Source organism: Pseudomonas sp. Root401, from assembly GCF_001425105.1.
Taxonomy (GTDB): Bacteria; Pseudomonadota; Gammaproteobacteria; order Pseudomonadales; family Pseudomonadaceae; genus Aquipseudomonas; species Aquipseudomonas brassicacearum.
Genome location: NZ_LMDO01000023.1, coordinates 13871 through 71541 on the forward strand (window position 1 = coordinate 13871; position 57671 = coordinate 71541).

At 59.9% G+C, this 57671-nt stretch carries 50 protein-coding genes and 2 pseudogenes (1 of these 52 cut by a window edge); 22 read left to right on the forward strand and 30 right to left on the reverse strand.

Annotated features, from left to right (window positions below):
• Positions 1-643 precede the first annotated feature (643 nt).
• Complete coding sequence (locus ASC85_RS17205; RefSeq protein ID WP_430458893.1) at positions 644-871, forward strand: hypothetical protein; 228 nt, start codon at positions 644-646, stop codon at positions 869-871.
• 83 nt (positions 872-954) lie between these two features.
• On the forward strand, positions 955-1941 hold the full coding sequence (gene acuI, locus ASC85_RS17210; RefSeq protein ID WP_057450617.1) for an acrylyl-CoA reductase (NADPH): 987 nt from the start codon (positions 955-957) through the stop codon (positions 1939-1941).
• 8 nt (positions 1942-1949) lie between these two features.
• Here acuI and ASC85_RS17215 read toward each other — a convergent pair whose 3' ends face one another.
• The 12 genes from ASC85_RS17215 to ASC85_RS17270 all read right to left on the reverse strand — a co-directional run bounded on the left by ASC85_RS17215 (position 1950) and on the right by ASC85_RS17270 (position 11186).
• Positions 1950-2774 (reverse strand): DUF4198 domain-containing protein, encoded by an 825-nt coding sequence (locus tag ASC85_RS17215; protein ID WP_027911580.1) that lies wholly within the window; start codon positions 2772-2774, stop codon positions 1950-1952.
• Between the two features lie 7 nt (positions 2775-2781).
• Positions 2782-3105 (reverse strand): hypothetical protein, encoded by a 324-nt coding sequence (locus ASC85_RS17220; RefSeq protein WP_028236812.1) that lies wholly within the window; start codon positions 3103-3105, stop codon positions 2782-2784.
• Positions 3106-3127: 22 nt separating this feature from the next.
• Positions 3128-4123, reverse strand: coding sequence for a metal ABC transporter substrate-binding protein (locus ASC85_RS17225; protein ID WP_223524490.1), 996 nt, complete (start codon positions 4121-4123; stop codon positions 3128-3130).
• The gene (locus ASC85_RS17230) at positions 4120-5025 is read right to left on the reverse strand and encodes a metal ABC transporter permease (protein ID WP_028236814.1); all 906 of its coding nucleotides are present in this window, start codon (positions 5023-5025) and stop codon (positions 4120-4122) included. The genes ASC85_RS17225 and ASC85_RS17230 overlap by 4 nt, the downstream gene beginning before the upstream one ends.
• Complete coding sequence (locus tag ASC85_RS17235; RefSeq protein WP_223524484.1) at positions 5022-5702, reverse strand: metal ABC transporter ATP-binding protein; 681 nt, start codon at positions 5700-5702, stop codon at positions 5022-5024. Before ASC85_RS17235 ends, ASC85_RS17230 begins: the two co-directional genes overlap by 4 nt.
• Before the next feature lie 14 nt (positions 5703-5716).
• Positions 5717-6649: a metal ABC transporter solute-binding protein, Zn/Mn family gene (locus tag ASC85_RS17240; RefSeq protein WP_027911575.1), complete on the reverse strand. Its 933-nt coding sequence runs from the start codon at positions 6647-6649 to the stop codon at positions 5717-5719.
• Positions 6646-7386, reverse strand: a complete 741-nt coding sequence (locus tag ASC85_RS17245; protein WP_057450619.1) for a DUF6162 family protein — start codon at positions 7384-7386, stop codon at positions 6646-6648. The genes ASC85_RS17240 and ASC85_RS17245 overlap by 4 nt, the downstream gene beginning before the upstream one ends.
• Entirely contained in the window at positions 7386-7874 is a 489-nt protein-coding gene (locus ASC85_RS17250) for a DUF6644 family protein (protein WP_027911573.1), read from the reverse strand. The genes ASC85_RS17245 and ASC85_RS17250 overlap by 1 nt, the downstream gene beginning before the upstream one ends.
• A 40-nt stretch (positions 7875-7914) precedes the next feature.
• Complete coding sequence (locus ASC85_RS17255; protein WP_027911572.1) at positions 7915-8397, reverse strand: DUF6644 family protein; 483 nt, start codon at positions 8395-8397, stop codon at positions 7915-7917.
• A gap of 21 nt (positions 8398-8418) precedes the next feature.
• Positions 8419-9915: an alpha/beta hydrolase domain-containing protein gene (locus ASC85_RS17260; protein WP_223524481.1), complete on the reverse strand. Its 1497-nt coding sequence runs from the start codon at positions 9913-9915 to the stop codon at positions 8419-8421.
• Between the two features lie 46 nt (positions 9916-9961).
• A complete protein-coding gene (locus ASC85_RS17265; RefSeq protein WP_027911570.1) occupies positions 9962-10726 on the reverse strand; it encodes a hypothetical protein in 765 nt (254 codons plus the stop codon).
• Positions 10727-10802: 76 nt separating this feature from the next.
• Entirely contained in the window at positions 10803-11186 is a 384-nt protein-coding gene (locus tag ASC85_RS17270; protein ID WP_027911569.1) for a DUF6152 family protein, read from the reverse strand.
• 236 nt (positions 11187-11422) lie between these two features.
• On the opposite strand from ASC85_RS17270, the gene ASC85_RS17275 reads away from it, so the two are divergent.
• The 4 genes from ASC85_RS17275 (at position 11423) to ASC85_RS17290 (ending at position 15709) form a co-directional block, all read left to right on the forward strand.
• Complete coding sequence (locus ASC85_RS17275) at positions 11423-12760, forward strand: hypothetical protein (RefSeq protein ID WP_057450620.1); 1338 nt, start codon at positions 11423-11425, stop codon at positions 12758-12760.
• A gap of 194 nt (positions 12761-12954) precedes the next feature.
• A complete protein-coding gene (locus ASC85_RS17280; protein ID WP_057450621.1) occupies positions 12955-13839 on the forward strand; it encodes a hypothetical protein in 885 nt (294 codons plus the stop codon).
• A complete protein-coding gene (locus ASC85_RS17285) occupies positions 13836-14210 on the forward strand; it encodes a DUF6152 family protein (RefSeq protein WP_028236820.1) in 375 nt (124 codons plus the stop codon). The genes ASC85_RS17280 and ASC85_RS17285 overlap by 4 nt, the downstream gene beginning before the upstream one ends.
• Positions 14207-15709, forward strand: coding sequence for an alpha/beta hydrolase domain-containing protein (locus ASC85_RS17290; RefSeq protein WP_201785299.1), 1503 nt, complete (start codon positions 14207-14209; stop codon positions 15707-15709). Before ASC85_RS17285 ends, ASC85_RS17290 begins: the two co-directional genes overlap by 4 nt.
• A 38-nt stretch (positions 15710-15747) precedes the next feature.
• On the opposite strand, the gene ASC85_RS17295 is transcribed toward ASC85_RS17290, so the two are convergent.
• The 3 genes from ASC85_RS17295 to ASC85_RS17305 all read right to left on the reverse strand — a co-directional run bounded on the left by ASC85_RS17295 (position 15748) and on the right by ASC85_RS17305 (position 19292).
• Complete coding sequence (locus tag ASC85_RS17295) at positions 15748-16311, reverse strand: cytochrome b (RefSeq protein WP_041931187.1); 564 nt, start codon at positions 16309-16311, stop codon at positions 15748-15750.
• Between the two features lie 108 nt (positions 16312-16419).
• The gene (locus ASC85_RS17300) at positions 16420-17874 is read right to left on the reverse strand and encodes an aldehyde dehydrogenase family protein (protein WP_057450622.1); all 1455 of its coding nucleotides are present in this window, start codon (positions 17872-17874) and stop codon (positions 16420-16422) included.
• 44 nt (positions 17875-17918) lie between these two features.
• Positions 17919-19292: an aspartate aminotransferase family protein gene (locus tag ASC85_RS17305; RefSeq protein WP_057450623.1), complete on the reverse strand. Its 1374-nt coding sequence runs from the start codon at positions 19290-19292 to the stop codon at positions 17919-17921.
• A 215-nt stretch (positions 19293-19507) separates the two neighbouring features.
• On the opposite strand from ASC85_RS17305, the gene ASC85_RS17310 reads away from it, so the two are divergent.
• The 4 genes from ASC85_RS17310 to ASC85_RS17325 all read left to right on the forward strand — a co-directional run bounded on the left by ASC85_RS17310 (position 19508) and on the right by ASC85_RS17325 (position 23756).
• A complete protein-coding gene (locus ASC85_RS17310; protein WP_057450624.1) occupies positions 19508-20476 on the forward strand; it encodes a helix-turn-helix domain-containing protein in 969 nt (322 codons plus the stop codon).
• A gap of 58 nt (positions 20477-20534) precedes the next feature.
• Positions 20535-21275 carry an IclR family transcriptional regulator gene (locus tag ASC85_RS17315; protein WP_057450625.1) on the forward strand — a complete coding sequence of 247 codons (741 nt, stop codon included), beginning with the start codon at positions 20535-20537 and terminating at the stop codon, positions 21273-21275.
• A gap of 204 nt (positions 21276-21479) precedes the next feature.
• Complete coding sequence (locus ASC85_RS17320; protein ID WP_057450626.1) at positions 21480-22928, forward strand: APC family permease; 1449 nt, start codon at positions 21480-21482, stop codon at positions 22926-22928.
• A gap of 120 nt (positions 22929-23048) precedes the next feature.
• The gene (locus tag ASC85_RS17325; protein WP_057450627.1) at positions 23049-23756 is read left to right on the forward strand and encodes a haloacid dehalogenase type II; all 708 of its coding nucleotides are present in this window, start codon (positions 23049-23051) and stop codon (positions 23754-23756) included.
• A gap of 70 nt (positions 23757-23826) precedes the next feature.
• Here ASC85_RS17325 and ASC85_RS17330 read toward each other — a convergent pair whose 3' ends face one another.
• The 3 genes from ASC85_RS17330 to ASC85_RS17340 all read right to left on the reverse strand — a co-directional run bounded on the left by ASC85_RS17330 (position 23827) and on the right by ASC85_RS17340 (position 27266).
• Positions 23827-25506, reverse strand: coding sequence for an HAD-IIB family hydrolase (locus ASC85_RS17330; protein ID WP_057450628.1), 1680 nt, complete (start codon positions 25504-25506; stop codon positions 23827-23829).
• Between the two features lie 88 nt (positions 25507-25594).
• Positions 25595-26587 (reverse strand): ribose-phosphate diphosphokinase, encoded by a 993-nt coding sequence (locus ASC85_RS17335; RefSeq protein ID WP_057450629.1) that lies wholly within the window; start codon positions 26585-26587, stop codon positions 25595-25597.
• Positions 26588-26699: 112 nt separating this feature from the next.
• Positions 26700-27266 (reverse strand): phosphoribosyltransferase family protein, encoded by a 567-nt coding sequence (locus ASC85_RS17340; protein ID WP_057450630.1) that lies wholly within the window; start codon positions 27264-27266, stop codon positions 26700-26702.
• A gap of 343 nt (positions 27267-27609) precedes the next feature.
• Here ASC85_RS17340 and ASC85_RS17345 point away from each other — a divergent pair, with 343 nt between their 5' ends.
• Genes ASC85_RS17345 through ASC85_RS17355 form a run of 3 tightly spaced genes read left to right on the forward strand, consistent with a single transcriptional unit; the run spans position 27610 to position 29954 of the window.
• Complete coding sequence (locus ASC85_RS17345; protein WP_057450631.1) at positions 27610-28506, forward strand: universal stress protein; 897 nt, start codon at positions 27610-27612, stop codon at positions 28504-28506.
• A gap of 55 nt (positions 28507-28561) precedes the next feature.
• Positions 28562-29266 (forward strand): phosphoribosyltransferase, encoded by a 705-nt coding sequence (locus tag ASC85_RS17350; protein WP_057450632.1) that lies wholly within the window; start codon positions 28562-28564, stop codon positions 29264-29266.
• Positions 29259-29954 carry a dienelactone hydrolase family protein gene (locus ASC85_RS17355; RefSeq protein ID WP_057450633.1) on the forward strand — a complete coding sequence of 232 codons (696 nt, stop codon included), beginning with the start codon at positions 29259-29261 and terminating at the stop codon, positions 29952-29954. The genes ASC85_RS17350 and ASC85_RS17355 overlap by 8 nt, the downstream gene beginning before the upstream one ends.
• Here ASC85_RS17355 and ASC85_RS17360 read toward each other — a convergent pair.
• Positions 29936-31303, reverse strand: a complete 1368-nt coding sequence (locus ASC85_RS17360) for an erythromycin esterase family protein (protein WP_057450634.1) — start codon at positions 31301-31303, stop codon at positions 29936-29938. The two genes, ASC85_RS17355 and ASC85_RS17360, sit on opposite strands and share 19 nt — an antisense overlap.
• Before the next feature lie 145 nt (positions 31304-31448).
• On the reverse strand, positions 31449-32096 hold the full coding sequence (locus ASC85_RS17365) for a BON domain-containing protein (protein ID WP_057450635.1): 648 nt from the start codon (positions 32094-32096) through the stop codon (positions 31449-31451).
• 237 nt (positions 32097-32333) lie between these two features.
• Here ASC85_RS17365 and ASC85_RS17370 point away from each other — a divergent pair, with 237 nt between their 5' ends.
• Positions 32334-34616, forward strand: coding sequence for a heavy metal translocating P-type ATPase (locus tag ASC85_RS17370; RefSeq protein WP_057450636.1), 2283 nt, complete (start codon positions 32334-32336; stop codon positions 34614-34616).
• A gap of 148 nt (positions 34617-34764) precedes the next feature.
• Here the strand turns inward: ASC85_RS17370 and ASC85_RS17375 are convergent, their stop codons facing one another.
• The 3 genes from ASC85_RS17375 to choX form a co-directional block, all read right to left on the reverse strand.
• Positions 34765-35349, reverse strand: coding sequence for an HD domain-containing protein (locus ASC85_RS17375; protein ID WP_057450637.1), 585 nt, complete (start codon positions 35347-35349; stop codon positions 34765-34767).
• A 1-nt stretch (position 35350) separates the two neighbouring features.
• Positions 35351-36478, reverse strand: a complete 1128-nt coding sequence (locus tag ASC85_RS17380) for a TauD/TfdA family dioxygenase (RefSeq protein WP_057450638.1) — start codon at positions 36476-36478, stop codon at positions 35351-35353.
• A gap of 104 nt (positions 36479-36582) precedes the next feature.
• Positions 36583-37527: a choline ABC transporter substrate-binding protein gene (gene choX, locus ASC85_RS17385; RefSeq protein WP_057450639.1), complete on the reverse strand. Its 945-nt coding sequence runs from the start codon at positions 37525-37527 to the stop codon at positions 36583-36585.
• Between the two features lie 180 nt (positions 37528-37707).
• Here choX and ASC85_RS17390 point away from each other — a divergent pair, with 180 nt between their 5' ends.
• The 4 genes from ASC85_RS17390 to ASC85_RS17405 all read left to right on the forward strand — a co-directional run bounded on the left by ASC85_RS17390 (position 37708) and on the right by ASC85_RS17405 (position 41981).
• Positions 37708-38628, forward strand: a complete 921-nt coding sequence (locus ASC85_RS17390; protein ID WP_057450640.1) for a LysR substrate-binding domain-containing protein — start codon at positions 37708-37710, stop codon at positions 38626-38628.
• Between the two features lie 302 nt (positions 38629-38930).
• Positions 38931-39248: a helix-turn-helix domain-containing protein gene (locus ASC85_RS17395; protein ID WP_057450641.1), complete on the forward strand. Its 318-nt coding sequence runs from the start codon at positions 38931-38933 to the stop codon at positions 39246-39248.
• Complete coding sequence (locus ASC85_RS17400; RefSeq protein WP_057450642.1) at positions 39241-40527, forward strand: type II toxin-antitoxin system HipA family toxin; 1287 nt, start codon at positions 39241-39243, stop codon at positions 40525-40527. Before ASC85_RS17395 ends, ASC85_RS17400 begins: the two co-directional genes overlap by 8 nt.
• A gap of 410 nt (positions 40528-40937) precedes the next feature.
• The gene (locus tag ASC85_RS17405; protein WP_082534403.1) at positions 40938-41981 is read left to right on the forward strand and encodes an NAD-dependent epimerase/dehydratase family protein; all 1044 of its coding nucleotides are present in this window, start codon (positions 40938-40940) and stop codon (positions 41979-41981) included.
• A gap of 13 nt (positions 41982-41994) precedes the next feature.
• Here the strand turns inward: ASC85_RS17405 and ASC85_RS31335 are convergent.
• The 7 genes and pseudogenes from ASC85_RS31335 to ASC85_RS17430 form a co-directional block, all read right to left on the reverse strand.
• Positions 41995-42303 (reverse strand): annotated as a pseudogene (locus ASC85_RS31335) (MerR family transcriptional regulator); the annotation flags it as partial.
• A gap of 3 nt (positions 42304-42306) precedes the next feature.
• Positions 42307-42509 (reverse strand): annotated as a pseudogene (locus ASC85_RS31340) (hypothetical protein); the annotation flags it as partial.
• Positions 42510-42987: 478 nt separating this feature from the next.
• Positions 42988-46092, reverse strand: a complete 3105-nt coding sequence (locus ASC85_RS17410; RefSeq protein WP_057450643.1) for an ATP-binding protein — start codon at positions 46090-46092, stop codon at positions 42988-42990.
• The gene (locus ASC85_RS17415) at positions 46089-47900 is read right to left on the reverse strand and encodes a trypsin-like serine peptidase (RefSeq protein ID WP_057450644.1); all 1812 of its coding nucleotides are present in this window, start codon (positions 47898-47900) and stop codon (positions 46089-46091) included. Before ASC85_RS17415 ends, ASC85_RS17410 begins: the two co-directional genes overlap by 4 nt.
• Positions 47897-48982, reverse strand: a complete 1086-nt coding sequence (locus tag ASC85_RS17420) for a trypsin-like serine peptidase (RefSeq protein ID WP_236712374.1) — start codon at positions 48980-48982, stop codon at positions 47897-47899. The genes ASC85_RS17415 and ASC85_RS17420 overlap by 4 nt, the downstream gene beginning before the upstream one ends.
• Complete coding sequence (locus tag ASC85_RS17425) at positions 48979-50349, reverse strand: lipase/acyltransferase domain-containing protein (RefSeq protein ID WP_057450646.1); 1371 nt, start codon at positions 50347-50349, stop codon at positions 48979-48981. Before ASC85_RS17425 ends, ASC85_RS17420 begins: the two co-directional genes overlap by 4 nt.
• Positions 50350-51109: 760 nt before the next feature.
• Positions 51110-52024, reverse strand: a complete 915-nt coding sequence (locus tag ASC85_RS17430) for a LysR family transcriptional regulator (protein ID WP_057450647.1) — start codon at positions 52022-52024, stop codon at positions 51110-51112.
• 257 nt (positions 52025-52281) lie between these two features.
• Here ASC85_RS17430 and ASC85_RS17435 point away from each other — a divergent pair, with 257 nt between their 5' ends.
• The 4 genes from ASC85_RS17435 to pgm form a co-directional block, all read left to right on the forward strand.
• Positions 52282-53307 (forward strand): zinc-dependent alcohol dehydrogenase family protein, encoded by a 1026-nt coding sequence (locus ASC85_RS17435; RefSeq protein WP_003202189.1) that lies wholly within the window; start codon positions 52282-52284, stop codon positions 53305-53307.
• 680 nt (positions 53308-53987) lie between these two features.
• Positions 53988-55478 carry a hypothetical protein gene (locus tag ASC85_RS17440; RefSeq protein WP_057450648.1) on the forward strand — a complete coding sequence of 497 codons (1491 nt, stop codon included), beginning with the start codon at positions 53988-53990 and terminating at the stop codon, positions 55476-55478.
• Positions 55479-55574: 96 nt separating this feature from the next.
• Positions 55575-56972, forward strand: a complete 1398-nt coding sequence (locus tag ASC85_RS17445) for an aminotransferase-like domain-containing protein (RefSeq protein ID WP_057450649.1) — start codon at positions 55575-55577, stop codon at positions 56970-56972.
• Between the two features lie 91 nt (positions 56973-57063).
• On the forward strand, positions 57064-57671 hold the start of the coding sequence (gene pgm, locus ASC85_RS17450; RefSeq protein ID WP_057450650.1) for a phosphoglucomutase (alpha-D-glucose-1,6-bisphosphate-dependent). It continues 1039 nt past the right edge of the window; the window shows 608 of its 1647 coding nt (coding positions 1-608); the start codon lies at positions 57064-57066; its stop codon lies off the right edge, out of view.

Consider the following 57671-nt stretch of genomic DNA (forward strand, 5'->3'; position numbering starts at 1 on the left):
GGCCAGCACATCCAGAATCGTCATCGGCTATGACACCGCCATCGCGAGCAAGCTCGCACACATTSGATCTTCAGCAGACACAGAATCCATGTWCACCGAAAAACCTGTGGGAGCAAAGCTTGCTCGCGAAGAGGCCAGCACATCCAGAATCGTCATCGGCTATGACACCGCCATCGCGAGCAGGCTCGCTCCCACATTCGATCTTCAGCAGACACAGAATCCATGTACACCGCAAAACCTGTGGGAGCAAAGCTTGCTCGCGAAGAGGCCAGCACATCCAGCATCTTCATCGGCTATGGCACCGCCTTCGCGAGCAGGCTCGCTCCCACGTTCGATCTTCAGCAGACACAGAATCCATGTACACCGCAAAACCTGTGGGAGCAAAGCTTGCTCGCGAAGAGGCCAGCACATCCAGCATCGTCATCGGCTATGACACCGCCATCGCGAGCAGGCTCGCTCCCACATTGGATCTTCAGCAGATACAGAATCCATGTACACCGCAAAACCTGTGGGAGCGAGCCTGCTCGCGAAGAGGGCTGCAAGCCCAACAGCCATGTGACTGACCCATAACCATTGGTGAGGCAATTTTTGCGCTTTTTTCGAAAGTTTAAATGGCCGCAGAAACAGAACCGATTATTCAAAAGTGACGAAAGTGGTGAACCAGGCCATGGCGACCGCCGACGGCCCCGACGTGGTGGCTGAAGTGGTACTCCAGATCGCGCGTGCCGAGCGTCCGAAGTTGCGCTATACCGCTGGCAAAGCGGCCGGCCAGTTGCAGTTCATGCGCTGTTTTGCTCCGGCACGCTTGCTGGAAACGGGCATCCGCAGGGCGCTGCAACTCGAAACCAAACGGCCTTCTCAGGCACACTGATGCGGCCTGGCCATACCCGTTGCCGTGTCTGTTGCATCTGCAGGGCAGCGATGACGATCCTTTGAACGAACAGGACAAGAACCATGACATTCAAGGCGCTGCTCACGACTAAAACCGGCGAAGCGATCTCGACCCATCTGGTCGACTTCAAGGACGAGGACCTGATGCCCGGTGACGTTACCGTCGCGATCGAGTTCTCGACCGTGAACTACAAGGACGCCATGGCCCTAAGTGGACGCTCCCCCGTCATTCGCCAATTTCCGCTGATTCCGGGCATCGACTTCGCTGGTATCGTCGAGACGTCCAGTCACCCGGGGTTCGAGGCCGGCGACCGTGTGCTGGTCAACGGCTGGGGGCTGAGCCAGACCCACCACGGCGGCTTTGCGCAGAAGGCGCGGGTGAGCGGTGACTGGCTGGTAAAAGTCCCGGAAGTATTCTCGACCCAGGCGGCCATGGCCATCGGCACCGCAGGCTACACGGCGATGCTCAGTGTCCTGGCATTGGAGCATGGCGGGCTGACCCCGGATCGAGGCGATATCCTGGTCACCGGTGCCAGCGGCGGCGCCGGCTCGGTGGCCATCGCACTGCTGTCGGGCCTGGGCTATCGAGTGATCGCCTCGACCGGACGGCAAGAGGAGGGCGACTACCTGCGCGACCTTGGGGCGACGCAGGTCATCGACCGCAACACCTTGTCGCAGCCGGGCGCACCGATTGCCAAGGAACGCTGGGCTGGCGTCATTGATTCGGTGGGCAGCCACACCCTGGCCAACGCCTTGGCTCAAACCCAATATCGCGGCGTTGTCGCTGCCTTCGGCCTGGCCCAGGGCGCGGATCTGCCTGGCTCGGTGCTGCCTTTCATCTTGCGTAACGTAACCCTGGCCGGTATCGATTCGGTCAATGCTCCGCAAGCGGTGCGCCTGCAGGCATGGTCGCGACTCGCCCAGGACCTTGATTTGAGCAAGCTGACCCGCACCACCCAGATGGTTGGCTTGGCAGAGGTGCCGGCCGTTGCCACTCGGGTACTGGAAGGCAAGGTGCGCGGGCGCACCGTCGTAGATGTGAACGCATGAGGGCCGGGTCACTTCATGTCCCTGGCCTGCACCCACAGCACCGCGTCTTGCGACAGGGGTTTGCCCTTGTAGGTTTTCGTCGCACCGATGTCGAGCGCGGCGATGCCCCACCAGCCGGCCCGGGGCAGGCCGATGGTCACGATACCTTGGGCGTCCGCGTAGGTGTTCTGGGCTTTGAATGAGGCTTGGGGGGCTGTGACATAGTCTTGCTGGCCGAAGGCGTTTTTTTCGAGATCAACGGAATGGTTGACGTATTCGATTTCGACTTCGGCGAACGGAACAGGCTTGCCATCGGCCAGCACCACGGCGCGGAACACGCCGCCGGTCCAGTTTGCATAAGGCTTGTTCAATGGCTGGATCTCCACCGGCAACCCTTGTGGTTCTGCCCAGTTACTGGGGACTCCACCGACGTTCACGATGAGCTTGGCGAACTGTTGGATATAGACATCTTCCTCGGTCTCCAGGTAGGGCTCGGGTTCGAGGACGAAGATGTGATCGCCCAGTGAGCGCACCAACTCCCGTGGAATCGAGGCACGATAGGCCGTCGTTCGGTTGTCGCGACTCTGCCACTCGACGGGGCGCAAGTATTTGCGCAGATCGACTTTTTCTCCGCCATGGGAGCTGCTGTGGCTGAAGGCGCGAGGTTCATTCATGGCCATGGTGGGGCCGCCGGAGAAGGGGTGGGTGAACACCAGGGCGAACTCGAGTTTTTCTGCGCGCTGCAGCGCCGTTTCCTCGAGGTAGAGCATCTGGAAATGGGCCTGTGCCGCGCCGGTCAAGCCAGTGAGTGTCGTAGCGGCAAGGGCCTGGAGCAGTTTTCGTTTGAACGTCATGTCGCTTTCACCTTGAAATGTCGGAAGACTGAATCGTGATTTCATGGCCGGCGCCACCGAGGAACACCACGGAGTAGTTTCCGGCGGGGGGCTGGAACATGTAGGTGTTGTCCTTGCCAACCTCGCCTTCGAGCAACACTTTGTTGCTCGGGTCCTGGACATGGATTTTTCTGCCGGTGGCCGAGCTGCCATCGGTGAAGCCCGCCTCGCACTTCACCTGGTTATCGCCCTCGATGTAGCAATCGAAGACGGGGCCATGGGCGAAGGTTGCCTGGCAGAACGCCAGAGCGCCTGCCATCGCTAGCCGCAGTGCTGAACCTATGAATTTCATAACGTCTCGCCGTCAAGATCGTTCATTGGGAGGGCGACTGACCATCGCCCCTCGTGTTGTCGTTGCCAGTCGTAGCAAAGGCCGCCAGCAGGGCCTCCAGGTTCGAACCCAGGAGTGCTTCGTATCCGTTGGCCTTGTCGGCGAGCATTCCCGGGTTGCCTGTATCGAGTATCAGCAGCCGCGCGCCCCCGTCCTTGATGGCCTTGGCGATTCTGGCGTCCGGTGCCCACTTGTGGACCACTACGCGGATGTCACGCTCGCGCAGGTATTGGGTCAGCGCGGCACAGTCAGCGTCGCTCCAGTCGATGTCCTGTTGGACGAACCAGCCGTCGACAAAGACGCCGAATTCGCCGAACAGGTAGATGAACTCATTGGCCAGCGACAGCACGCGCAGGTCCGGCACTGCCGTCAACCGGGCGCCGTAGTCTGCCTTGAGCCGGCGCAAGCGGCCTTCGAGCGCGGCGAGGTTGCGCTCTATCCGTGGCGCATCGGTGGGGGCCAGGCGTGCCAGGTCGGCAGCGATCAGCGCCGACATGCGCATGGCGTTGACGGGGCCGAGCCAGGCGTACGGGGATTGCCCCTCATCGGCCTCGCTCGCGGCGGCCCAGGGAACGTCGTTCGATGGCGCGCGGGTCGAGGCCACGCCGGGCTTGATGGTGTCCCATGAGCGCGAGGCATCGATCTCGACGATCCGCAGATTTTGCCGGCGTGCCGCCGCATACAGCGGATCCGCGCGCCAGAGACTGCTGAGGGTGACCACGGCTTCGGCCTGCTGGAATACCGCGGCGTCCAGGCGCGACAGCGCGTTGGCCTGGCTTTCCATGGGCACGGCCGCGTCTGCCGGAACACGGACGACCTCAAGGGTGGTGCCGTCGCTGAGTGCCGAGGTGAGCGCATACACGGCAGGCAGTGCGACAAGCACCTGTTGCCGGCTAGTGTCGGCAATGGCCGAAAGCGGGCTGCCCAGCAGCAATGCCAGCATCGTCAGCCAGGACCTGTAGAGCCATTGCCTGTTCATACGCTGGCCCCCCTGAACCGGGACGCGGTAGCGCGCATGACGGTGGTGGCGATAAACACCAGGGCGGCGACTATCACGATTGCGCCGCCCGTTGGCACGGGAATGTGAAACTGCATCGGCGCCAGGATGCCCACCACGCAGGAAAAGGTCGCGATCAGGATGGCGCGCGCCACCAGCCCCGGGAGTGAACGGCTGATGTTGCGTGCCGCCGCTGCCGGTATGAGCAGAAGGGCTTCGACGAGCACGGCGCCGATGATTTTCAGGCAGGCGACCGTCACCAGGGTGACCAGCACCACAAACAGGTACTCGACGCTTCGCACACGCACGCCGCGGGCATGTGCCAGGCTCGGATTGAGGCTGGCCAACAGCATGCCGTTGTACAGCGGCAGTCCGAGCAGCGCACACATCGCCGTGACGCCAAGCAGCACATTCATGTCGGTGTGGTCCACCGCCAGGATGGAGCCGAACAGCACGCTTTCCATCACGTGGGTGTTGATCTTCGCCGACACGAACAGCAACAGCGAGGCACCGACCGCCAGCGAGATGGACAGGAACACGCCGATCAGCGTGTCATTGGCCAGCGTGGTGCGGTGCTGCGTGTACTTCAGTGTCAGCGCGAACAACAAGCAAAAGCCGAACATCGAGAAGTAGGGGGACGTGTAGGATTCGCCGATCAGCACGCCAATGGCAACGCCAGTCATCGCCGCGTTGCCGACGGACTGACTGAAGAACGCCATGCGCTTGATCATCACCATCGAGCCCAGCACGCCCAGCAGCGGTCCGATGAGCACTGCGCAGAGCAATGCATTGATTACGAATTCGTACTCGAACGGCTGCGGCAGGATGCCACTCGAGGCGAGCGCCTGCAGGTGGTTGCGAATGAAGTCGTACAGGGCGCTCATTGGCCCCCCTCCAGTGAATAGGCGACTTGGTAGGGGGCGCCGTGGAACAGCACTCTGCGGTTGATAACCGTCACCGATTGGGCGATGCGCCTGACCTGTTCCAGGTCATGGTTGATCCACAGGATAGTGACGCCACGGCCGTGCAACTCGGCCACCAGCGCCTCCACCAGCCGCACGCCCGATTCGTCGATGCCGGCGGTTGGTTCGTCGAGGATCAACAGCCAGGGCGCCGGGCTGATCGCCTGGGCCAGCAGCACGCGCTGGCGCTGGCCACCGGACAGGCTGCCAAAGGGTTTGGCGCCCATTCCGGCCACGCCGGTACGCGACAGGGCCTCGGCATTGGCCGCCTTGGCGGATCGGTTGGAGCCCAGGAAGGCTGGCCGGCGTTGACCGAGAAGGGCCATGAGATCGTTGACCGTCATCGGCAGGTTGCGGTCGAAGTCCGGCAATTGCGGGACATAGCCCACGGGGGTGGTGACCTCGCCCTCGAAGCGGACCGTTCCCGAATGCGGCATCTGGCCCAGCAGTGCGCGCACCAGTGAAGTCTTGCCGCCTCCGTTCGGACCGACCAGGCAGTGCAGCGCACCGGCTTCCACCCGAAAACTGATGTCTTCAAGCACTTGCGTGCCTCCCAGTCGCAGGGAAACGTTATCGAACACTATGGCGGGACCGCGCATCGCTGGTGTCTCCTTCATCGCTGCATGAACTCAACGGCTTCGGCCAAGGTCTCGAGGTTTTCGCGCATCGCCACCTCGAATTCGTCCGCGCTGTAGGTATCGCCGGTGATGTGAGACAGCGAGAAGACCTTCACGCCGGTGGCGGCTTCGATAGGCTTGGCGAGATCGAGGGAGAAATTTTTCTCGGCGAACAACACCTTCACATTGGCCTTCTTGATGGCGTCGATGGTGTTGGCCAACTGGCGCGCGGTCGGCGCGACGCCATGACGGGGCTCGATCACCGCGCTCACGAACAGGCCGAACTCCTGCATCATGTAGTCGTAGCCGGCATGGGTGGTCGCGCAGCGGAACGAAGACAAATCCAGCGCGGCGAAGCGGGTCATGAAGCCGGCCCTTAGCGCCCGGATGCGCGCGGCATAGGCCAGGGCGTTTTGTCGATACGCCGCAGCGTTGCCCGGGTCCAGCTCCCCCAACCGGCGAGTGATCTCGAAGACTTGTTGTATCGCTGCCGTGGTGGAAACGAAGGTATGCGGATTGACCACCTTGGCGCCGTCCTGGTCGCCGCCGATGGGAATGAGGGCCACCGAGGCATTGGCCTGGATGATCGGCAGTGTCGCCCCGCGGCCGGCGGCCTTGATGATCTGGAAGGCCCATTCGTCGTGGCCGATGCCGTTGACGACCAGGGCATCGAGGGTCATCGCGCGGGTGATGTCGTCGGGCTGCGGCTGATAGTTATGCGGGTTCGCCTGTGCCGGAATGAGCGCAACGACCTCGGCTCGATCGCCGACGATATTCGCCACGAAGCTGTAGTACGGGTGCAGGGTGACGCCGATCTTGAGCTTCTTGCCCAAGGGCGCAGTCGGGCCAGCGAGTGCGATGGCGGGTATCAGCACCAGCAGCGCAAGGCAACGACGCCACAGTGCGCGGTGTCTGGTAGAAACGGTCATGGCTGGTTTCCTTTTACACGTTCGACTTCGCTGGCACCGTTGTAAGGGATGACTTGGCGCCAACCGCTGCCGACCAGCGATTCAGGCTTGACGATGCCGGGGTAGGGCGCGTTCGGGTCGCGATGGACCCAGATCGTCGCCTGGTTGGCCCACATGACGCCGGCATGGGCGTGCCCAATGACGAGCAGATAGGCGCTCTGGCCGGGCGCGTGACCGCCGGAGCCGTAGTAGACCGTGGCGCCCTGGCCCTGGGTGGCTTGTGATACGTCGCTGGGGCTCGGGGCTTGCGGGGTGTCGGCGTCGTCGTGATCATCGACGGAACCGGCATGGGGCAGGTGCGTGCCAGGCAGAATCAACTGCCAGTGCACCTCGCCATTGGTTTTCCAGAAGGCGTCTCGATAGAACGGCGGCAGCAAGATCTTCTGAGCCTGCTCCAGCGTGATCCAACCGCCGGTGTCGTTGTTGTTCCAGATGATTTCTTCACCGGCGGGCAACAGGGCGCTGTGGATGGCCTGGTCGACCGCACCCAGGCCATCGAAGGAGCGCACCTGCCAACTCAAGGGTGTCGGTGGGCCGGCGTGCTGTGGGCGCAGCAGCACATAGCCTGTCACGCAGGCGACGATTGCCAGGGCCGCAAGCAACAGGGCCAGCGATTCCCAGCGGCTGGATGCCGGGCGCACGACCTGGATCGCGCCGTTGGCGTCATCGCTAGGGCAGGTGTGCGACAGGCGAGCCATCAGACGAATCCGATCCAGCGGCCAAGGCAGATCACGCTCACCCACAGCGTCAACGAGCTGAACCCAGCGATACGGGCCTGGTTGGGCGGCGGCAGGGTCGTGTCCCATTCGTCGATCCGGCGATAGGCGCCCAGGTGGAATATCCCCATGTTCACGCCCGCCAGCAGCAACAGGCCCATCTTCCACCAGAAGACGCTGTTCTGCGCATAGGTGGTGGCATTGGAGGTGAACATGAGCAGGCCGGTAACCACGCAGGCTGCGAAGGCGACCCAGGTGAATGGCAGCAGTTCCTGGATCAGCCGTAGCGCGCTTCGCCGATGGGAGGCGACGCCAAGCAGGCGCAAGTCGACGACGGCGATGGTCCCGAACACAAGGGCGATGCCGATCACATGCACCGACTCCAGGTTTGGAAAAAACGAGCCCGACTCTCTGATGTAGGCGGCGACAGAGGTGTCCTCGAGGGCTTGCAGTATCGATTGGATGTCCATGGCGAATACCTGAGAAAAACGTTCATTGAAAACGCTGGGATCAGTAGGCAATCCAGCGACCGCAGAAGATCACGCCGCACCACAGGGCGATCGACAGCCAGGCCAGCGCCTTGAAGGGAGGCTTCTGGTCCTCGCCTTGCGCTTGAGCGGCGGGACGCAGCAATGGGCGCCGGATTGACCAGGCCAGCGTGAACACGGCGACGACCAGGAACATCTTCAGCCAGAACGTCGTGTTGACCAGTACGCGGTCTGGCTCGCCGATGATCATGACCAGCCCGGTGAGGAGCAGGACGATGAGCGCGGCGCGCATCCACGGGAAATAGCGGCGCACGACGCCAGCCATGGGCTCGTCGGTGGCGAACACGCCGGCCAGGCGCAGATCAGAGATCACGGCGGCGCCGAAGATCACTGCGATGGCGACGATATGAACGCTCTGGATGCTCGGCACGACCCAGGACAGGTCCCTGATAGCGGTGCTCAACGGTGATGCATAGATCCAGGCGATGATGAGTTCTGATGACATTTGCTTTGCTTCCGCATGGGGTTAGAAGTCTTGTGGTCTTGCGATCGGACGCAGGCCCGTTGCGTCTTCCGGAAGGAGATAGCCTTGCTTGATCGAGAGGCGCTTGGCGTCCTCGAATGCCTGTTCGTAGTGACTGAAGCTGCCGTAGCGCTGGCGCAGCACGTCCTTGGAATAGGGCTCCTTGGTGTCATAGATCAGGCCGCAGCCGGTCTCCTGGTCCGTGAGGTAGGCCGCGCTGGGCACCTGGATCCACGGCGGACGCACGCCCCCTTGCAGGTTGCCGCTGGCGGGGTCGCGCACGGCGGCCTTGCCCTCGCGCACGACCCGCGGCGCCTTCGGCATGGCCTTGCCCTCGCGCACCCATTGGTCCATGCCGTCAAGGAGCGCCGAGACGATCAATTCCGCCGGCTCGTCGTACAGCGTCCGGCACCGTGGGTCGTCGCCCTTGCCGACGTCGGCGGCAAACAGTTCGGTATGTTCCGTACCGAGGTCGGCCAGCCGCAGGTGCGGCATACCAGTCACTTCGTAGTAGCGAAGCTGCGGGCTGTCGCTGTCTGGCGGCAAGTCGATGCCTTCGATCACGTCGTGCATCAGTTCGGATTGGCTGTAGACGGTCACGAACGGCACGCCGCCGGGCATCTTCCGGGGTAGTCGAATGACGTCGCCACCCACCTCGCCATAGGCCATGCGCCCGGTCATGTAGGCATCGATCAGCGGCCTTTCGTCGGGCATGCGCCATTGCTGGTGGCGGCCCTGGTCGAGGTAGTCCATCCAGACTTGTGCGGTCACGGCCCAGCTATTGACGTACACGCGCTGCACGTCGAGGCCTGCCAGCGGTCCTTGCGCCGCATTGGTCTTGAGCAGCAACGCCAGTTGCGCCGCGATCCCCTGTGACTGCGGAACGAACGGATCAGGGCCTTCACCGCGGGTAAAGCGCTCTGGATCGTAATAGGTGCCCAGCGGCGCATAGCGTGCATAGTCGAAGCGGCGCATGAACTCGAAGTTGACGATCCGTCCGTACTGGGCGATCTGCTCGGCTTCGGCGGCCGGGGTGTCCGAGATGAACTTGGGATCGACGGCCGGCTTGTTCATGTTCAGCGTGTAGCCGACGTACGCGTAGCCACGCCGGAGCAAGTAATCACGGGTCAGGATCCATCCAGCGCCGCGCTCGCCAAACCAACTGAACGGCTCGATCACCACCGTGCCGTTGAAGCGCGCCGGGTCCGCCGGTTTACGCACCAGGATGCGCGTGGTGTAAGGCGCCTCGAGGAGGGTCTTGCCCGCGGCGGTAATGGCTGGGGCGACACCTTGCAGGTAAAACTCCTCTTCGATGTAGCCGTACTTGTCGAGGTCGCTGTGTTCGGTGCCCGGACGTTTCGCCGACGACAGCGGTGCCACGCTGGAGGGCGGCACGGCGATGGCCGTGGGCATGCGGGGCACCTCGGCGAACGTGTTCGAGGTGAGAATCAGCGACAGCAGGGCGCCTTGCAGCGTCGGCCGCAGGAGGCTGAGGGTCATCGGTCGTTCCATCCGCTCATCTCCAAGGGGGGCGTCGATAGGGGCTTCACTCACGGCTGAGGGACGCCTTGCCTTCGCTGTCGATGACGATCTGGTTGTTCTCGCAGACATACTCTTGAATGGCGTAGTTGGAGCGCTTGTAGTCGAACGTGAACCGATACGGAGTGTTGAGCACCTGCGGGTCCTCGATCACCACCTGGTCTTCCAGGTGATCCGGCCCGCGTAGCCTGATGCGTTCAGTGATCTTCATCTCCTCACTGTGGGGAACGTCATAGAACGTCACGTCCGTTCGCACGCGTTGTGTCTCTACCACGAGCGTGTCGCCTTCCCAGTGGCCGCGCGAATGCCCCTGGTACTTGGGGTCGAGCTTCTCCTTGGGCGGCAATGCCTGGTTCAGGAGAATCCGGCGCACCTGCTGGAGGTACTCGCCGAGGACAATCACTTGCTTGTCGTCGTGAATGATCTGGATCGGGAAAAGCGCCGCCATCAACGTCGGCATTCCCTCAGGCAGGCACTTGGAGCTCGTCGTGGCTATAGGCGTCCCGGCTTCGTTCGCTACGGCTTGTTTCTTCTTCAGCTCGGCGTATTGGCGGGCATAGGGTTCCTTCAGGTCCATCGGCCCGCCCGGGTGCACCGGATCGTCCGGGTTTTCACCGAACCAGTCGTCCGGGGTTCTTTCCCAGGTGCCGCTGATGTCCGCACGTGCGTTGTTCTGGGTTTTGGACGATGCCGCGTTGCACACCCCGGCGACGGTCACGAGGACGACGCCGAGGAAAATCGTTGCTGCGCTCAAGGTTCGTGTCGGTTTCATTGAAACGTCTCCACGCTGCTGGCCGGTTTGGTTCGGTTTGGTTCGGTGCCCATGAAACTGGGGGAGGGGGCTTGGCCTATCCGCCGCCTGAGAGCACGACGTCACCGATCTTGATCTCCACGAGCAGTCCGCCCGGGTCACCGTTTTTCAGCGGCCTGAAGGACACCTCGGCACTCTCGCCAGCCTTGATCGAGTCGGCGCTCCAACCCGCGCGCTGCAAGGCGTTGACGCTGCCCGTCTCGATCTTGAAGCGCTGGGCCGGCGGGCCGGGCGTATCGAGGTAAATCGTGATGTGCGGATTGGTCCAGGCGAAGCGCTCGACGACGCCCTGGACCGTGACCGTCTTGGTCTGGTCGAACAGCGCGAATGAATGGTGGGCAGTGGCCAGGGATGGCAGCGCACTGCAGGTGGCGAGGATCAGCAGGCAAAGCCCCTGACGTAACGGCGGTGATGGGGTCATGACGGTACCTCGTTCTTATGCGTTCTTGTGGCCCAGCATAGGGGGGGCGCCTGTGCAGGCCGTAGCCCAAAACGGCAACCGCTCATGTCTCTGGACATGTTTTTCGGTGGGGAGAAATGGCACCAAGGAAATGCGCGGCCAACCCTTTGCACATGCTGATTTGGGCTACCGCATGGGCGACCTGAATCGGAACACTCATGACTCGCCTCATAAAATCTAAAAACAGGAGAGACGTCATGCGCACCCCCTACTACGCCCCATTACTTTCGCTGGTTGCACTCTGCACATTGGAGCCGCAGGCGCAGGCCTATGAGTTCTACAACGAAGACGATGGCGCAACCGTCCTGAATGCCGACCTCTGGGCGGGGTTTGGCTGGTTCGGCAGTGAAAAGAACTACCTCGCCAATCCTGAGAAGGAACCCGGCAGGATGCGATGGCAAGAAGGCTTCGTGAAGTACGGCGTAAACGGTACGACGGACAAGATCGGTGCAGGTTCGGTCTACGGTGGGTTCAGCCTGATCAGCACGGGGACATGGGGCGATGGGGACGCGGGAGCGATCACCGCGGGAAATGAGAGAGAAACCGCTGTGGAAGATGCCTACCTGGGCTGGAAGTCAGGGGATCTGATTCCGGCCTTGGGCACGGACGGCGTTGATTTCTCTTTTGGCCGGCAGATCGTTACGGTGGACGGCTTCCTGATTACCGATGATGGGTTTGCCCCCGGGAACGCTTTCAACCCCATCGAGGGCGTAGCGCAGGGCCGCTTCAATCGCGGCGGTGCCTTTTACCTCGGCCCGCGGTTGGCGTTCGGGAATACGGCAGTCCTGAAGCTGGGCGGTACTCAGGGCCTTCACGGCAGCCTGATCTGGTTGAAGTCGGATAATCCCGGGCAGTCCAAGACTGAAGTGGCGGCCGCTACCGTCGACTACACGACGCCCATCGGCTCGATCGGTTCGACGTACGTGCGCGGCCTGGATGTCGAAGAGCGATACGTCTTTGGCGATCGGGGGGAGCGCAAGGGCATGGACATCTACAGCATCCGTGGCCAGGGTAATGCCGGCATCGAGAATGCGGATTTCGCGTTCGAAGTGGCGCGTCAGGAAAAGCGGTCGGGATCGCAGCGGGCGATGTTCTTCGACGCGGGCTACACCTTCGCCGATGTCAAATGGCAACCGACCGTGAGCTATCGCTATACGCGCTATTCCGAAGGCTGGGACTTCCTGTTCCAGGGCGGTTTTCGTAAACGCTACCAAGGTGAAGTCGGCGTGAATTACGCAGGTTCAGTGACTTCGAATATGCAGATCAATGATGTACTGCTCTCGGTCATGCCGACCGATAAGTTGACGCTTAACGCCATGGCCTTCGACTACCACCAGCTTTCCCGGCGGGGGGAGCAGGACTTCAGCGCACGCGAGTTCGACTTTTTCCTCGATTGGATGGTGACGGACAACATCACGCTCTCGCCCCTCGTCGGCTTCTACAAGCCCGATAAGTGGCTTGGAAACGGTGGCAACCAGAGCGGGAGTGCGTCGACGAACACCTACTTCCAACTCATCGCCTGGGTGAGTTTCTGAGCTGCCATCCACGCTGGCAAACACCGTGGAGCGCATGCTGATTTGGGATGTCTCCCCCAACGGAGTGCTTGCATATCGTCCCCCTTGAATCAACCACACCCACGCGCCTGGCACAGGCCGTCACGCACTTCAACGGTGGCGGTTTCGGGATGTCAGTCACTACCAACGTGTAGAAAAAGACGCAGGTCATGCCTATGAAAATGCTCCCTCTTGCTCATGCAGTCATCGCGCTGCTGGCCATCCTGGCCGCCGCAGCGAATCCCTCGTTCGCCATCGCCGCAACGCCCAGTGCAACCTCCAGCGCGGCCCAACCGAAAGCTGCACCGCCCGACATCAGCGGGTTGTGGATGCCGGTGGGGAGTTCTGTGGACCCCCTCGTCAACAGCACTGGTGCCGACAACCCCGACACGAATATCGGCCCTCCATTCGGCACCACGCCGGAACTCAAGGGTGTCTACCTCGAGAGCGCCAAGCAGCGCACTGAAGCCCTCGCCAAAGTGGGCAGCGAGTTCAAGACCTCGTGCAAGGTGCTGGGCATGCCAACGAACATGGTCGGGCCCTACGCGGTAGAGATCATGCAGACGCCGACGCAAATCAACTGGGCGCAAGAGTTCCTGCGTGAGACTCGTCGCATTTACCTCGATGGGCGCGGCCACCCCAATCCGGAGGAAGCGCCGCCGACGTTCGAGGGCCATTCGGTCGCACGCTGGGAGGGAAATGTGTTGGTCGTCGAGACGACCAACATCCGGCAGGAAACCACGTTGGGCGAGTATGGGCATGCCGACGATTCGCTCGGCCATGGCCCGCGCATGATCATCAAAGAGAGGATCTTCATCAACGACGAAGGCCTGCTGCAGGTGGACGGCAGGGTCGAAGATCCGGATGCGCTGGTCAAACCATGGCAATGGGCGCCGCTGACTTTCCGCCGTGCGCCCAAGGGGGGCGAGTTCATGGAGTTCGTCTGCGAGGACAGCAATAACGAGTCGATCGATCCCGTGACGGGCGCGGAAATCACGACGATTCCCGAGCGACGGAGCCTGAACCAAGCGGACAATAATAATCAAGGAGACACGAAGTGAATCTCAAATTCATGCTGTTCAGTTTGGCGTTCCTGGGCTTGCCGGCACCTGTGGTTTTTGCCCATCACTCCTACTCGGCCTTCGACATGTCGAAGCTCGTCACGATTGCCGGCACAGTGAGTGAGGTGCAGTTTAAGAATCCTCACGTTTGGTTGTTCGTCGATGTGCCGGCCGGGGATAAGAGCGAGACCTGGGCCATCGAGGCCGGCGGCCCGAATATCCTGATTCGTCAGGGCTGGATGGCCAATACGCTCAAACCGGGTGACAAGGTCGACCTGCAGCTCGCGCCGATGAAGGACGAGATGAAGACGGGGGGAGCCCTTCAGGCGCTGCGATTGCCCAATGGGAAAACTATTGGAGTCTGGAAATGAAGCCCATGGGCGAGGTTTGGTTGCCCAGGCTTTCCATGGCGGCTTTGCTGGTACTGACGACGGGCACGCCCGTCGTCGCGCAAACGCCATCCATGCCACAAATCTCCCCGGTACCTCCCAGTGGCCGGTTGCCTCTCGCGTCCGCGTCAAGGCGCGGCACGGAGTATGTCGACCTCGAACGATTGGGGTATGTAGAGGAGGAGTACTACCTGCTGGGGCTCGCGCCAGCGATCACCGCTTCTGGCGAGCACTTGTTCGACGCGCCCTACGTGACGCGTTTTCTTATCCGCAAACCCAAGGATCCTGGTCGCTTCAACGGCACAGTCGTGATGGAGCCGTTCAGTTGGATGGGTGAACGCGGCGCGGGCTGGATCCTCACCCGCAACTACCTGATGCGCAAGGGTTACGCTTTCGCCGGCTATACACTCAGCATCAATCGCCCGGCGAACGACCCCAAGACACTGGATTGGGATCCCGAGCCCCGTAACTTGAACCTGGACTTCATGCGGCGCTACGACTACAAGCGCTACGCACCGCTCGGCAGCTACTACGACAGCGACCGGTTTCGACGCGGCAGCGGTCCCGATCAGTACCCGCCCCAGGCGCAGGGCATTGCTGCGCAACTGGCTTTGCTGCTCAAGTCAAACCTTGAAAACGGTCCCACACAAGGGCTCGACGTCAAGCGCATCTATGTCAATACCTGGGCAATCAATGGGCAGCTCTGGCTCGATTATCTCGATCAGGGCCGTCACCAGCAGTGGCGCATGCCGGACGGCAAACCGCTGATCGACGCCTATATGACGGGGCACGTTGTATATGGCGACTTGGGGGGCGAGGTGCTCAGGGTGCCGCGCAAAATCCCCATGGATGCTCCGTTCGTGACGGTCTACAGCCAGACGGAGGTGGTGCACGATGCCAGTCAGGAGATCGCGCTACCGTCAGATACGGACCAACCGAAGCTGCGTTACTACGAGGTCGCGGGCATGCCGCACCTGCGGCTTGTCGATCAGGGCACTGACGGAACGGAGCCGCACCCGGCTGACGGTGACAAGCGCAACGATCCGCAATGCCAGTCTCTCTATGACGAGCCGGTGGAGACGGTCGTGTCCGCGATCCTCGACGCGATGGATCGCTGGGTGCGCGAAGGTGTGCCGATGCCCAAGGCTGAACGGGTCGGTCGGGAGGGGAAGAGTGTTGCCCGCGACCCACAGACCGGCAACCTGCTGGGAGGTGTACGTCCGCCGTGGATCAAGGTCCCGAGCGCCACCTACCTGACCGACCATGAAACCGACTGCGGCTCAGCCTTCGACACGAAAGTGCCATATTCCGCGCAACAGCTGAAGGCGTTGTACGGCAGCTATGCAAGTTATGCGAGTCGTTTTGAGGCCGCCAAACAACAGGCGATCAAGGAAGGTTATTTGCTGACGGAGGATGCGGTATTCGTCAAGCCAGTCGCTGTGCCAGCGGACTTTACCGGGCCTCTGCGGTCCGAGCCGTGAGTGAAGGCGTTGGCATCTTTTGCCAACGCCTCATCAAGTCACAGCATGCGGCGCAGGACGTCGCTTCGAGGGTCCCGGTCGAAGAGCCGGTGTTTGAGGGCGCCGGCAATATGCACCACGATCAGGCCGAGCAGGGTGTAGGCGAGCACTTTATGCAGCCATTGAAAGACGACGAACCAGTCGTCATTTTTCCCAAGTAGTTCCGGAAGGTTTATTCCGAAAAAGAACACCCCGTCACTCATCGTGTAGGTGCTCGACATCGAATAGCCCATCAACGGCACGATCACCAGCAGTGCATACAAGGTGCGGTGCGCAAGCCATGAAGAAACTCTCTCGTAGCGCGCCAGCGTCTCCGGCGGTTGCGGCAGCCTGGGGGTGCGCACGCGCAGGATGATCTGAATCAGGGCCAGTAGAAACGCCAGCACTCCAAAGGATTTGTGCCACGGGTAGTAGAGCTCATATTTGCTCGCCACTTCGTCATCGAGCCCGGTCATGTGCCAGCCTGCCCAGAGGAGGCCGGCGATGAGCACGGCGCGCACCCAGTGCAACATACGCAGGGACGTCGGATACCGATCAATTATTGTTTGATTTTCCGGATTCATCGCGGTCTCTCCATCGATCATCAAGGCATCGAAAATGCACGTTTTGGACGGCCACCCTCCACGACACAGGGGCTTGGAGGGTGGTCCGGTCAGTGCGGATTTTTGTTCTCAACTGGGTAGCAATACGGTAATGACTTTCTCCTCGGTATAGGCCAACGCGCCGCTAAATCCGCCTTCACGGCCAACACCACTGGACTTGACGCCGCCCCAGGGCAGGTTGGCGTCCAGCGGGCTCCAGCAGTTGATGCCCACGGCACCGGCCTTGACCGCTGCGGCGACGCGGTGTGCTCGCACCAGGTCGCTTGTCCAGACCGTGGCCGCCAGGCCGTAGTTGGAATCGTTGGCCAGCGCGATCGCCTCGTCCTCGCTGTCGAACGTGATCACCGTGCCGACGGGGCCGAAGATCTCGTCCCGGGCGATCGCCATGTCATTGCGGGCATTGGCGAAGATCGTCGGCTGGACAAACCAGCCCCGCTCAGGGCTCGATACGCCGCCGGCCAGCAGGGTGGCACCTTGGTCGATGCCCAGTTGGATGTAACGGTTGACGCGATCCAATTGCGCCTTTTTGGCCACCGGCCCCATCTGCACGTCGGGTTGGCGAGGGTCGCCGACCTTGACGGCTCGCGCGGCATCGGCAAGCGCTGCGGCGAAGCGATCAGCGATGTTGCGTTGGACCAGGATGCGCGAGCCAGCCGCGCAGATCTGTCCCTGGTTGGCAAACAGGCCGAGCGAGCAGCCGAACAGCGCGTCCTCGAACGAGGCGTCGTCGAAGACAATCTGTGGGCTCTTGCCGCCCAGCTCCAGTGCCACGTGCTTGAAAAGTACACCAGCGGTGCGTTGGATTTCGCGTCCGGCCTCGGGGCTGCCGGTGAAGCTGATCTTGGCGACGTGGGGGTGCTCGCACAAAGCCCGGCCCACCTCGTTGCCGTAGCCGGTGACCACGTTGATCACGCCGTCGGGGAAGCCCGCTTCCTGAGCCAGCGCCGCCAGGTGCAGGGCCGACTGTGGCGTCTCTTCCGAAGGCTTGATGACCACGGTGCAGCCGGCCGCCAGCAAAGCGGCGAGCTTCCAGACTGTGATCATCAGCGGCGAGTTCCAGGGAACGATGGCGCCAACCACGCCCACCGGCTCGCGGATCGTGTACGAGAGGGCCTTGGTGCCGAAGTAGCCGCCGGTGGGAATGGTGCGGCCCTCCAGCTGGTTGGCCCAGCCGGCGGCGGCGCGCAGGTTGGCGATGGCATTGGGTACGTCCAGCCGGCGCGGCTCGATCGGTGAGCGCCCGATGGCATTGGCGTCCAGGTCAGCCAGCACGTCGGTGTCGCGCTCCACCAGGTCCGCCAGCTTCGACAACAGCCGGCCACGCTGGGCGCCGTCGAGCTGGCTCCAGGCGCCACCTTCAAGTTGGGAGAGTGCCGCCGCTACGGCACGGTCTACGTCCTCGGCGGTGCCGCGCGCGGAGCTGCCGTAGATCTGTTCTGTCACGGGGTCGACGAGTGTCATGCGACGGCCGTCGGAGGCCTCGAAGGACGCGCCTTCGATGAAGTGGTTCAGGTGTTGAGTCATTTTGCAGTCCCTGATTGATGTGGAGTAGTCGGGGTATACACACCTCATCCCTTGAGGGAGGCCAGGGCGTCGCCAAAGATGTCCAGTGCCTTGAAGAACAGCGCGCGCGAGATCGTCAGCGAGGGCATGACTCGCATCACGTTGCTATAGCGACCGCAGGGAATCATCAGCACCCCGTGGTTCAACAGGTAGCCCATGAGTTGGCCGATCTTTTCCGGTGCCAGTGGCGCCTTGGTGACCGGGTCCTCGACCAGCTCGATCCCGATCATCAGGCCGCGACCACGGACTTCACCGACCAGCGGGCTGTCGAAGCCACGGATACGTTCCTGCGCTTCCAGCCCCAGCGTATGAGCGCGGTTGAGCAGATCGAGCTCCGGGTCCTGGAGGATGCTGATGTTGGTCAGCGCCACGGCCGCGGACAACGAGTTGGCGGCGAAGGTGTTGGGCATCGATCCGTCAGGAATCGCGGCTGCCAGGTCCGAACGCATGATCAGGCCCGCCATCGGCAGGTCGCTGCCGATACCCTTGCCGAAGGTCAGCATGTCGGGCTTCACGCCCGAGTGCTCGACCGCCCACATCTTGCCGGTACGCCCGGCGCCGGACTGCACTTCATCGACGATCAGCAGCGCGCCGCTGCGGTCGCAGGCCTTGCGCAACAATTGCAGGAACTCGGGTGAGGGTGGCACGTAACCGCCTTCGCCCTGCACCGGTTCGACGATCACGGCGGCCACATCATCGGCGGCGGTGTAGGGGGTGTTCAGCAGGTAGTCCACGTAGTCGCCGGCAATCTGCTCGGCGTTTTTGTGCGTGGTGTCGAAGGGGAAACGATAGGCATAAGGGTAGGGCGCATGAATGACCCCGCCCATCTGGGCGCCGTAGCCCTTGCGATAGGCCGTGCCTGTGGTCAGCGCACCGGAGGCGTTCCACACGCCGTGGTAGCCGCCGTGGAAGGCGATGATCTGGTGCCGTCCGGTGACGCGTTTGGCGAACTTGATCGCCGCCTCCAGCGCATCGCTGCCGCTTTGCGTGAAGAAGGTGATGCAGTCGCCGCGCAAGCCGTCGGGCGCGATCTCGGAGAGCTTGGCTGCCAGTTCGGTGCGCCGGGTGCTGTTGACTTCCAAGGCATGCATCAGCACTTCGGACTGTTCGCGAATGGCCTGCACCACCTTCGGATGGCAGCGGCCTACGCTGCTGACGCCCACGCCAGCGGACAGGTCGATGTAGGTGTTGCCATCGGCGTCCTTGAAGGTCGCGCCGAAGGCCCGGTCCATGGCCACGGGCATGCGTGCGCCGCCGCGAGCCATCGACTCGGTACGCGCCGACAATGCCAGGGCCTCGGTGGCCCTGGGGCCAGGAATGGCGGTGTTGATCCGCGGGGCATCGGCGAAATGGAGGGATTCTAGTTTGGCTTCACTCATGACGGTCTCTCAGGATGTCGGTTTCAGTGTCCCGATCATCCTCGTGGCCCGTTCCTGGCCGGTAGCCCGAATCGGCACATTGGGCGGGCCGGTTCAAGCGTCAGCACCAGAGCACTGACACGACCTAAAGAAAATTTGCATAATTCTCTTAATGTGAGAATATCGCGCAACAAGGCGTTCTAAAAACAAGAATATCGGCCGAGGCTTGCATCACCATGAAAAATCTGAACATCAGCCATTTTCGTGACATCCATGTCCACGCCGCCACCGTCCAGGATTGGAACCAGGACTACAACCAGTTAACCGCCGGTTCGGCCGAGAGTTCGCTCATCCAGTTGACGACGGGGCGTTGCCACGTATTCCGCGAGCAGATCAACCAACGCGTGGTGCAGCATGGCGTGGCCCCCCGAGGCAAGATGTGCTTTGCCGTGCCCATCACCGTCCCGGGTTCGATTCGGATGCAGGGTCGGGAGGTGGACGAGAGCAGCCTGTTCTTTCTTCATGGCGGTGAGGAGTTCATGTTCCACATGCCGATGGGCATGGAGCTGCTGGCCATTACCTTCGAACGCGAATTGTTCGAACAGGCGTTGGCGCAAACCGCGTCGGCCAAGGAAATCAGCCAGTTACTCCGTCAGCCTGTAATCAGGCTCCCCGCGCAACGCTACGCTGACGCTCGACGTCGGATGCTGGCTGCATTCTCCCAGGCGCTCTCGAACGAAGAGCACGACAATGGGCAGGACCGGGAGCAGGAACTGGAACAGGCCATGCTCGGCGAGTTGCTGCAACTCATGACCGACCCGGCCTGTGACAAGCAGCAGCGTTCGCCAAGCTCCACGCGCAGCTTCATTGTCGAGAAATGCCATCGCCTGGCGACCGCGGAACTGAACAACGTGCCCAGCGTCGACGAGTTGTGCCAGCGACTCCAGGTGAGTCGACGTACCGTGCAGAACAGCTTCCGTTCGGTTGCCGAGACGACACCGCTCAATTACTTGCGCTCCGTGCGGCTCAACGGTGTACGCCGAACCTTGATGACCACCCAGGCGTCGCGTCTTTCGATCGGCGATGCCGCCGCCCAATGGGGTTTCTATCACCTCAGCCATTTTGCCGCGGAATATCAGGAACTGTTCGCCGAACTGCCCTCTCAAACCGCGCGCGCTGCCATCAGCGGTTGCGCACTCGCTTGAATATCTGCCTGCTGCACTGCGCAACGGGCTGGCTTGACTTCACAAGGATGTAGAAACGATGAATAGCCTTCGCCGCCTGCTCAGAGTCTTCGACTTGTTTCGCCCTGAGCAGCCGGTCATCGACGTGGACATCATTTGCCAGGAGCTCGGCTACACGCCTGCCACCGCCTATCGTTATCTGCGCGAGCTCGGCGACGCGGGCTTCTTGAAGCGGTTGCCGCGCGGCTACGCACTCGGCCCTCGAATCGTCACGCTGGAACATCAGATGGCGAACTACGATCCGTTACTGGCATGCAGCCGGGACCTGGTCGACAGGCTGGTCGACGATACCGGCCTGGATGCGCTGGTCAGTGAGTGGCATGGCGATTCAGTGGTCAACGTGCTGATCCAGCGGGGTTTCGATGTCGGCCCGGTCGGTGGCGACAGGGGGCGGCCGATCGATCTTTTTCACAGCGCGACCTCGCGGGTCGTGTTGGCGTATCTGCTGCCGCGCCAGATCCGACGCATCTATGACGCTCACGCGATCCCGTCCGGATTGTTGCACCTGGGGTTGGCGTGGAAGCCGTTCACCAAGAGCCTGCTCGCCATCCGCAAGCAGGGCTACTGTATCAGCGAAAGCGAGTTGTACCCGGGACGCAGTGGCGTTGCGGCGCCGATCTTCGACGAAAAACGGCGCGTCCTTGGGAGCATGACCCTGGTCGGGCGCAGTGAACGGTTCCGGGCGTTTCAACCGGGTTACCTGTGCGACCTGGTTACCGGCGCGGCATCGGAACTGACGGCACGTATCGCCTTGCAATGAGGGGCGGGAGGGGATGGATGATGACCTGTCCGGTTTTTTTCGAGCACAGGTCTCTTGTTACCGATTTGGGATAGTGGGAGGTTCAGGGAGAGGCATAGGATCGAATCCAGCGTGCGACAAGAACTACAACGCCATCCGGTGACGGTGAGCGGTTGACTGCATCGATCCTACAACGCCTGCCTCATACAATAAGGTCAAGAAAACATGAGTGTACCTCTCCCGGTCAACAGCTCCACGGAGCTCAAGCGTGGGGCCCTGGGTGTCGGCTTCATCATCTTCTTCGTGGTTTCGGCGGCGAGCCCCTTGAGTGTCATCGCCGGCGGCTTTCCCATTGGCATCATGTTGGGTAACGGTGCCGGCACGCCGGCGTTGCTGATCCTGGCCCTGCTGGTGTTACTGGCGTTCTCGGTCGGCTACACGACCATGTCCCGGCACGTCACCAACGCCGGTGGTTTCTATGCGTTCACCTCTCGCGGCCTGGGTGGCCTGGCCGGTGGGGCGGCGGGGGTGCTGGCGATGTTTGCCTACAACATCCTCCAGGTCGGCCTGTATGGCATGTTCGGTGGGGTGGTCAGCGGCACGATGGAAAGCGTGTTCGGCCTGGTGTTGCCTTGGTGGTCGTATTCGCTGATGGCGATGGCCAGCGTTGCGATTCTCGGCTATCGCAAGATCGATCTGTCGGCACGGGTGTTGTCGGTCATTGTGATCGCCGAATATCTGGCGATCCTGCTCCTGGACTTCGCCATTCTCAGGACCGGCGGCGACAGTGGCATCAATCTCGACGCGTTTGAGGGCCGCCACGTGTTCAGCGGCACCCCGTCGATCGGCCTGCTGTTCTGTTTCGCCGCGTTCATCGGCTTCGAGGCCACCACCATCTACGGCGAAGAGGCAAAGAACCCGAAACGTACGATCCCGATTGCCACCTACTGTTCGGTGTTGCTGATCGGTGGTTTCTACGCGCTGTCGGTCTGGTCGATGGTGATTGGCGTAGGGGCGGACAAAATCGTCTCCACGCTTCAGGCCTTGCAGGACCCGACGACGTTTATCTATGGCATGTCCGATCACTTTGTCGGCCCGCACCTGACCCAGGTCATCCGCGTGCTGTTCATGGTCAGCATCTACGCCGGGCTGTTGGCGTTCCACAATGCCGCGGCCCGTTATTTCTACGCCATCGGGCGTGACGGCTTGCTGCCCAGCCGGTTGGGGACCACCCATCGCGTCCATCAGAGCCCGCACATGGGCTCGGCGCTGCAGAGCTTGATCTCCGCCGTGGTCGTGCTGATTTTCGCCGCGATGGATGCCGATCCGATCCTGCAACTCTTCGCCTGGCTGTCCAACCTGGCGACGCTTTGCGTGATTTTGCTGATGGCGCTCACGTCCGCCGCGGTATGGGCCTTTGCCCGGCGCCACCCCGAGCTCAAGCTGGGGATCTGGCGTGGGCGGATTTTCCCGGGGTTCTCTTGCATCGCGCTACTGGCGGTCCTGTTTATCGCGGTGGTGCATTTCGATGTGCTGACGGGCGCGAGCAAGACCTTGTCGTATGGCCTCTGCGCCATCATTCCCGCAGCCCTGCTGGCTGGCGTGTTCCTCGCGGCGCGACTGCGCAAAGTAGCGCCGCAACGGTATCGGGTGTTGGGCAGTCACAAGCTATAGGAGCCTGCGCAGTATCGATGGCGCTTGACGAGGATAAAGCTAAGCTCATTGATTCCTGCGTTCCAGTGCCCCAGCGGCCGGTGTGCCAGGCTGGACCGCAAATAGCAGAGGAGTCTTGCGATGACGCTTCCACGAGCGTTGGCATTCGATGTGTTCGGTACCGTGGTTGACTGGCATTCAGGCATCGCACGTGAGGCGAGTACCTTCGTGTCGACCTACCTGCCCGCTGTCAGCCCCACAGAATTTGCAATGCAATGGCGCCGGTTGTATGCGCCAGCGCTGCGCGAGTGCATCAAGGGGCATGGAGGCTTCGTCGTGCTGGACACATTGCACTACGAGACGCTGGTCCAGTTGTTGACGAGTTACGGCCTGGAAGTCGAGCAGGTTGCCCCCGAGGCATTGCACACGCTTGCCCATGCCTGGCGTCGCCTGGACCCGTGGCCTGACGTGGCCGAGGGCCTGGCCCTGCTGCGTCGACGCTTTGCGGTGGTGACCTTGTCCAATGCCAATGTGGCCTTGATGATCGCCATGAACCGCTACAACGGTTTGCAGTGGGACGCGCTGCTGGGGGCGGAATTCGCGCAAACCTACAAACCGGATCCTGCGGCGTACCTTTCTACGGCCAGGGCACTGGACATCAAACCCAATGAACTCTGCCTGGTGGCCTGCCACCACAGCGATCTTGCGGCAGCCAGGAATTGCGGCCTGATGACGGCCTATATCGACCGGCCCATGGAATACGGTGGCGCGCCTGCACCCGATGCCGCCGACGCCCAGGGTTGGGATTGGCAGGCCGATAGTTTCATTGATCTTGAACATAAGCTCTAGCTGCTTGAGGGGCTGTTCAAGTGGAATCGGGAACAGTGCGTTTGAGCCCGGATGCAAACGACATGACCCCCTAAAGGTGGTAGCGCGATTGCACCCATTGCTGGATTTGTTCCAATGCTTTGCTGGGGGCCAGGGTGCTGTCCGTTTCAATGAGGCGTGTCTTGTTGGCAAGCACATCGTCCCGGATCACATGGCGAAACCAGTTGGAAAAATCGCCGGCCTTCAAATGTTCGCCAAGAGCGACATCGGGCAGTTGTATCGAGAGGGACAAAAACTCCGTCAGGTTCGCGGCACTTTTGCCTAGGGCTGGAAAGTGAAAGGCATGCCATGCGCCTACATTTCCCGAGACGTACTTGCCGCTGTGACGATGGTGCTTCTGGTCTGGCTGGACCTGGTCGAGCAACACCACTTGTTCGCCTTCTCGTATATTCCACAGACAGCCATGTTCCAGGCCTGGTGAACGCCCTGGAAAGGCGGGCCAGCTGTGTTGTATGCGTTTGGCGAACTGTTCGACCAGTTCCCGGGCAGTGCTGCCCAACGTTACCAGCACGTCAACCTCCTCAAGGAGCGCCGGGCATACCTGATCGAAGTTCAGGGCAACGATGATTGCCCCCATGTTGCCGAGAAAGCCGGGTGGCCAACTGGCACAGTGGGGAAGCATGTAGTGGGCTTCGTCCACGATCAGCCAATAGGGTCGCCCCGAAACGTTGCGAAGATGATGGATTGCAGGCAATAGCTCCCCAAACAGTTGCACGCGCGCCGCCGGATCCAGAGCCAGGGCGCTGATCACAACGTTAAGCCGCGCCTGTAGAAGCAGTTGCACCGACTCCTCGGTCGTCGGGGGCGTGGTCAGGCCGCCCACCGTAACCGCATCGTCAAGGGTCAGATAGTCGCCTTCCGGATCAATGATGCAGAAATCCTGGCGAGCCTGGACCATTCGTTCTGTCAGCCAGGTAATGAAACTGGATTTGCCAGAGCCCGAATTGCCAACGACCAGCAGCACCGACTCCGCAGGCAGCCAGGCCTTGTTCGCATCAACGGTCTGGCCCAACACGACCCCGGTGCGCTCGATGGGTACCAGCGCGGCGTCTTTTTCCAGCAGCATCTCCACCAGCTCGCAGACCCCGCGGCCATGGTCTTGGCTGAGGCACACGTCTGCGCTGGACTTTATCGACGCAATGGCATTGTTCACGGCCGCGGCACAGCCACAGATCGATAAAAAGGCGTGGTCGTTTTCCGCATCGCCCACGCCCACCACGTTCAACTCACTGATACCCAGTCTTTGCAGAGCAGCACTCAGGCCCGACGCTTTGTTCACACAAGGAGGCAGGACCATGATCGCATCCTTGTTGAACGTCATCTGCCACTCCAGGCCGAGTTCGCGGATGCTGCTGAGCACCGTGTTTTCAAACGGACGCCACGTGGCGATGACCGATCGGCCGATCGACAACGGCGAGACCCCTTTGCCACGTAGGCTGGCCACCAGTTCGGTCGAAGCTGGATCAGCGATGAGTTCTTCGGTGTCCGTGACGGGGTCGTACAAGAGCGCGCCGTTTTCGACGATTACCAGGTCAAACAGATCAAGGTTTGGAAACTGGTGCTTGAGCGCTTGCAGTTCCCGGCCGGTCACCAGCAGTAGCTTGCGGCCGCTCTCTTTGAGGCGCGTGAGCGCTGCACAGACCTGCGGCGGGACGTTGCCGTTTTCGGCAATGGTCCCGTCAAAATCCATTGCCAAGGCTAAGAAGTGCATGCTCTCTCCAGGCTCGGTTTAATCGGATTCCGTCCAGTCAGGATTCGGTCGGCGAACCAGAATGGAATCATTCCTGTTCTGCACGTTGTCATCGATGCAGCGACAGGCCAGGCATGCCGTTTCCTGAAAATGCACCATTTTCCACCAGGAACGTGGCGATCAGGCCGGTGCTGTCGAGCACCTGCAAGTGTTGCGTGACGCACTCGGGCGGCAGGCGAAACGGCGCAACGGTGTCTGTAATCGCGATGTGTTCGAAGATCGGCGGGTCGAACAGTTGAGGGCCAGTGGTAAACAAACCATGGGTGGCGGCGGCGAACAAACGTGTGGCGCCGGCCTTCTGACAAGCCAGGCCAGCACGTTTGAGCGTGTCCCCCGTGCTGATCAGGTCATCGAAAACAATGGCGGTCTTGCCGGCAACATCGCCGATCAGCAGGGTGCCCGTGAGCGTGGTATGGGCACGGTGCTTTTCCATCAGGGCGCTGCCGACCGTACGTCCCAGTTGTCGCTCCAGGGCCTGGCGAAAGTGTTCGGCGCGCTTGGTCCCCCCCGAGTCCGGAGACACCGCGACCACGGCGGCGTCGCCGACTCGTGTAGCGAAATGCTCGGCAAACAGTTCCGCGCACTGCAGATTCCATGCAGGCAGGCGAAAGGCGTTATCGAACGCGGCGGGATTGTGCACGTCCAGGGTCAGCAGGCGATCCACGCCACTGGCTTCGAAAAACGACGCCACGTAGCGCGTGATGGTCGGGTCTTGAGGCTGGCTGCGGCGGTCCTTGCGCCCATAGCAGAGGTAAGGGCAAACCACCTGCACCTGGCGCGCGCCGGCATCCCTGAGGGCGCCGCAAAAAAACAGCAGGCGACACAGCTTATCGTTGGCGCTCTGCCGACCGTCGCCATACAAGGCGTGGAAGACTACGACCTCGCGACCGTTTACCGGATCCAACGGGCGACACTTGTGTTCGCCGTCTTCATAGTCACGTTCCTCATGGCGTGCCAACGGGCAGCCAAGCCGTTGAGCCACGCGAGCGGCATACTGCTCGCTGCCTTGCAGGGCAAAAAGAAGCGGGGGCAGGGTGAGCATGCAAGACTCCTCTGAGGCTGCCGGCAAGGCGCCTCATTTCAGTGGCACGTATCCCTGTGCATTTTTACCATTGCGAGCTTGCCTGGCCCGCCGGCCTTGATCGAGCGCATCCTCAACGGGCCGCGCCATGGCGCACCACCTCAATGCAATACTGCGCTTCGAAGGGCGGCACATGGCATTCGACGATGTCATCGGCGGCGACCTGCAAATGTATGCCAACAATGTTGGCCCGAATCGGTTGCTGGCAGATATGCCGGTCCACCAGCACGGCGGTATGGACGCGACGGGCCCCCAGTTGCGCCAGGTAGGCGCAAGTGCGCAAGAGCGAATGGCCTTCGAAGAGCACATCGTCGACCACCAGCAAGGTGGTATTGGCCAGGTCGAGACCGCCCAGGGCCGGGTTTTCGGTCAATTGGGTGTAGGTATGCAGCACCTGCAGGTCGTCGGCGTAGCGCTTGACCCGGAGAGGGTAAAGAGGCAATTGCGGCTGGCCGGTCAGATGGGCAATGTACTCGCGCAACCGTTGCGCCAGCGGTTCGCCCCGGCGTTGGATACCGATCAGTGCCGCGTGAGTCGGAGGCAGGAGGGTCGCGGCTTTGCGCGCCATTGCCTGCAGCACGTCATCCAGCTCGTTGCTGTCATACAGGCGCACCCGCTGACTAGCCAGTAGGATCGTCATCGCCTTTCTCCTGTCGGTAACCCATGGGTCAGCTACCCAGGCGCTGCACCATTGTGCCTGGGTTTCCAACCAAGGTAATCCGGTTGTCATTGACGAGATTGACATTGATCAATCGCGGCCCAAACAAAGGCCGGTCATTGGCGAGGGCGAACCACCAGCCCGCCCCGACGCGCATGCGTCGTTGAATGCCTGGCCGACGAAAGTACTTGATATATATCAACGCCACGGTTGCCCTGACGGAGGATGGTGAACCTACAACGAAGGTGCCCGTTGCAGCGGCAAACACGACAGTGGCCCGCCGTGGCAGGCAGTGACAAACGTGCAAGCTCCATGGAGTCCGATCATGAGCCAGTATCAACGGTTATTGCTGATCATCAACCCGGCCCTGCGCCAGTCCCAAGCCTTGGAACACGCCGCGGCCCTGGCCAAGGCCAGCGGTGCGAGCTTGCATGTCGCCGCCTTGATTCCGTCCTGGAAACTGTTGTCACTGCTTGAAGAAGGTGACCGGGAACAGGCGCGCGAAGGCTTCCTGCAAGACCATCGCGACTGGCTCAAGAACCAGGCGAATCACCTGCGCGAAAGAGGCATCGACGTGACGACGGAGGTGACCTGGGCCGATGACATGCAGCAAGACATCCTCGATCACGTCGCCGAAATGCAGCCTGACCTGCTGATCAAGCAGGTGCAGCACGAATCAGCGGTAAAGCGGGCTTTTCTCACCCCGCTGGACTGGCGCTTGCTGCGTCACTGCCCGGTACCGGTGTACCTGCTGAGTGAAAGTGAAGGTGACCTGCCCCTGCCGCGCAAGGTCGTGGCGGCGGTCGATGCGTCCAATACCCTGGCGCAGGACAACGAGCTCAATGAGCAGATCATCCAGCAGGCATGCGGGCTCGCCATCCAATGTGATGCCGAGTTGCACTTGCTGTACGCCTGCGACATCTCGATGGTGTACATGGGCGATATGGGCGGCGGCGGTCTAACGCTCTCGGACCTTGGCGCGCAGTTGCGCAAAGAACATGAAACATCTTTTTTCGACCTGGCTGACCGATATGGTGTGGCCGCTGACCGGCGTCATTTCATTGAAGGGCACCCTGTGGCGGTGCTGAGTGCGTTCGCCGATGAGCAGCATATGGATGTGATTGTGATGGGCAGGGTCCAGTCCCATGGCCTGGAAAAGCTTTTGGGCAGCACGACCGAACATACCCTCTACCAGGTGCCTTGTAGCGTTCTAGCCATCTAGCGCGGCCAGGATCGTCCATAACGAAGCGACAGCATCATTGCCTCAGGAGGTTCCCATGATTCAGAGCCCCTCATTGCAAACCACTTTGCCGAACCGCACCGAGGCCGGGCGGCGACTGGTGGAGCCCTTGCTCAAGTACGCCAACAGACCTGACGTCATCGTCCTCGCCTTGCCCCGTGGTGGCGTCCCGGTGGCTTATGAAGTCGCTACCGCCCTGAAGGTTCGCCTGGACCTGATGTTGGTGCGCAAGCTGGGCATCCCATCGCACCCGGAGTTTGCCATGGGCGCCATTGCCAGCGGTGGCATACAAATCCTCAATGACGACGCCTTGCGGGTGCATCCGATCGATCGCGCCAGTTTCGAGGCCGTGGTCGCCCGGGAAACGCAGGAATTGTCTCGGCGCGAACAGGTGTATCGGCAAAACCGCCCGCCGTTGCAGCTCAAGGACCAGGTCGTGATCCTGGTGGACGACGGCCTGGCGACCGGTTCCTCCATGATGGCTGCGGTCCATGCGGTACGCGTGCAGTCCCCGGCGCGCATCGTTGTCGCGGTGCCGGTTGCTCCTTTGGAAACGGTCGAGGCTTTGCGCAGCGAAGTGAATGAAGTGATTTGCCCGCTCATTCCCGAGTGGATGATGTCGATCGGTTATTGGTATTTGAGTTTTGCCCAGACTTCGGACGAAGAAGTCATCGATCTCATGCACCAGGCCTGGCAGCGGGAAGCGTCGAGCGGTTGCACGACGGAGCATCCTGATGCTTGAACCTCAATCTCGATCCATCGACCTGCCAGGCGTGGAGCTATCGGCCGATCTGCGTTTGCCGGCGAACACGCGCGCCCTGGTGATCTTCGTACATGGCAGTGGCAGTGGTCGCGCCAGCCCGCGTAATCAATACGTGGCCGATGTCCTGGCCCGTCGTGGCCTGGGGTCGCTGTTGTTCGACCTGCTCACCGGACCGGAGCAGCGCATGGACAATCTGACCGGGGAGTTGCGTTTCGATATTCCCTTGTTGGCCAGGCGACTGATCCATGTGATTGACTGGGCCCGCCGCGACCCTGAACTGCGCGCGCTGCGAATCGGTCTGTTCGGTGCCAGTACCGGCGCAGCAGCGGCTATGGTGGCTGCCGCCGAGCGCGTGGATGTGGTGGCAGCGGTGGTCAGCCGGGGAGGGCGAACCGACCTGGCGGGGCCGGCGCTGGTCAGGGTGGAGGCGCCGACCTTGCAGATTGTCGGTGCACAGGACCCACTGGTGTTGGGCTTGAATGACCAGATTCGCCGGGTCCTTCGGTGCGAGCAGGCATTGGAAGTCGTGGCGGGGGCCACGCATCTTTTCGAAGAGCCCGGCACCTTGGAGGAAGTCGCCAGGCTGGCCGGCGACTGGTTTGAGAAATACCTGCTGGTTTCCAACCCCTCAACAAACTGCCCACCTCTTCATACGCCAAACGGATAGGTTTCGTCCTCCGGTTCCAGCTGCTGGTTTTGCGGCAGGGGCAGCGCCGTGACCGGCCTGGTTTGCTCGAACCAGATCATGGCATCGAATTGTTCGGCCAGTACCGACTCGAAGTAGTGACTGAAACGCTCGCTCTCGGGGCGGTAAATCACCCCGATGGCCCGTTCCAGCAAAGGGGTGGACAACACGCGTTGCAGTTCTTTTCGCTGCGGATCCCGCCAATCGGTCAGGGACGCCGCCACTCCAGCCCTGAGGAACTGATGTTCCCAGCTGTCCGGCCGGGAAGGGCGAATGTCCTTGATCCGCATCTCACCGTCCCAGTCATCGGCGGCAGCCACCTGGCCTCTGTCGGTGGCCATGCCGATCAAGACGGCGTCACGCCCATAGGTGCTACGGCACAGTTGACCGATGTTGAACTGCCCCTTCCAACCCATTTCCGTGGCGCCTGCATTGCCGATATGGGAGTTGTGCGCCCAAACCACTGCCTTGGCGTGCGGCCCCCGATGTTCGAGCAAGGCACGCAACGTCTCGAACATGTGTCGGTCCCGCAGGTTCCAGGAGAGCGTCGATCCTCGATAAACCGCGCGGTAATACTGTTCCGCCGCCACCACCACCCTGGCGTTCTGCGTCGCGTTGAAGAACGCTTCGTCGTCGCGGATGAGCCCGGCCAATTGCTCGGCCAGCATGACGTTGAGCTGCTCGACCACCGCTTGTTCGCAGGGCATTACACCGTCGCGCTCGACAAAGTGACCATACAACGCGGGATCATCCTGCCACGGAGTCAAGCAACCATAGCGCCGCCTGGCTTCATGGGCCAGATGCGGGTCGATCCGTTCCAAATAGCTCAGCACCTCATGAATGGAGTTGCGCAGGCTGTAGACGTCCAGGCCACGGAACTCGACTCGTTGTTCGGCAGCCAGCGGGTGATTGTGTCCATGCAGCCAACGGGTGAATGCCTTGACTTCGCTGTTGCGCCACATCCAGGTCGGGAACCTGCTGAAGATGTGGCGTTTCCACGCCGAATGCGCCAGCCCGCGGACGTACTGGTCGACATGGCCGGCGTCCGGCCAGTCGGCCTCAACCGCCACGATATTGAACCCGTGACGTTCGATCAGCCGTTGGGTAATCGCCGCCCTGGCTCGATAGAATTCGCTGGTTCCATGACTCGCCTCGCCGATCAACACCACCCGCGCGTCGGCATAGCGATCGAACAGTTCGGCAAAGCCGGGTGAGTCCAGGTCCGGCAGTGGTTCAGCGTATTGACGCAGCAAAGGGGCTATGTGGGCTCTATCAACGTGAAATTGCCGACCGTAGAGCTTTTCCATCAGTTTTTGCGAAGGTGAGTTCATGAACGTCATCCCTCAAAGTTGAGCACGCAGGCGGAATATCAAAATCCCTGAGAAAAGGTAATGCTGTTCAGTTCAAGAGTAGATTCCGCTACTTGCTTGAGTGAACAGCGTTGCGGGGGCCAAGGGGTTCTTGCGGGCTACAGATTCAGGCGATCAGCAAATGATCTTCTACCTTGTTGACCCCCGGTACAGACCAGGCGGCCCGTTCCGCGATCTGACGTTCACGCCACAGATGCACTCTGCCTTCAAGCTTGACCACACTGCCTTCAACCTTGATTTGAATCGCCTTGGCGTCGATTTCGGCATTGCGCTTGAGCGCTTCTTCAATGCGCCGCTGGATATCGGCCACAGCCACCTGGGGACGCAGCGTGAGTCGATTGTCCACGCCGACCACGCCCGAGAGCTTGCGCACGGCCCGTTCTGCGGTTTCCTTCTGGTACTGCCAGTCCACCTGGCCTTCCAGGCTGATCCAGCCGTTCTCCACGATCACCTTGACAGCGCCTATTGGAAGATCGGAACTCCAATCAATGATGTGCAGCGCGCGAGTGGCGATGGCGTCATCTGTCGTGCCGGCCTCCTTGTCCAGTCTTACCTGGAGTTCCTCGGCCACTGCGCGCACGCCTTTCACCGCCTTGACGGCACGTTCGGCGCTGACTTTCTGGGCGTAGTCGCTGACATGGCCAGTCAGGGTGACAACCCCGTTGTGTACGGCAACGCCAATGTCGGCGGCATCGATACCGGGCTGGAATTCAAGCTCTTCCAGAATGGTGTTACGCAGGCTCAGGTCGCTCATGACGATGTCCTCGGTAGAAGGGGCAGGAGTCGCCCGTTCCTCTTTTTTACCCTCGGTCAGCGTCAAGACATTGAGCTAGGTCAAGTGGGTAACAGTGCTCGCTGGCCGTTGATCGCTAGGATCGATAGGGTAAGGGCCATGTCCCTACGGGCAACGACACGGAAGCGGGTCGAGCCCTGGGCGCGCGCCAGGATTCGCACAACGAGGCAGGCCAATCGTTTTTGAGGAAGTTTTCTTATGCTCGATAAATGGCTGGACCCCGTTCTCTTGCTGTTCACCGCTCTGACGCTGCTGGCTGGGGCCGTTGCGCATATTGCGCAGCAACCCGAATGGGCGTCGATATGCTGGGCGGCGGGCAGCCTGGTAATGTCTGGGGTCCTGCTGGTTGAAATCCTGAAGCGCCTGGCCCGGCGCGAGAGCGGTGTCGACCTGATCGCCCTGCTGTCGATCACCGCCGCCCTGGTCTTTGGGCAGGCCCTGGTAGCAGCGCTGATCGCCTTGATGCTGGCGAGCGGCCGAATCCTGGAGTTCTTTACCCGGCAACGTGCCGAGCGGGAGCTCAGTGCGCTCATCGATCGGGCGCCACGTTTTGCTTGGGTGCAGGAGGAGAGCGGCTTACGCAAAATCCCCGTTGAGCAGGTCCAGCCCAATCAAACATTACTGGTGCGGCTGGGGGAAGTGATTCCGGTTGATGGTCGCTTGCTGAGCCCTGTGGCGGTTCTCGACGAGTCGGCGCTCAGCGGCGAATCGTTACCCCAGACGCGCCGGGAAGGCGAACAACTGTCCAGCGGGGTTTCCAATGTCGGTGCGTCGATCCTGCTCATCACCACACGCACGGCGGCGCAAAGCACCTACGCCGGGATCGTGCGCCTGGCCGAGACGGCACGCCGTTCCCGTGCGCCTTTCGTGCGTCTGGCTGACCGTTACGCACTGCTCTTCATCCCCTTGACGTTGCTGATGGCTGCCACGGCTTGGTACATGAGTGGCGATGCCTTGCGGGCACTGGCGGTTCTGGTGGTGGCCACGCCGTGCCCTTTGATACTGGCAGTGCCGATTGCCATCATGTCCGGTATCTCGCGGGCGGCGCGGCGCGGAATACTGATCAAGGATGGCGTGACCCTGGAAGCGCTGGCCGGCATTAAACAGGTATTCCTCGACAAGACCGGCACCTTGACCAGCGGGCATGCCCGCTTGCAGTCGATCGAGACGAACGGCCCCATCGATCCTCAACGCCTGCTTGGCCTGGCCGCTTCGCTCGCGCAGGCTTCGACGCACCCCATCTCCCAGGCTATCGTCGACGCTGCGCATCAACGCAAACTGCCGCTCTGCGTCCCGCAAGGAGTAGAGGAGAGCCCCGGTGCAGGGCTGTCTGGGCAGGTCGACGGGGTACAGGTGCGTTTTGGCACATTGGCGTTTGCCAGTAACGATGCGCCCGTGACCGACTGGGCCACCACTATGCTGCGCCACATGGATTACCAGGCATGCAGCGCAAGCTTCATCGCAGTGGATGGCAAGCTCGCTGGCCTGCTGGTCTTCCTCGACACCGTTCGGCGCGAAACCCCGCAAACCCTGCGTCGACTGCGCAATAGAGGGATTGAACGGATCGTCATGCTCACCGGGGATCGCCTGGAAACTGCCGAAATGATTGCCCTGTCCGCCGGGATAGATGAACTGCGCGCCGGGTTGACCCCCGAGGACAAAGTGCAGGCTGTACAGCAGGGTTGCCAGCGCGCCAGCACCTTGATGGTCGGTGATGGCATCAACGACGCCCCCGCGCTGGCGGCGGCCAACGTCGGCGTGGCGATGGGGGCCAGCGGTGCCACCGCTTCTGCACAAGCGGCGGGTGTTGTGTTGCTGGTCGATCGCCTCGATCGTCTGGTCGAGGCACTGGACATCGCCCGGCATACCCGTTTTATCGCCCGCCAAGGCGTGCTGGTGGGGATGGGAATGTCCTTGCTGGCCATGGCGCTGGCGGCCTTCGGTTATCTACCGCCGCTGATCGGTGCCGTGGTGCAGGAGGGCATCGACGTGGTGATCATCGTCAACGCCTTGCGCGCCTTGGGGCCGTTCTGGGCCCAGGGGAAAAGAAAGCTGGCCGCTGAGCATATTGATCACCTGCAAGCTGAACACCAGCAACTCGGTGCGCTACTGAGCAATCTGCATCGACTGGCCAGCGATTTTGCCCAGCGACCACCTGAGCAGGCACGGACTGACCTGGCGGAGTTGGTCAACCACCTGCAGACCTCACTGGCGCAGCATGAGCGCGAAGATGAGCACACGCTGTATCCACTGCTGATACGAAACATGGCAGGTGAGGACCCGCTTTCGGCCATGAGCCACGTCCACCGGGAGATTTTTCGCCTGATTCATTTGTTGGCGCGCATGAGCGACGACTTCAGTTGCGCCCCCGCCACGGCAACTGCCGATGAGATCCAGCATCAACTGATCCACCTGGACACCTTGGTGCAACTGCACTTTGAACAAGAGGAGGAGCTGTTTCGTTATTTGGATTGGCGCTAGCGATTGAAACCGGGCAAAAAGACCGTGTTGTCAGTCTTTAAAAGGCTGTCCGAGTCGCCAGAAAAATGAGATGACTCGATCAGTTCTGCCGCATGTCGGCGCGCTCCATCAGCGCACCGACGCAGGGTTACCAAGCCCTTCTGCTCACTTAAGCAAGCGAATATTCCGTACCCAGCACCGCTGGGTCAAATGGCTTGCGAGCGAATATCCGCCTTACCATTGGTGTGAAGTGCGCTAGATCGGGGGTCGGATAGTTGGGGTCGAAAGATGCTTGGTCCCATAGCTCGCAAAAATCGACACACAGTTGAAAGCATGGATGATCCTTGTAGCGGTCTCTCTCGTTCCTATCACCACCAAAATGATGGGCGTAGTAGAAACTCTGAAACAGACCATGATGATGAAGAACCCAGGCCACCTCGCCGCGAACATAGGGCCGAATGATGGAAGCCGCGTATTGGGAGTGGTTGTAAGGGGCCAGGTCGTCACCTAGGTCATGGATCAGCGCTCCCACAATCATGTCCTCATCTGCACCGTCGGCCTCGGCACGTGCGGCGGTTTGAAGCGAGTGATCGAGGCGGTTGATCTTGTAACCGCTCAACGTCGTGGCCAACCCTTGCAGGGCATTTAGAATCCGGTCTGCCAAGCCCTTGTTGAACTCACTCTCCAAATGCTCAAGGAAATGATATTCCTCGCGAGAACCATCCTTCATTCGGATGAAATCGACCTGATCCATCTCATGCCGCCTCTTCAGTTGATTTTTTCCGTTTACGAATTTCGCTCAAGCGCTCAAGCGGACCGTCCAGGTCGATATAGCAGCCTTGTAGATGCCGATGCCCTTGCGTTGGATCGTAGCTGGTGCGCCCATGGAGAACTCGACTGTTGTCGAAAAACATCAGCTCCCCGGCTTGCAGTCGAAACTGGACTTCATAATCCGGGTGGTTGAACAGCTCAGCGAGGCGCTTGCGGGCCTTGTGGAATGCTTTTACATCGTCAGCGCTCAACAGCGGCAAGCTGTCCAACCGAGGGCTGTAGTGAACGCCCAGAGTTTGGCCTGCGTCATCGGTGTTGATCATTGGACGTCGAGTGGTCAATTCGACCCCTTTATCTACAAATCGAAACCGAACGGGCGTGTTCTTGAGCAGCGTATAACCCGTAGGGTCCTCGCGTCTCAGTGCGTCAACGACCTTGACGCTGTCGACCAAGGTGGAAAGACCACCTGTGGTTTCATTGACCAGGCAGTGAAGTAACTGGATGCCTGGAACCGGGTCGCGGTAGGGGTTATCGGTGTGCGGCCCGAGACGCACACTGCGATAAGCCAGATCGTTCGCTTGAGGCTTTGAGTAGACTTCGAAATATTTGCCGAAATTGGTTTCTTTCACATACCCAAATTTACTGCCGACGTCCAATACCTGCTCCTGTGTGTTAGGAACATGTGTCAGCACGATATAGCCATATTTCAGATACGCCGTCAGTGCAGCTTCAAATGCCTGGTCATCGTTCAGCGCACGCCAGTCATGCCGCACGAGGCGTTGATCCAGACTGCTGTCCCAGGCGAGAGCTGAGAGAGTGTTATCAGCATCGAGTATCTCGGCCAAAAGCAAGTCCGTTGAATAGATGGCGCTGTGTCCATCACTGAAGGATATCTGTACTCGACCCTGTGTCAGCACCTCTACTGCAGACAGTTGGATGTCCGGATCAATGAGGTGGGAATCGAACAGACGCTGCTGAGTGATCGTGTCCGTAGAGTCAGGGTCTTGGGTTTTTTCCCGGAGCCATAAAGCGGGAACATCGTACTCGTTCTGCCCTGTCGAGAATTTCACCGCCGGTGGGGTCTTTTGAATTTTCAATTCAGTGGCTTGCATTTCGCAGATCCTGAGAGTGGAGGTGAACCATTCTTGGAAAAAACATGGCCAATGGAAACGCCAGAAAGCCGAATCCATGCCATGCATTTTTCTAATACAAAGCGTCAGATGCCAAAGTAGGTGCGGGATGCACTCATGGCATCTTTGCCGTCAAAGGTGGTGATGCCGTCCAGCCATTTTCCCAGCCAGGCCGGATTCTTCTTGATCCACGCTTTGGCGAGCATTACAGGGTCCTGTTTGTTCAAAATACCCACCATGATTTCGCTTTCCATGTCAGTGTCGAAACGCATGTTGCTGATGAGCTTCGCTGCGTTCGGACAACGTGTTGCGTAATCAGGCGCGGTAACGGTGTAGACCGAGGCTGCACCATAGTCGGGACCAAACACCTCATCCCCGTCGGACAGATAGGTCATCTTGAATTCGAGGTTCATGGGGTGCGGAGCCCAGCCCAGGAACACAATCGGCTTATTACGAGCGATGGCACGCGAGACCTCCATTCGCATGGCAGTCTCACTGGACTCAACCAGTGTGAAGCCGCCTAGGCCATAGAGGTTCTTCTCGATCATTTTTTTCAATGAGGAATTGCCTCCGCTTCCGGGCTCGATACCGTAGATCTTGCCGCCCAGTTGATCTTTGAATTTTGCGAGATCCTGAAAGGAATGCAGGCCCTGTTCCGCCAAGTAGGTAGGAACTGCCAAGGTGTACTTGGCCCCGGTCATGTTTGGCGGCTGTTGCTTAAGAAGCTTGCCTTCATTGACCAACGGCATGACTGTGGGGTCGAGCGATGGGGACCAGTAATCAAGAAACGCATCCAACTTACCTCCCTGGATCGAGGCGAGAGCGATGGGCACTGCGACCATGGTCTTGCTGGGGGAATAGCCTATGGACTCTGCAACCGCCATGGTCAGGCCATTGTTAGCGGCGTTATCAGCCCAACCTAAATCGGCTAGTCGAATGGATTTGCACTGTTCGGTATCAGTCGCCGCGAAGGCGCCCAGTGATGAAACGGTAAGTCCAGAAAAAGCTAGACACAACAGCGATTTACGCATGGCAACTCTCCGCATACCAGATTGATCGACGGTGTTTGTTTGGGGCTTGGCAGCGAACGAATTTGTATGTGAGGATGACCGAGTTATTGTTGTTTTGGATGTCGGCGCCAATCCAAGACTAAGTAGTTGATGGCAGTTGAGATACCCACTCAAACCTTATGCGTGGCATGCGAAAATCTTATGGCTGACGAGAAGAGAGCTGTTCCTGCGATGAAGGCGCTTCTGGCCTTCGAGGCTGCAGTGAGATTGGGATCCATGACCGCAGCGGCCAAGGAAATCGGGACGACTCAACCCGCCATTTCTCAGCAGATCAGAAGCCTTGAGGAATCTGTCGGGGGGACGTTGCTTGATCGGTCCGGCAATCAGCTTCGACCGACCTTGGGTGGCAAACGCTTCTATGAAGACCTATCACCGCTATTGTCAAATTTGCATTCCGCGCTGGAGCGCGTTCAGGCAGGTTTCTCCAACCATGTCCCTTTAATCACAATTTCTGCCAATTTCGGTTTCTCTCATCTCTGGTTGTTGCCTCGGCTGCATATCTTGCAGCATGAGTTCCCTGATCTGCGGTTCCAAATCCTTCCGGTAGATACAAACGACATCTCCAACCTCCATGACGTCGACCTTGCCATCAGTTTCGATCAGCGAAACCCAAGGCACGAAACGGAGATCATGCTCGCACCTGAAAGAGTCTTCCCTGTGTGTAGCCCAGGTTTTGCCCAGGCACATGGCTTGAGCGCTGACGTGACGGAGCGGGATTTGCGGTCTGTCGCGCTGCTGCATATGGATGAGCGCAACCCACGATGGCTAGACTGGGCAAGGTGGTCAGCCCTGGCTGGGTTCGGTCCGATTGACGAGAAGACGAGCTTCACCTTCAACAATTATCCGCTGCTATTGAACGCCGCTATTCAGGGGCATGGCCTCACGCTCGCGTGGGGGGCGCTCGTGGAGAAGGCCGTGCAGGACGGGTTATTGGTGCGGCTGGGGCCAACAGTGTTGCGTGAGGATCACGGTTATCTGCTGCGTACCAGGCATCGCAACAACTCACTGATCACTCCTGTGATCGACTGGTTCAAGTCGTCCATTGTTCAGGCGAGTACGTGACGCCCTAAGACTTGGACAACACATGCGATGCGTCGCATGTTGGTAAGCATCTGCTGCAGTCCCCAGCCTGGCTTACGCAAGGCTCGGGCGGAAGGCAAGCCTTAACCCAGAATGCGGCTCTTAACGGCGCCAATAGTTCTCCATTTTTTGCTTTTTATGATAGGTAAATCCGTTAAATTGTGGCTATAGCTAGAAATTAGTCGATAAGACACAGGTTTGGGGAATTAAGTCGATTGATAGGGGTGGGTGTTAATTCTATAATTTTGTGGATTAACTGGCATGCAATTGGTTTGGTGCACACTATGTTGGATTTAAGCTTCAGCAAGCCGAGTGAGATCGTCAAGCGCCTCTGCGAGCGCCTGCGCACAGAGCGCTTGGCGCTGGACATGACACAAGCCGACTTGGCCGGGCGTGCCGGCATCGGCACCAACACCGTGTCCAACCTTGAAGCCGGGCGCAATGTCGGGTTCGAGAACGTGGTCCGGGTGGCGATGGTCCTTGGCCGAACCAAGGAACTCGAAGGCCTGTTCCTGCCAAAGCTGGAAAGCATCGAGGACATTCGGCGCTATGAAAACAGCGCCAATCGTCTCCGTACAAAGAGGAAACCCGGCAATGCTTGAGCAGGTGAACGTCTTCTACGAAGGCTGGGGTGAGCGATGGCAATGGGGCACGCTGGTTTCCACGACCGCCCTGACCGGTCGCCCGCTGATCGTGTTCGAGTACAGCAATGAAGCCAGGCAAAGGGGCTTGGAGCTGTCCTCCTACACGCTGCCGTTGGAGGGGACTCAGTTGCGCCGGGATTTTCCAGACCACCAACTGTACTTGCCAGGGCCTGTTTACGACTCGTTGCCTGATGGGTGGGGCATGATGCTGATGGACCGTATGTTCAGGCGGCGCGGGCTCACCACGGCGCGCATCGGTCCACTGGAACGGCTGGCCTACATCGGTAGCAATGCGATGGGGGCCATGACGTTTGAGCCCGTGGCACCCGAAGGGCAGGAATCTGAAGTCCACATCCCGCTGGAACAGCTTGCCGCCGAAGTGCGGGAAGTGCTCCACGGCGACGGTGGCGAGTTCCTGCAGACGTTGCTGCTGGTGGGTGGCTCGCCTCAAGGTGCAAGGCCTAAGGCCCTCGTCTATCGCGATCCCGAATCTGGCGGGTTCACCACTGCCGTCACGCCGGGCTTTGAAGCATGGTTGATAAAATTCCCGGCCAAAGAAGAACATGCCGAGGTGTGCGCTATCGAAATGGTCTATGCCGAATGCTTGCGCATGTGCGGTATCGAGACCGCTGACACGCAGTACTTCAGTCTGCCTGATGGGTTGGCAGCGTTTGCCAGCAAGCGCTTTGACCGCCATGCTGGTCTGCGCGTACCCATGCAAAGCCTCGCGGCCTTTACGGGGGCAAATTACCGGTCTCCTGGGGTGTTGGACTACGTCAACTTCTTGCGGGCAACACAGATGTGTACCAACGATGTGCGAGAGATGGCGGTGGCCTTCGAACGTGCCGTCTTCAATGTTGCGTTCAACAACAGAGACGACCATCCCAAGAACTTCGCCTACATCATGTCGCAAGACGGTCAGTGGAGACTGTCACCGGCTTACGATGTGACATTCTGCGAGGGGCCAGGTGGGTATCACCAGATGGATGTAATGGGGGAAGCCCTGTCGATTTCCCGCACGCAAATGCTTCGGCTTGCCGAGGAAGCCGAAGTGCCCCCGGACGTTGCTGGCAGAATGATTGACGGCATTTGTGATGTGGCGAGCCGGTTTGCAGCCATCGCCGAGGACCTGTACCCACAGGCTATTACCCAAGACACCTTGTGCATGATCCAAGGCCGCATCGATCAGAATGTAGCTCGATTGCACCACGGTCACGCGGGCAGCGGTCGTCGTTGAAGGTCGGGAGTAGAGGGCGTCTTTCATCATCGATGCTGCGGTGTGCTTCGAGCACGTAGGTTCCGTGCTGTTGGTGTTTGGTCTATTAAAAGGCAGAAATGATCAGATAAACAGCCTGCCCTAAGACGCCTAAAGACTCTCAGGATCGCCAAAAAAGTATTTTGCCTGAGCTCTAGGACGGTTGTTTCAGGTGGAAAAAAAGAGTTATGCCCCCATTTTTTGCCCCCACGTGCACCCGCTGTGCTAGCGATCGCGAATGGCGATTTCTGATAACACCAATGTGGCTTTGGCTGGCTTTCAGTGGACTTCTTTCCACGCCGTGTCATCTGGGTACTTGACTCTGTCCCATGGGACACCTCGTATGCTTTTTTCCAGCGCCCACTCTGGCGCGCTGCCAACAAGGAGCTCCTGTGAAAGGTTTATGTCTGGTGACAGGTGCCAACGGCCATCTGGGCAACACCTTGCTGCGAGCGCTGCTCGATCAGGGCTATCGGGTCCGAGCCGGCGTTCGGGACATCTGTAACCACACACCCTTTGTCGGGCTGGACTGCGAATTGGTGTATGCCGACCTGCTAGACAGTGCGGCCTTGGACAAGGCGCTGGAGGGTGTGCAGGTGCTGTTTCAAGTGGCCGCCGTGTTCAAACACTGGGCTCGCAACCCGGAGGCCGAGATTGTCGAGCCGAATATTCAAGGCACGCGGCGTGTGCTGCAAGCCGCTTCACGGGCGGGGGTGCAGCGTGTGGTCTACGTCAGTTCGGTGGCCGCCGTCGGTCATGATGGTACGGCGCTGGATGAGGCGCACTGGAATACGGAAAGCGAAAACGCCTACTACAAATCGAAGATTCTCTCCGAGCAGGCGGCCTGGCAGTGCGCTGAGACGTTGAGGTTGAACATGGTGTCGGTATTACCTTCGGCCATGGTTGGCCCCAACGCTGGTCACCTCACCGATACCATGGGATTTCTTCAGTCGGTTCGCCAGCGGCAGATGCCCTTTGACCCGGGGTTTCGTTTCAACTTCGTGGATGTTCGCGATGTGGCCGAGGGGATGATACTCGCCGCCGAAAAGGGGCGGCCAGGGCAGCGCTATATCCTGGCCAATGAGCGTTCGTCGCCGCTTAGCGATTTGATCGAGGCCGCCAACACCCAAGCGCCCGGGTATCGCCAGCCTGCTTCAGCACCACGTTGGTTACTGCTGGGCGTGGCGTGGTTCCAGGAACGCTGGGCGCAACGAGTTGGCAAACCCGCCCAGTTACTCTTGAGCCAGGTGCGCCTGTTTCACAACGTGGCGCAGGAATACGACATCACCAAGGCGAAAAACGAATTGGGATTCAACCCTCGGCCGCCTGAAGTTGCCTTGAGGCAAGCGTTTGCTTATCTGTACAGGCAGGCGCATCAACCTTATGAAGAGCTGCGACAGGGCGAGGCGCAAACATTGAGTTCATCTCGCTTTTAAGTTCAATCAAGTGAAGATCAAGCGCCTGCAGTTCTGCGATCCTGTCCTGGACCTGCTGGCGCTTATCGTCGACTGCCTGGTTGGCCAACGCCAGTGGAAATGACTTCAGTTTGTTTTTTGCGGCAATCAGCGGGTTCATCTCGGCCAGCTTGAACCCGGCAGTCTGCGCTTTGCGGATCAGGTGGACGATTTCCAAGTGATGAGCATTGTAGAGGCGATACCGCCCCTCACGCGCTGGCTCGCTGATCAGGCCCATTTGCTCGTACAGTCGAATGGCTTTTGGGGTGCAGCCGGTCAGTTCGGCGAGTCGTCCAATGAACATCTGTCAATTCCTTAAATGTCGAGGTTGGGCACAGTAGCCAATCATCAACGACTTCAGCTCGAAGTAATCATCAACGAATGCGCTGCCGAACTGCCGGCCTATCCCCGAGGATTTTTGCCGCCAAAAGGCTCCGCTGGGTCCAGGATCGTGCTGGCTTCGATGGCGGGCACCATGCGCAGGGCTTTGCTCCCTAATGGAGCAATCCACTGGAGGTGAATGGAGCTCCATGGTTTGTGGAAAGGCAGAAATGATCAGATAAACAGCCCGCTAGACGACGCCTAAAGACTCTCAGGGTCGCGCTGAAAAACATTTTGACTGGGCTCTAGGACGATAGTTACAGAGCAAATTTTTTGACCTATGCCCCCAGTTTTGCCCCCAGTCACGGCGGGTGCGCGGGCGATCGCGATGGGCGATTTCTGACGCGGACCGGGGTGGTTGTCGCTGGCTCTCAGTGTACGTTAGTCACGGACCGAACGGGAAATGCCTGGTTGCTATGATGGGATCGACTCCCGAAAGCGGCGCAACCTTAGGTGCCGAAGGTGTTCGGGGGACCGATGATCTGCATCGTCTGCTATCGACCCGATCGGTCTGGCGGAGGTCAGCGTTCGGCCCAAAGCTACTGAGGAATGTTCAGGCTAGACCGGGGAGGCATTACAAATGCCTCTCAGGTCACACTTTGATTTATCAGAAGCTTGGTCCCAGAAACCTCTCAGGCTTCGGCGGGAAGGACGAGCCCTCGAGCATTTCGACCTGTCGCCAGGCTTGCGCTAGTTGATGGAACTGTCTCGAAGACGCCCCTGTGCAGATGTGTTCGAACATGGAGCAAACCTCGCTGGCCAAGTGCATACGTCCGAGCCACTCGACGAAAGGGAACAGCACCCGATTGCCGCTGTCTTTCCAGAGTTTGGTCAACCACACATCGGATTTGAGTTTCGCAGGCTTGTCCTGCACCTTGGCAAATATCTTGTTGAAGTGCTGGTAGACGGTCTGACGCTGAGCGGGATCGGCCAAGGCTGCACGGATCAGATGTCGGGTTGGCGTGCGTAATTCACCCATCAGGCCGGATAGCAGATCGTTGGGACTAAACCCCGCGATAATGAAAAAACCTAACCGGTTGGCCTGGCATTGGGTGATTGCGTCGGCCAGCTGGCGAGTGTAGAGGGGAACCTCCTCCAGTTCGATATCCTGCGACCGGATCTTTCGCAGACAAGTGCGCAGTTCATAGCTACCCGGCACTACATCGCACAGTCTGTCCAGCTTGGATAGCGAATGACTGTCCAACGACAACGCATCGCCGTGTACCACGAACGCGTCTTCACTGCCGGCGTGGCCCGCAGCCCACAAGAGTAGCCAGAGGCGAGCCTTTTCATAGGCAGCGAGCGGAGAGTCATCCGGCGTGTGCATCAAGAATGAGTACATCACTGCCCATTCCTGATCGACGTTCTTGCCTTGCTGCAAGGCGCCAATGCCCCAGGCGACCATCGCCCTGAGCCAACCTGCGGTGCGCAAGCCACGTCGTTGCTCAAGTGTGCGTAGTATTTCCGATGGCTTGGGAATGCTGAGGAATTCCTGGCGCCACAGTTGGAGGAAAGAACTGACTGCGAAGGCATGTTGATGGTGTTCGCGGCTGCTGGACGGAATGCCTCGGAAGGCCTTGTCGAATTTTGCAAGCTTCTTTGTCGCTGCGGGGGCATCCCATTTGACCAGGTCATGCTGCGCCGTTAGCCACCATACCGGCGCGAAACCCGGTGTCGACAATGCCAGGGCTTGCTCAGGGCAGTCGGCATCGATTAGCGTCCAAGCGAATTCCGCGGTTGCCACCCGGCCTAGTTCGCCTGGCAGCACAGCGAGATCTTCCGGCAATGGTGGCATCTGGCAATAAGCGCGCGCCAGCGCCGCAGCGTAGGGTGTCAGTTCGGCAAAGTCGCCAGCCATGGCCTGCTTGACCAGAGGTTGCTCCTGCTGGTCCAGTTGGTTCGGGCTCTGCAACGTCATCAAACGGTGGTAGACGATTTCCTGGCTAGCCTGTTCGATAGACAGATCTGGGTCGCACCCCTCAAGAAGGTATTCGATGACTTCGCGGTGCAACATTTGCGCTAGTGGTCCCAGCAGCGGATCCTTGCGCAGTAATTCCAGCGTAACCTTGCGCAGATCTTTACGATGACGCACCAGCCGTTCCGATTGCTCATCCACCAACCAAGCTTGTTGCCTGAGGCGTTTGAACAGCGTCTCCACCTCATCATGACCTAGCTCCGCACCCAATACATTTGGCGCTAGTACGTCTTGCAACAGCCCCGGCGTAACTACTCGCAAGATCAAACCCGGATAGGCCAATTTGCGCAGCGGATCGCTTTCGCCGATGCCAATACGATTGAGAATGCGAGAATAAAGAACGCCTTGGCCAAGCGCTTTGTCGAGCCCAACAGCTTCTTTCACGAAGCCCTCGATGTGCTCGGGATGGGCCGTGAGATACCGGCCCACCAATCGCAACACCAAGGGATTACCGTCCAGTACCTTGGCCACCCTCAATGCCGTGGCACGGTCAAGACCTTCGCGTATCAGTAGCGCACAGGCATGATGCGACGCCAGAGGTTTCAGGTCGAATCGCGCTGCGGCCCAGCCAAACAGAGGTTGCGCCATATTTTCTGCGGCACGTCCGGCAACCAGCACACGCATGCCCTGCATGCCGTAGTCGTTCCAGGCGATGTCCAGCCATTCGGCTAGCGCCCGCACGGCCTGGTTGCTGCGGCCTGCAAGCATTTCGAAAGTATCGAGTATCAGCAGTATCGGGCGTTCGTTCAGTTGGAACTGATTGATGATCGATCTGGCTGATGAGCTGCTTTCCATGCTCGAAGACAAAGCATGTTCCCGAGTCGAGCCCATGTCATATCGGCCTCCAGTTCGTTCGCGGAAAGCGCGCTTGAGATGGCTTCTGAATTCGCTGAGCGAACCTTGTGCATCGGGCAGATAGCGGGTGAGCTGCCGCGTTAACTCCAAGGATAAGCCAGGCCCTTCGGGGTCGAGGGACGGTCGGTCGAAATCGAAATGGACGACTGGCATGGGGGGGTGGAGGGCTGAAAGCGCCTGGGTCAGCGCGGCGAGCAGGCTAGACTTTCCAATCCCTCCTTCACCACTAATGATTTTGATGCAGCGTGCACTCTGAGGATCGGATGCAAAAAACTGCAGATCACGCAGTTCGTCCTCTCGACCGATCAGGCCGTCGCCTAACAAGGTCTGCAGTTCCTGCTCGCGGGTGCGATTAGCGATTTCGCCTTGGACCAGCCGTGCGTCGGGCATCTCGATCTGCACATCTGCACTGGGCAATGCCTGAAACCATCCTGCTACCACTGCAAGTGATCGCAGTTCGACAGTGGATAGCTTCGACAATTGTGGCTGCCAACCACACAGTAGTTGGGCTGCGAATTGGCCTTCGAGGTCATTCTTGGCGGGCTTGTAATGCTCCAGCACCTTGCTCGTCAGCCCTTTGTCGGCCATTAGCGCACCTAGAGTCTGGCGCCGGGGGCCGATGAATAAGCGTCGGTACAGGTTCCCCGTGTCGCTGACCAGTTCCGAGATATCGGTCAGGTGAGCCACCAGCGCCTCGCGTTCGACAGGTGCAACTAGGCGCGCCACTTGACTGAGATCAAAAACATTGGCCAGGGCAATATTGGCAACTAGCTCCCGTGACTTGGCGCTGAAGGTCGTATGGCCAGGTGCCCGCTGGGCGGCCAAGCGCTCGTCGAGCGCGGCGAGGCGCTTGCCGAGTGCGTCTTCGTCGGAGACAGTCATTGGGACCTCATATTTTCGAGGAAAAGGCCGCAGGTCGTGGCTGTGCGATGCAGATCGAAACTGGCAGGCAGGCTGTCGTTCAGCACTTGATAGCGCTTGCTCAACACCTTGCGATAGTTGATGTTGGGTATGCCCGCGAACGCTTTTCCCATGTACTGTGAGAATCTTTCGGGGGTTAGTTCGGGCAGTTCCTGCTCGCTCCAATACGCAGCCGAAGCTCTGGGCGTGGTGCCGTCATAGCCGAGCAGTACAACGCGTAGCCAGCTGTAGCCTGCGAGTGCTTCATAGAGCAACTCTAGGCATTCGCGAAGGGTATTGCCGTCACCCAGCGGCACATGGCTGGCGTCCGGGCGTTTCAAGTCATCAAGTAACAACCATACGTGGCGATCCATGCGAGCTCGGTCAAGCCGGGTCAACAGCTCGGGAACCAAGGTGTTACGTAGGTAGGCTACAGCGGTGGTTTCACCGCGCAAAGGGGTGAAGGGAGGGGGCTCGTTCACTCCCGCAGCTTCCAACAACCGCAATGCGAATTCCTCTGCATCAAGGGCATGGATGTCCAACGCGGACAGGCGGACCACCCGGTGCTGGTCAGGCGGAAGCAGTGCCTTGATGAGGTCTGCGGTAAATGTCATACCTGCGGGCATACGCATGCACGGGCGTACAACCAGTCCCCGCCGAGAGTCGCCAGTACACGCCTCGCGAAGCCACGCGAGAGTCTGCTCGCGGTCGACGATCGGGTGTGGGAACCCATCCGAGTCATCGAAGCTGTAAGGCCAGTTCGATGGTAAGGTCACAGGTAACTGTGCAATGGTGGCAGCGACCTGATCAATGGCGGTGGCAACGTTGCTGGCGGGCTCCGCGCCGAGCACTTCGCCAGTGTGCACCCCGACTACCTTGAAATTGACGTCGAAGCAGGGTGCGCCTGAACTACCAGGCTCGGAGTTGACCGAATGCTGGAAGAGCATGGGGGCCACATGCAGTGCAGTGACCTTTCCTTGCTGGTGACACATCGCTTGCCCTTCGGGATGCTGTACTACTAGTACATAGTCTTCGCGATACGGCAGGTTGGCACTCATCTCGATAGGCCGGGCCATAGGCAACGGCGCTTCAGCCAGTCGAAGAATGGCGTAATCCTGACCTGCGAGCCCATGTTCCACGATGCCATTGGGTTGTATCGCCGGTGAGCTGAGCGCAACGTTCCACTCTTCGGCCAGCATAAATTGGCGGGGTTTACGGCGTATCCGACGGCCACCGGAAAGGTCAAGTTTGTCATCGAAGCAGACCGTGACTCTGCACGGATCTGCTTCATCGGGCCTGCTCAAGTCGACCAAGGGACCATTCATTCGGGCCGAGGTGAGTACATGGCCTGCTGTCACCACCAGATCGGGGGGGACTAGCCATCCCGTACCTGCGTGCATGCCATCGATCTCGATTCGGCACACATAGTCGGAGACATGCAGCAGCCCCTTGGCATGCAGGGCACTGTTCAAGAAAGGGGAGGTTGCTTCGATCAACGCCTGGGCTTGGACCATCCAAGGCGATGCAGTCTGCTTCACTGCTTCATCGATAAACCCACGGGTTACGAGCCTTGCACTGACACAACCGGTGCAGAGCTCGCTCAGCCAGCCGCTCTTGCGGGCGTGTGCGAAACCTCTGGCCAGTCGCTCATGGCGCATATCATTGGCTTGAAACAAAGAGTCATAGTGTGCCTTGGCTTCACCACCTTGCTGCACAGCAAGAAAAAGCTCGGCAAACGCCTTCTCACCATCTACCACCAAATTGGCTAGGCGCAGATCCGCCTCATTCATGAGTAGGTCTCCAGTACCGCGCGTATGTCGTGGGCCAGGTTGTACTCGCCAGACCTGCCACCGAAATGCAGGCCTATGACCTGCCAGGTATCGTCCAGACCGATCACGCAGCCGCCGGAGTTGCCGCCGAGAGTCGATGCGTCGTGACTGAAGCAGCGCGGTGGCTGGCTGTCGCCGGGCACCTGGCCAAGCGAGTCACCCACTAGCCCGGGCGAGAGGCGTTTGACGTCAAAAACGCCTTTGAACAATTTGAAGAGAGCCTTGGGGTCTTCCATGCCAAACGATGGTTTAGCCGGAAAGCCAATGGTCACCACTGGCGCGCCTGGCTTAAAGACCTGTGCATCAGAATCCTCAAAGACTTGCAGCGCAGTGGGTAATCGATGGTTCGCGCACGCCTGAATCTCGATCAAGGCGAAATCCAGGTGCCGTGGCTCCCCCAGTTGTTGAATCAGCTCAGTACCGCATCGTACGACGGTCACCGGGCGGGCCAGTGCCGCCGGAACATGGGTGCGGTGGTACTCACCGCCAAAGTCGATGATCAGATCGTCCTTGAATCGCCATGTACCTGAGTCGTTAAGGACCGCCATCTCCTGCAAGACGTGGCGATTGGTAGCGAGCAAACCAGTCCCAATGAGAAAACCCGTACCAAGTGTCTGTACGGTGCCATTTGCCAGTGGCATGGCAATACGGGCGATCTTACTGAGCGCATCCCTTAACAAAGGCTTGCTCTTTGACAGGCGGCTGAGCCAACTGCCGATCAGTGGGTCATCGAAGTCAATGCTGTCGTTGCTAACCAGTAACGCCGGCCGCGAGCCGTCGGCCAGGATGATGGCCTCAATACCAACACGCATCGCCATCGTGAGAGTTCCGCTTTCAGTGTTTAGATAGTCGAGGCCCAAGCGAGCATTCTCGAGCAGTTTTCTGGCCTCAGGATCACCTTCATCAACCTGCGCGGCCAGGCGGGCGAGCGCCTGTTCGCGCGCGTGCTCACTCAGAGCATCCGCCACAAGACTTTCACCACCGTGCATATTCCCATGACAGCGCAGACGACTGCGCAGCTGTTTTGCTACGGTCATGTTCATGCCGTGGTAATCGCGAAGTGCAACGGTTCGCTTAGAACAGGCTGGCCTTTGAAACTGACTTCATACAGGCCAGGCACGAGGCCGTCGGACTCGATGATAAGGCTGAGGCGATCGAGCAGGGGGCCCGAGTAGTTGACTCTGTGCACTTGCGAAGGCTGTTTGGCACCTCCACGTGCGTCGACGAGTGATAGTTCACCCTCGATCCGATCAGTGCGCCCTTTCCCGTCAGCGGCTTTGAGGTTAAGGACTTCCAAGGTCACTTCGATCGGCTCACCTTGCTTGTAGACCGTGCGGTCAAGGGAGCCTGCGAGCCTTGGCTCGGCGCCAACACCCTCAATGACGGGACCGATATTCCCGCCAAGCAGGCGGAAGAAGGCACGGCGGAACGGTTCACCTTTAAATACTGTGGCATGCTCGTTGATTACTATCTGACGCTGACCAATGGTCGGTAATGAGCTGTACAGGGGAACTGTACCGTCACCGGCATCGTTGGTCTTGGTGATCACTGACTGGGAATGTTTTACTGGCTGTCCTGCAGTGTGGGTGACATTTATGCGGGTGACGGTCTGGTGGCCACTTCCTGCAAAGTAGAAGTAGCGCACCCCTTCTGGGCGATTGCCAATGGCGAGCATTTGATGCATCCGCTGCGCATTCGCCACGAGGTTCAAGTCCAGCCCCAAGTCCTTGGCCGCCTGTTGTTCGTAAATGTCGACGGCCCTGAGGTCTGCGCTGTTAAGAGCCCACACCGCGGCCTCGCCAGGTGCGGGCAGCAATTGGTAGGCTGAAGGATATCGCGGGTCGTTGGCGAGGCGCTTGACGTCTTCGGCGCTGACTCCGGCTGTGCTGTCCAGTCCGAAGATGCGCGCCAGTGCCAACGGCGCACCCAAATGTGGAGTACCCAAGGTTATCAGCTGAGTTATGCTGGCGAACCACGGCTGTTGTTGGTATTGGGTTTGTTCAAGTAGCAGTCGTGAGACCAGGCCGCCCATCGAGTGACCGACCAGCGTAACTCGGGCGCCTGGTTCCTGGCTATGCAGCGTTTCGAGGAGCTCGGCAAGCTTTTGCGCGGTATGAAAATTGTCTTGTCGCCAGTCATAACCGAACTCAATTCGGCGTTTACCTTGTGCGGATTGTTTGAACCCCAATTCGTCTAGGTGCTCGCGCAGCAGGCTGTAGAAGTTGTAGCAGGCAACCTTGTTGATGGGGTCACCAAATGTGAGATCGGGTCTGGTTAGCAGGTGCAGGCGTTTGTAACCTGTCACCACTTCGTAGGGTGTTGGTGGCCAGACCTCTTCTGGCTTGCCGTGCGAATCGGTCGTCAGCAGCGTAGTGCCCATGATGCCAGGAACTAGAATGACAATATCCACTTCAACCTCCTTGTCGGATTTCGAGCATTGCTTGCTCGGGGTAAAGTGAAGCTAGCTAAAGATCTGAATGATTGCAAATTGCCATTTTATGGCCATATCAACGCCGGTTCGTTGTTCGTAGCAGTGCTATGTTCTTGTCCCCCCTCAACCCGCGCCGCATACAGGTTCTCCTCCGCTACCAATTGCGCCAGCCGGTCACTGATCAACGCGATCATGGGTTGGGCTGATCTGACGGAGAGCATGAAGCAGCGGCTTTTCGATGATGGATGCAAGTGCGAGGTGATCTGGGATGATGTTTCGTGTGGTCACCTTGGTATGGGCGGTTCTGCCCTGTGACCTGACAAAGTGAGTGACAGCGCTGGGTACTGTGGATGCCGGCGTGGCTACTGGAACTAAAAGCGATTGAGGCAGGCGGACATCCGTACTCGCCGGGGCGACTATATGAGCAGGAGCGTCTTTTTACTCCTACGTAAATTAGCTCATACGTTAGTGATTTCCTGCGCTTCCCGCCATGCTCGTGCGAAGAGCTGCGACCAGGTCTTTTCATACAGATCGGGGCAACTATCACCTGTCTGCCAAGATGACTAGTCGAACGTGGCTGCAGGGGGCCCCATGACCGTTGAGAAGCTAGCGCAGTGCTCATGGGGCCGGTTAGCACGCAACGGATCGTTTCCCCGGAAGTGGTGTAACTCATGATCGCTCCGCCGTTTATCGCTACGAAGCGATCCAGCAAACAACCAATTCGACCGTCTAGATAAGGCTAGAGACTCTCAGGATCCCCAAAAAACATCTGAATCCGCGACCGCAACCAGCGCTCCCCAGGGTCGTTATCCTGGGAGCCGCGCCAGGCCATGTGCAGCTCGAAGCTGCGCACCGGTATGGGTGGGTCTTCGGCGCGTACGCCGCCGGCGGCGGTCAGCGCGTCGGCGGTGTAGTCGGGCACGGTGGCGATGATGTCGGTGTCCGACAGCAGGGTGCTCAGGCCGTTGAATTGCGGCACGGCCAGCACTACGTGGCGCTTGCGGTCGAGTTTCGCCAGCTCTTCATCGATGAAGCCGCTCAAGTCACCCGCGAAAGACACCAGGGCATGGGGACGAGCGCAGAATTCGTCCAGGGACAGTCGTCCCGGCGCGGTGTCGGCCCGCAATACTTTGGGCAAGCTGCGTCGCAAGACCTTGCGCTTGGCGTTGGCCGGCAGGTCGTCGGTGTAGCTGACGCCGATGGAAATTTCACCGGACGCCAGCAAACCGGGCATCAGAATGTAGTTGACCCGGCGCACCACCAGCACGATGCCGGGCGCTTCGGCGCGCAGGCGCTTGAGCAGCATCGGCAGCAGGGCGAATTCGGCGTCGTCCGACAGGCCGATGCGAAACACCGAGGTGCTGGTGGCCGGGTCGAATTCCGCCGCGCGGCTGACCGCCGTGGAAATCGAATCCAGGGCCGGCGATAGCAGGGCGAAGATCTCGACCGCCCGGGCCGAAGGCTCCATGCTGCGGCCGGTACGTACGAACAGCGGGTCATCGAACAGGCTGCGCAGGCGCGACAGCGCGGCGCTGATGGCCGGTTGGCCTAGGAACAGTTTCTCGGCCGCGCGAGTCACACTGCGTTCATGCATCAATGTTTCGAACACGATCAACAGGTTCAGATCGACACGCCGCAGGTCATTTCGATTCATCTGGGGTCCTGGCAGATTCGGCAAGCTTGACGTGAGCGGCCATATGGGAACAATGGCCGGCATGAATCTTACGGGGAAAGGCTGGTACTCTGCACCGGCTAATTGAGTTTTCTTAGGTTAAGTCCTACAGGATTGGTTGGTTTTTCTTACTGCGGAATCAATGACAGGCATGTCGACTATTAATAGCCACTGATGGTCTTGGGTACAAAGCCCGGATAGAGTTCATGGCATTAGAGGTTACTTTGACGAGGTTTGCGATGTCCCGCACGATCCGTTTTCACAAGTTTGGTGGTGCCGAGGTGCTCAAATGCGAAGAGCATGCGGCGGCTCTTCCTGCGCCAGGAGAAGTGCAGGTCCGTGTCGAAGCGATCGGCATCAGTTGGTACGACACCTTGTGGCGCCAGAACCTGGCGTCGTCCCAGGCGCGCCTGCCTTCGGGCCTGGGCCATGAAATGGCCGGCGTGGTAACGGCCGTCGGCGACGGCGTCGATGACTTGGCCGTGGGCGACAAGGTCGCCAGTTTCCCGGCCGAGAGCCCGAACGATTATCCGGTGTACGGTGAGGTCATCGTGCTGCCACGCACCGCGCTGACCCGTTATCCCGACGTGCTCAGCCCGATCGAAGCCGCCGTGCATTACACGCCGCTGCTGATCGCGTATTTCGCCTACATGGACCTGGCGCGGGTCAAGCCGGGGCAATTCGCCCTCGTCACCGATGCCAGTCATTGCGCCGGTCCTTCCTTCGTACAACTGGGCAAGGCCCTGGGTGTGCGGGTGATCGCGGCCACCAAGACGGCTGACGAGCGTGAGTACCTGTTGTCGCTGGGCGCCGAGAAGGTCATCGTCACCGAAGAGCAGGACTTGCTGATGCAAATCAACAAGCTCACCGACAACCGTGGCGTCGATGTGGTCTTCGACGGCCTCGGCGGGCCGCAGATGTCGCTGCTGGGTGACGTGCTGGCACCGCGTGGCAGCCTGGTGCTGTATGGCTTGCAGGGTGGCAACCAGACGCCGTTTCCAGCCTGCGCGGCGTTCCAGAAGAACATTCAGTTCTTTGTGCACTGCATCGGCAATTTCACTGGCAAGCCGGAACTGGGCATTCTCCAGGACCAGGTGGCCTTGCAACGAGCACTGCGCGATATCAATCAACTGACCGCCGACCGTGTGCTGTTGCCACTCAAGACTCGGGTCTTCCCATTCTCCGAGTTCGTCGAGGCTCACCGTTACATGGGCGAATGCCCTTGCCGTGAACGTGTTGCCCTTCAGGTCGTCGATCCGGCCTGAACCCTGTCTTGCGCAAGAGTCATCGCCCCGGGCTCTTGCGCTGCCTTCGCCCTGACCCCCCGTCCTTTCTTACGGCATCTCCTGCCTGGCGGTGCTGCGTTCATACCTCACCATCTCGCGCCTTGAATGGCCTGTCCCGGTTCGCTCAAGACTGAAACGGTCTGCCGATCAACATCTGAACTGGTTTTTGCCCTCAATCTGTATCTTCTAATCATTGTTTAAGTCTTGATAATTGAACGCTGATTTCCATATCAAGGAAGAAGTCGTGGTGCGGTATAACTTTTTCGAAGGTCTTCATCCTTCAAGATGCATTCAAGGGGTAACGAGCATTAATAGGTGCAGATATATCTATCGACCCTGGAGAAGGCAGGGCGGGGTAGACTGCCAATTAAAGTTCGGCAAGTTCTTTGTTTCTTGTACTCATTGTCTGTGGGACGTTGTCGGAATTCTCCTAGGACGTGCCGTTCGGTCGGTTAGGTCCCGTGTTTTCGGGGCTTTAGGCGGGAGTGTGAAGGGGCGTGAGCCTACTCTCGGTATATGTATCAAATAATTACGACAAGCAATGCTCGAGCGCATTGCTAATACTCTTTGAGTGCTAGAACAATCATCTAGACCAACACGTCGCGCAGTCACGTTGGTGCGGGTGCGACGCCGATAGTTGAATTTCCAGGTAAATGGCTATGAGTGCAATTCATGAGCAGGCAATGACTCACGTGTATCAACAGATACTGCAACGACTGTCAGGTTTTTATTCCCGGGCAGAACGTACCGCGTTGCAGCTTTTGATCCAGCGTTTAATTGTCGCCGCCGGAGGCATCGAGCGGATTGGCGATTACCGTGTGTTGACGGTCCAGAATGGGAGCAGGGAAAGTTTTTATGTGCTGACCGCCTTGCGGGCCGCGCAGCTGAGCATCGCGGGGCGACATCCGGTGACCTTCACCTTGCGCGTCGCCACGCCACGCCTGAGCGAAACTACCCAGGCGACGCTGGAAAACATCCACCGCTGCTACAGCGCGTTGTTTGTCTACGATGATCCCCGGGTCGAATTGCTGATGGCCGATAACCGCGAGGTATTGCCGTTCAATCACCGGCAGCCCCTGTCGGTGGCGGGGCACGAAGCCAATCGCATGGACCTGCTGGTCCTGGGGCACCTTCGCGCGGTCGACAGCCCCTTGGAGATTGGGGACGACGGCTACCTGGCGATGGCCGAATTCTATCGGCACATGGCCCGCTGGGAGTCGGGCGTGGATTCGTTGGTCAGCAGCGATACACCACGCCAGCAAAAACAATTCATATCGGGCCTTCGCCGCGCGACTCGCAAGATCGGCCTGCTGACCGAGCACGCCTGCGGTTTCGACAACCTCTTTGCCCACCTCGACGCCCTGGGCGGTGGTGTCTACCGGCATTTCTATGGGCCGGAGCGCCTCGATGCCTGGAAGCCCGAGGGTCACTTCGAGGCCTGCCGGCGAGTGGGTCACGTCGGCATCGACGACCTGATCGTCGATCGTTCGGAGGGAACCAACTGGCCGCTCTTCAACGAGTTCCTGCGGGTGCAGACTGAGGGGCTTGTGCCATCGGCGCCCGAAAACGAATACCTCAGTCCGCTGCTGTCGGCCCATTTGCACGGCCTGCAGGCCTGCTACCTGCACGGACGCAGCTATGAAACCGGCTACGGCGACTACGCGCAGCGGGCGATCATGATCATGCACCGCAAGCAATTGCCGGAACACGTCTGCGAACAGGCTCGGGCGCTGTTCGGCTCGCCGTCGTCGATTCCCGAGCGTCGTGCCTACGCCGCCCTTGAAGCGCAAAAGATCCTGGGGCTCAGCGAAACGCAACTGGTGTGCATGCTGTTCGCGCCCTTCGTGGGACAGGGCACGGGCCTGGAGCATTTCCTGCGTTGCTGCCATCCCGGCATGCTGGTGGCAATGCCGGACCTGCACAAGGCCATGCAGGGCGCGACCGTCGCCGATCAGGTAGCGCAGTGGATGGTCGATGTCAGCGGCTTGCCCATCGACATCCTTGGCAAGCTGTACCGGGCGAGTGTCTCACTGCCGGAACAAGCGGAAAGCGCCCCGGGCGCCGATCCGCAGCAGGCCAATGACGGCGTTGACGCTGCAGAAGGCGGATCGGCTGCCGATGGGTTGCACGAACGCTCGGCAAGGCATTGAGGAACGAGGTTTGACGGACTCATCTACCTCGTCCCCAGTCCTTGTACCCGGCGTTGCGACTGAGCTGACTGCGACCCGCTGTCCTGGCCTGAGCCGATGAAAAATTGCCGGGAGACAGACTTCGCCTATCAGGCGGTTTATCGCTACCTGACCACGCTGATCAACGAGCTGGAGGTTGATGCGCGGGTTCGCCTGCCGTCGCTGCGGCAACTGGCCGAGCGTCTGAACGTGTCGATATCGACCATTCAGTACGCGTATTCGCTGCTGGAAAAGGAAGGGCGGGTCTATTCGATCGCCAAGTCCGGTTACTACGCGCTGCCCGTGCCCAGCATGGCCACCCTGGACGGCGGTGACGATTTACTCGAGACCCTGTACGTCAATGCCCGACGACCAGGCATGCAGGTGCTCAGTGCGGACGAACCGGCGTCGATGCAGCCACTGGACAGCCCGCTGTTGCTGCTTGAGCGCGAATTGCTGCGCCAGTACCCACGTTCCTCGCAGACGCCTTCGCAACCCTGGGGCGAGCTGGAGCTTCGCACCGCGCTGGCCGCCCGCTACACGTCTTCGCCGGCCCGCTGCTGGAATGCCGATGACGTCTACATTGGCGCCGACCTGCGGGGCGTCTTGGAAATCCTGATCGCGGTGCTGGCACTCAGGGGCGCCGCGGTGCTGATCGAATCACCCTGCGATTGGGCAGTGTTGCGCCTGCTGCAGGCGGCGGAGGTCAACGTCATCGAGCTGCCACTGCTGGCCGGAGGAGAACTCAATGTCGAGCAACTGGAACAACTGCTGGTGAACGAAACGGTACGGCTGGTGGTGCTGTCGTCGGTCTTGAACATGCCGAGGGGAACGCTGGTTCCTGAAGAGAACCGTCGGGCCATCGCGCATCTGCTGGAGCGGCACGGCATTTGGGTGCTGGAGAACGACAGCCATACAGACCTGGCGTTCGAGGCAAGGATGACGCCTTTCCGAGACTTGCTCGACCCGGACCGGCTGATCGTCTATTCGACGTTCGAGAAAACCATCGGTCCAGAGGCGCCTTATGGCTACGTGCTGTCGCGCCAGTTGACCCTGCACCTGCAGCGACATTTCCTGCTGCGTGCGTTTCGCTTGTCGCCGATCCGCCAGAAAGCCATTGCCCGGCTGTACAGCAACGGTCGGATTGACCAACACTTGCTGGTGTTGCGGCGCCTGCTGCGCGAAAGCGCGGTTTCGACTACGCAATTGCTGCGCGAGCGGCTAGGGGATAGCCTGCAATGGGCAGAACCTCAAGGTGGCGCGACGATCTGGATGCAGTCGACGCGACGGGTTGACTTGCGTCGGGTTTTCCATCGGTTGCTTGCCCAGCGAATCGTCATCGCGCCGGGGGAGTTGTTCAGCCTCCAGGGCCTGTATGCACAACATATGCGCCTGACCCACGCCCTGAACGGGCCGCAGGACATGGACGCTGCGCTCTGCGCGCTGGCCGACGCCTTGAGGCTCGAACAATCGTAATCGGCGGCAATGGATCGAACCCATCGCGCCATGGTCGAACTGTCAGTAAACTGCATCCCATTTACCGAGCCACTCCACTCAGAGGTTTTGCATGACAGTCAGTCCATTTGCGGGCAAGCCGGCACCGGCAGAGTTGTTGATCGATATCCCGCGACTGGTGACGGCCTACTACACCGGCCGACCCGATGCCTCGGTTGCAACCCAGCGTGTGGCTTTTGGCACCTCCGGGCACCGTGGCAGCTCCTTCGACCTGGGCTTCAACGAGTGGCACGTGTTGGCCATCAGCCAGGCGATCTGCCTGTACCGCGAAGCCCAGGGCATCAACGGGCCACTGTTCGTCGGTATCGACACCCACGCGCTGTCGACCCCGGCGGGAGCCAGCGCGCTGGAAGTATTCGCGGCCAACGGCGTCACCGTCATGATCGCCGAGGGTGATGAATACACCCCGACACCAGCGGTTTCCCACGCCATTCTCTGCTACAACCGTGGCCGCACCTCGGGCCTGGCGGACGGCATCGTCATCACGCCGTCCCACAACCCACCGCAAAGCGGCGGCTACAAGTACAACCCTACCAACGGTGGCCCGGCCGATACCCACATCACCAAATGGATCGAAGCCAAGGCCAACGAACTGCTGGCCAACCAGCTCGCCGGCGTCAAGCGCGTCAGCTACGAGCAAGCCCTGAAGGCCGACACCAC

Bases quoted from the DNA above. Each gene is read 5' to 3' on its own strand.
- acuI (WP_057450617.1), top strand. From the start codon at position 955: ATGACATTCAAGGCGCTGCTCACGACTAAAACCGGCGAAGCGATCTCG.
- ASC85_RS17215 (WP_027911580.1), bottom strand. From the start codon at position 2,774: ATGACGTTCAAACGAAAACTGCTCCAGGCCCTTGCCGCTACGACACTC.
- ASC85_RS17220 (WP_028236812.1), bottom strand. From the start codon at position 3,105: ATGAAATTCATAGGTTCAGCACTGCGGCTAGCGATGGCAGGCGCTCTG.
- ASC85_RS17225 (WP_223524490.1), bottom strand. From the start codon at position 4,123: ATGAACAGGCAATGGCTCTACAGGTCCTGGCTGACGATGCTGGCATTG.
- ASC85_RS17230 (WP_028236814.1), bottom strand. From the start codon at position 5,025: ATGAGCGCCCTGTACGACTTCATTCGCAACCACCTGCAGGCGCTCGCC.
- ASC85_RS17235 (WP_223524484.1), bottom strand. From the start codon at position 5,702: ATGCGCGGTCCCGCCATAGTGTTCGATAACGTTTCCCTGCGACTGGGA.
- ASC85_RS17240 (WP_027911575.1), bottom strand. From the start codon at position 6,649: ATGACCGTTTCTACCAGACACCGCGCACTGTGGCGTCGTTGCCTTGCG.
- ASC85_RS17245 (WP_057450619.1), bottom strand. From the start codon at position 7,386: ATGGCTCGCCTGTCGCACACCTGCCCTAGCGATGACGCCAACGGCGCG.
- ASC85_RS17250 (WP_027911573.1), bottom strand. From the start codon at position 7,874: ATGGACATCCAATCGATACTGCAAGCCCTCGAGGACACCTCTGTCGCC.
- ASC85_RS17255 (WP_027911572.1), bottom strand. From the start codon at position 8,397: ATGTCATCAGAACTCATCATCGCCTGGATCTATGCATCACCGTTGAGC.
- ASC85_RS17260 (WP_223524481.1), bottom strand. From the start codon at position 9,915: ATGACCCTCAGCCTCCTGCGGCCGACGCTGCAAGGCGCCCTGCTGTCG.
- ASC85_RS17265 (WP_027911570.1), bottom strand. From the start codon at position 10,726: ATGAAACCGACACGAACCTTGAGCGCAGCAACGATTTTCCTCGGCGTC.
- ASC85_RS17270 (WP_027911569.1), bottom strand. From the start codon at position 11,186: ATGACCCCATCACCGCCGTTACGTCAGGGGCTTTGCCTGCTGATCCTC.
- ASC85_RS17275 (WP_057450620.1), top strand. From the start codon at position 11,423: ATGCGCACCCCCTACTACGCCCCATTACTTTCGCTGGTTGCACTCTGC.
- ASC85_RS17280 (WP_057450621.1), top strand. From the start codon at position 12,955: ATGAAAATGCTCCCTCTTGCTCATGCAGTCATCGCGCTGCTGGCCATC.
- ASC85_RS17290 (WP_201785299.1), top strand. From the start codon at position 14,207: ATGAAGCCCATGGGCGAGGTTTGGTTGCCCAGGCTTTCCATGGCGGCT.
- ASC85_RS17295 (WP_041931187.1), bottom strand. From the start codon at position 16,311: ATGAATCCGGAAAATCAAACAATAATTGATCGGTATCCGACGTCCCTG.
- ASC85_RS17300 (WP_057450622.1), bottom strand. From the start codon at position 17,874: ATGACTCAACACCTGAACCACTTCATCGAAGGCGCGTCCTTCGAGGCC.
- ASC85_RS17305 (WP_057450623.1), bottom strand. From the start codon at position 19,292: ATGAGTGAAGCCAAACTAGAATCCCTCCATTTCGCCGATGCCCCGCGG.
- ASC85_RS17310 (WP_057450624.1), top strand. From the start codon at position 19,508: ATGAAAAATCTGAACATCAGCCATTTTCGTGACATCCATGTCCACGCC.
- ASC85_RS17315 (WP_057450625.1), top strand. From the start codon at position 20,535: ATGAATAGCCTTCGCCGCCTGCTCAGAGTCTTCGACTTGTTTCGCCCT.
- ASC85_RS17320 (WP_057450626.1), top strand. From the start codon at position 21,480: ATGAGTGTACCTCTCCCGGTCAACAGCTCCACGGAGCTCAAGCGTGGG.
- ASC85_RS17325 (WP_057450627.1), top strand. From the start codon at position 23,049: ATGACGCTTCCACGAGCGTTGGCATTCGATGTGTTCGGTACCGTGGTT.
- ASC85_RS17330 (WP_057450628.1), bottom strand. From the start codon at position 25,506: ATGCACTTCTTAGCCTTGGCAATGGATTTTGACGGGACCATTGCCGAA.
- ASC85_RS17335 (WP_057450629.1), bottom strand. From the start codon at position 26,587: ATGCTCACCCTGCCCCCGCTTCTTTTTGCCCTGCAAGGCAGCGAGCAG.
- ASC85_RS17340 (WP_057450630.1), bottom strand. From the start codon at position 27,266: ATGACGATCCTACTGGCTAGTCAGCGGGTGCGCCTGTATGACAGCAAC.
- ASC85_RS17345 (WP_057450631.1), top strand. From the start codon at position 27,610: ATGAGCCAGTATCAACGGTTATTGCTGATCATCAACCCGGCCCTGCGC.
- ASC85_RS17350 (WP_057450632.1), top strand. From the start codon at position 28,562: ATGATTCAGAGCCCCTCATTGCAAACCACTTTGCCGAACCGCACCGAG.
- ASC85_RS17355 (WP_057450633.1), top strand. From the start codon at position 29,259: ATGCTTGAACCTCAATCTCGATCCATCGACCTGCCAGGCGTGGAGCTA.
- ASC85_RS17360 (WP_057450634.1), bottom strand. From the start codon at position 31,303: ATGAACTCACCTTCGCAAAAACTGATGGAAAAGCTCTACGGTCGGCAA.
- ASC85_RS17365 (WP_057450635.1), bottom strand. From the start codon at position 32,096: ATGAGCGACCTGAGCCTGCGTAACACCATTCTGGAAGAGCTTGAATTC.
- ASC85_RS17370 (WP_057450636.1), top strand. From the start codon at position 32,334: ATGCTCGATAAATGGCTGGACCCCGTTCTCTTGCTGTTCACCGCTCTG.
- ASC85_RS17375 (WP_057450637.1), bottom strand. From the start codon at position 35,349: ATGGATCAGGTCGATTTCATCCGAATGAAGGATGGTTCTCGCGAGGAA.
- ASC85_RS17380 (WP_057450638.1), bottom strand. From the start codon at position 36,478: ATGCAAGCCACTGAATTGAAAATTCAAAAGACCCCACCGGCGGTGAAA.
- choX (WP_057450639.1), bottom strand. From the start codon at position 37,527: ATGCGTAAATCGCTGTTGTGTCTAGCTTTTTCTGGACTTACCGTTTCA.
- ASC85_RS17390 (WP_057450640.1), top strand. From the start codon at position 37,708: ATGGCTGACGAGAAGAGAGCTGTTCCTGCGATGAAGGCGCTTCTGGCC.
- ASC85_RS17395 (WP_057450641.1), top strand. From the start codon at position 38,931: ATGTTGGATTTAAGCTTCAGCAAGCCGAGTGAGATCGTCAAGCGCCTC.
- ASC85_RS17400 (WP_057450642.1), top strand. From the start codon at position 39,241: ATGCTTGAGCAGGTGAACGTCTTCTACGAAGGCTGGGGTGAGCGATGG.
- ASC85_RS17410 (WP_057450643.1), bottom strand. From the start codon at position 46,092: ATGACTGTCTCCGACGAAGACGCACTCGGCAAGCGCCTCGCCGCGCTC.
- ASC85_RS17415 (WP_057450644.1), bottom strand. From the start codon at position 47,900: ATGAATGAGGCGGATCTGCGCCTAGCCAATTTGGTGGTAGATGGTGAG.
- ASC85_RS17420 (WP_236712374.1), bottom strand. From the start codon at position 48,982: ATGAACATGACCGTAGCAAAACAGCTGCGCAGTCGTCTGCGCTGTCAT.
- ASC85_RS17430 (WP_057450647.1), bottom strand. From the start codon at position 52,024: ATGAATCGAAATGACCTGCGGCGTGTCGATCTGAACCTGTTGATCGTG.
- ASC85_RS17435 (WP_003202189.1), top strand. From the start codon at position 52,282: ATGTCCCGCACGATCCGTTTTCACAAGTTTGGTGGTGCCGAGGTGCTC.
- ASC85_RS17440 (WP_057450648.1), top strand. From the start codon at position 53,988: ATGAGTGCAATTCATGAGCAGGCAATGACTCACGTGTATCAACAGATA.
- ASC85_RS17445 (WP_057450649.1), top strand. From the start codon at position 55,575: ATGAAAAATTGCCGGGAGACAGACTTCGCCTATCAGGCGGTTTATCGC.